The sequence below is a fragment of the Sphingobacterium sp. SGG-5 genome, from assembly GCF_011043525.1.
Lineage (GTDB): Bacteria > Bacteroidota > Bacteroidia > Sphingobacteriales > Sphingobacteriaceae > Sphingobacterium.
Window position 1 is genome coordinate 1 of the sequence record NZ_JAAKGO010000009.1, and the last position, 57,671, is coordinate 57,671.

Annotated in this window: 38 protein-coding genes (1 of these 38 running past the window's edge); 32 read left to right on the forward strand and 6 right to left on the reverse strand. The window is 45.0% G+C overall.

Going from position 1 to position 57,671, the window contains the following annotated elements; all coding sequences use genetic code 11:
- The 14 genes from G5B30_RS14035 to G5B30_RS14100 form a co-directional block, all read left to right on the forward strand.
- Positions 1 to 363 (forward strand): hypothetical protein (locus tag G5B30_RS14035; RefSeq protein WP_165320633.1); only part of this gene is annotated, 363 nt, incomplete at its 5' end.
- Positions 364 to 374: 11 nt separating this feature from the next.
- Positions 375 to 1,619 carry a hypothetical protein gene (locus G5B30_RS14040; protein ID WP_165320634.1) on the forward strand — a complete coding sequence of 415 codons (1,245 nt, stop codon included), beginning with the start codon at positions 375 to 377 and terminating at the stop codon, positions 1,617 to 1,619.
- 32 nt (positions 1,620 to 1,651) lie between these two features.
- Positions 1,652 to 2,155: a hypothetical protein gene (locus tag G5B30_RS14045; protein ID WP_165320635.1), complete on the forward strand. Its 504-nt coding sequence runs from the start codon at positions 1,652 to 1,654 to the stop codon at positions 2,153 to 2,155.
- Positions 2,156 to 2,245: 90 nt separating this feature from the next.
- Entirely contained in the window at positions 2,246 to 3,916 is a 1,671-nt protein-coding gene (locus G5B30_RS14050) for a DUF6377 domain-containing protein (protein ID WP_165320636.1), read from the forward strand.
- A gap of 193 nt (positions 3,917 to 4,109) precedes the next feature.
- Entirely contained in the window at positions 4,110 to 7,103 is a 2,994-nt protein-coding gene (locus tag G5B30_RS14055) for a SusC/RagA family TonB-linked outer membrane protein (protein WP_206367136.1), read from the forward strand.
- A gap of 17 nt (positions 7,104 to 7,120) precedes the next feature.
- A complete protein-coding gene (locus G5B30_RS14060) occupies positions 7,121 to 8,608 on the forward strand; it encodes a RagB/SusD family nutrient uptake outer membrane protein (protein WP_165320637.1) in 1,488 nt (495 codons plus the stop codon).
- Positions 8,609 to 8,630: 22 nt separating this feature from the next.
- Positions 8,631 to 10,091, forward strand: a complete 1,461-nt coding sequence (locus G5B30_RS14065; protein ID WP_165320638.1) for a SusF/SusE family outer membrane protein — start codon at positions 8,631 to 8,633, stop codon at positions 10,089 to 10,091.
- Positions 10,092 to 10,121: 30 nt separating this feature from the next.
- Positions 10,122 to 11,876, forward strand: coding sequence for a glycoside hydrolase family 66 protein (locus tag G5B30_RS14070; protein WP_165320639.1), 1,755 nt, complete (start codon positions 10,122 to 10,124; stop codon positions 11,874 to 11,876).
- A 2-nt stretch (positions 11,877 to 11,878) separates the two neighbouring features.
- On the forward strand, positions 11,879 to 14,362 hold the full coding sequence (locus G5B30_RS14075) for a glycoside hydrolase family 31 protein (protein WP_206367137.1): 2,484 nt from the start codon (positions 11,879 to 11,881) through the stop codon (positions 14,360 to 14,362).
- 10 nt (positions 14,363 to 14,372) lie between these two features.
- Complete coding sequence (locus tag G5B30_RS14080; protein ID WP_165320641.1) at positions 14,373 to 16,535, forward strand: glycoside hydrolase family 97 protein; 2,163 nt, start codon at positions 14,373 to 14,375, stop codon at positions 16,533 to 16,535.
- A gap of 66 nt (positions 16,536 to 16,601) precedes the next feature.
- Positions 16,602 to 17,699: a mandelate racemase/muconate lactonizing enzyme family protein gene (locus tag G5B30_RS14085; protein WP_165320642.1), complete on the forward strand. Its 1,098-nt coding sequence runs from the start codon at positions 16,602 to 16,604 to the stop codon at positions 17,697 to 17,699.
- Positions 17,700 to 17,890: 191 nt separating this feature from the next.
- A complete protein-coding gene (locus tag G5B30_RS14090; RefSeq protein ID WP_165320643.1) occupies positions 17,891 to 18,871 on the forward strand; it encodes a deoxyhypusine synthase family protein in 981 nt (326 codons plus the stop codon).
- A 644-nt stretch (positions 18,872 to 19,515) separates the two neighbouring features.
- Positions 19,516 to 20,064: a hypothetical protein gene (locus G5B30_RS14095; protein ID WP_165320644.1), complete on the forward strand. Its 549-nt coding sequence runs from the start codon at positions 19,516 to 19,518 to the stop codon at positions 20,062 to 20,064.
- A gap of 15 nt (positions 20,065 to 20,079) precedes the next feature.
- Positions 20,080 to 20,655, forward strand: a complete 576-nt coding sequence (locus tag G5B30_RS14100; protein ID WP_165320645.1) for a non-canonical purine NTP diphosphatase — start codon at positions 20,080 to 20,082, stop codon at positions 20,653 to 20,655.
- A gap of 42 nt (positions 20,656 to 20,697) precedes the next feature.
- On the opposite strand, the gene G5B30_RS14105 is transcribed toward G5B30_RS14100, so the two are convergent.
- Together G5B30_RS14105 and G5B30_RS14110 are read right to left on the reverse strand one after the other, a co-directional pair.
- Entirely contained in the window at positions 20,698 to 26,592 is a 5,895-nt protein-coding gene (locus G5B30_RS14105; protein ID WP_165320646.1) for an alpha-2-macroglobulin family protein, read from the reverse strand.
- Between the two features lie 88 nt (positions 26,593 to 26,680).
- Entirely contained in the window at positions 26,681 to 27,154 is a 474-nt protein-coding gene (locus tag G5B30_RS14110) for a helix-turn-helix domain-containing protein (protein WP_165320647.1), read from the reverse strand.
- 296 nt (positions 27,155 to 27,450) lie between these two features.
- Here G5B30_RS14110 and G5B30_RS14115 point away from each other — a divergent pair, with 296 nt between their 5' ends.
- Positions 27,451 to 28,533: a transposase gene (locus tag G5B30_RS14115; protein ID WP_165320648.1), complete on the forward strand. Its 1,083-nt coding sequence runs from the start codon at positions 27,451 to 27,453 to the stop codon at positions 28,531 to 28,533.
- On the opposite strand, the gene G5B30_RS14120 is transcribed toward G5B30_RS14115, so the two are convergent.
- The 3 genes from G5B30_RS14120 to G5B30_RS14130 are packed head-to-tail and all read right to left on the reverse strand — an operon-like array spanning position 28,530 to position 31,484.
- Positions 28,530 to 29,279: an anaerobic ribonucleoside-triphosphate reductase activating protein gene (locus G5B30_RS14120; RefSeq protein ID WP_240903223.1), complete on the reverse strand. Its 750-nt coding sequence runs from the start codon at positions 29,277 to 29,279 to the stop codon at positions 28,530 to 28,532. The two genes, G5B30_RS14115 and G5B30_RS14120, sit on opposite strands and share 4 nt — an antisense overlap.
- Positions 29,209 to 29,382: an anaerobic ribonucleoside-triphosphate reductase gene (gene nrdD, locus G5B30_RS17570; RefSeq protein ID WP_165320649.1), complete on the reverse strand. Its 174-nt coding sequence runs from the start codon at positions 29,380 to 29,382 to the stop codon at positions 29,209 to 29,211. The genes G5B30_RS14120 and nrdD overlap by 71 nt, the downstream gene beginning before the upstream one ends.
- The gene (locus G5B30_RS14130) at positions 29,379 to 31,484 is read right to left on the reverse strand and encodes a ribonucleoside triphosphate reductase (protein WP_165320650.1); all 2,106 of its coding nucleotides are present in this window, start codon (positions 31,482 to 31,484) and stop codon (positions 29,379 to 29,381) included. Before G5B30_RS14130 ends, nrdD begins: the two co-directional genes overlap by 4 nt.
- Positions 31,485 to 31,652: 168 nt before the next feature.
- On the opposite strand from G5B30_RS14130, the gene G5B30_RS14135 reads away from it, so the two are divergent.
- From G5B30_RS14135 to G5B30_RS14215, 17 genes are all read left to right on the forward strand, one after another.
- Positions 31,653 to 32,855, forward strand: a complete 1,203-nt coding sequence (locus G5B30_RS14135) for a FecR family protein (RefSeq protein WP_165320651.1) — start codon at positions 31,653 to 31,655, stop codon at positions 32,853 to 32,855.
- Between the two features lie 175 nt (positions 32,856 to 33,030).
- On the forward strand, positions 33,031 to 36,435 hold the full coding sequence (locus G5B30_RS14140; protein WP_240903224.1) for a TonB-dependent receptor: 3,405 nt from the start codon (positions 33,031 to 33,033) through the stop codon (positions 36,433 to 36,435).
- Positions 36,436 to 36,445: 10 nt separating this feature from the next.
- Positions 36,446 to 38,029: a RagB/SusD family nutrient uptake outer membrane protein gene (locus G5B30_RS14145; protein WP_165320652.1), complete on the forward strand. Its 1,584-nt coding sequence runs from the start codon at positions 36,446 to 36,448 to the stop codon at positions 38,027 to 38,029.
- An 18-nt stretch (positions 38,030 to 38,047) separates the two neighbouring features.
- A complete protein-coding gene (locus tag G5B30_RS14150; RefSeq protein ID WP_165320653.1) occupies positions 38,048 to 38,983 on the forward strand; it encodes a DUF5017 domain-containing protein in 936 nt (311 codons plus the stop codon).
- 187 nt (positions 38,984 to 39,170) lie between these two features.
- Positions 39,171 to 39,695 carry an RNA polymerase sigma factor gene (locus tag G5B30_RS14155; RefSeq protein WP_206367138.1) on the forward strand — a complete coding sequence of 175 codons (525 nt, stop codon included), beginning with the start codon at positions 39,171 to 39,173 and terminating at the stop codon, positions 39,693 to 39,695.
- A 301-nt stretch (positions 39,696 to 39,996) separates the two neighbouring features.
- Positions 39,997 to 41,664, forward strand: coding sequence for a DUF5017 domain-containing protein (locus G5B30_RS14160; RefSeq protein ID WP_165320655.1), 1,668 nt, complete (start codon positions 39,997 to 39,999; stop codon positions 41,662 to 41,664).
- 2 nt (positions 41,665 to 41,666) lie between these two features.
- Positions 41,667 to 44,372 carry a hypothetical protein gene (locus G5B30_RS14165; RefSeq protein WP_165320656.1) on the forward strand — a complete coding sequence of 902 codons (2,706 nt, stop codon included), beginning with the start codon at positions 41,667 to 41,669 and terminating at the stop codon, positions 44,370 to 44,372.
- A gap of 25 nt (positions 44,373 to 44,397) precedes the next feature.
- Positions 44,398 to 44,955 carry a DUF5017 domain-containing protein gene (locus G5B30_RS14170; protein WP_165320657.1) on the forward strand — a complete coding sequence of 186 codons (558 nt, stop codon included), beginning with the start codon at positions 44,398 to 44,400 and terminating at the stop codon, positions 44,953 to 44,955.
- 17 nt (positions 44,956 to 44,972) lie between these two features.
- Positions 44,973 to 48,068 carry a SusC/RagA family TonB-linked outer membrane protein gene (locus tag G5B30_RS14175; protein WP_165320658.1) on the forward strand — a complete coding sequence of 1,032 codons (3,096 nt, stop codon included), beginning with the start codon at positions 44,973 to 44,975 and terminating at the stop codon, positions 48,066 to 48,068.
- A gap of 19 nt (positions 48,069 to 48,087) precedes the next feature.
- Positions 48,088 to 49,533, forward strand: a complete 1,446-nt coding sequence (locus tag G5B30_RS14180) for a RagB/SusD family nutrient uptake outer membrane protein (protein ID WP_165320659.1) — start codon at positions 48,088 to 48,090, stop codon at positions 49,531 to 49,533.
- 17 nt (positions 49,534 to 49,550) lie between these two features.
- Positions 49,551 to 51,062 (forward strand): cadherin-like domain-containing protein, encoded by a 1,512-nt coding sequence (locus tag G5B30_RS14185; protein WP_165320660.1) that lies wholly within the window; start codon positions 49,551 to 49,553, stop codon positions 51,060 to 51,062.
- Between the two features lie 12 nt (positions 51,063 to 51,074).
- On the forward strand, positions 51,075 to 51,845 hold the full coding sequence (locus G5B30_RS14190; protein ID WP_165320661.1) for a sialate O-acetylesterase: 771 nt from the start codon (positions 51,075 to 51,077) through the stop codon (positions 51,843 to 51,845).
- 182 nt (positions 51,846 to 52,027) lie between these two features.
- The gene (locus G5B30_RS14195) at positions 52,028 to 52,330 is read left to right on the forward strand and encodes a hypothetical protein (protein ID WP_165320662.1); all 303 of its coding nucleotides are present in this window, start codon (positions 52,028 to 52,030) and stop codon (positions 52,328 to 52,330) included.
- A gap of 156 nt (positions 52,331 to 52,486) precedes the next feature.
- Complete coding sequence (locus tag G5B30_RS14200) at positions 52,487 to 53,413, forward strand: hypothetical protein (protein WP_165320663.1); 927 nt, start codon at positions 52,487 to 52,489, stop codon at positions 53,411 to 53,413.
- A 1-nt stretch (position 53,414) separates the two neighbouring features.
- Complete coding sequence (locus tag G5B30_RS14205) at positions 53,415 to 55,409, forward strand: TonB-dependent receptor plug domain-containing protein (protein WP_240903225.1); 1,995 nt, start codon at positions 53,415 to 53,417, stop codon at positions 55,407 to 55,409.
- Between the two features lie 31 nt (positions 55,410 to 55,440).
- Positions 55,441 to 56,304, forward strand: coding sequence for an MbnP family protein (locus G5B30_RS14210; RefSeq protein ID WP_165320664.1), 864 nt, complete (start codon positions 55,441 to 55,443; stop codon positions 56,302 to 56,304).
- 66 nt (positions 56,305 to 56,370) lie between these two features.
- Positions 56,371 to 57,393 (forward strand): cytochrome-c peroxidase, encoded by a 1,023-nt coding sequence (locus G5B30_RS14215; RefSeq protein ID WP_165320665.1) that lies wholly within the window; start codon positions 56,371 to 56,373, stop codon positions 57,391 to 57,393.
- Between the two features lie 134 nt (positions 57,394 to 57,527).
- Here G5B30_RS14215 and G5B30_RS14220 read toward each other — a convergent pair whose 3' ends face one another.
- Positions 57,528 to 57,671 carry the 3' portion of a type II toxin-antitoxin system VapC family toxin gene (locus tag G5B30_RS14220; RefSeq protein ID WP_165320666.1) on the reverse strand. Its footprint extends 297 nt past the window's final position, so only the last 144 of its 441 coding nucleotides appear in the window; its start codon lies off the right edge, out of view; its stop codon occupies positions 57,528 to 57,530.

Here is a 57,671-nt window from a genome sequence, read left to right on the forward strand (position 1 = left end):
AGGAAACTGTTATCCCTAATTAGGTTTGGAGTTTTCCTTGTTGGAGAAACTGTATCCCCGGTTAGGAAACTGCTATCCCTAATTGGGTCTGGAATTTTCCTTGTTGGAGAAACTGTATCCCTGATTAGGAAAATGTTATCCCTAATTGGGTCTGGAGTTTTCCTTGTTAGGGAAGCTGTATCTCTGGTTGGGAAAATATTATCCCTAATTAGGTTTGGAGTTTTCCTTGTTAGGGAAACTGTATCCTTTGTTAGGAAAACCATAAAAGTAATTACAAAAGTCGTGTTTCCTGTTCAATATAAATACCTAACCCTAGGTATTTACGGGTCTTGTTTAAGATTCTACCTTTGGCCTGTACATTAATCTAGAACAACATGAAGAATATTCAAAAAATTAGGATGGGCATTTTCGGGATGATATGTCTGTTGTTTAGTGTGTTTCTGCTATTGTCTTGTGATAAAGATAAAGACCCAGATTTAGGTGATCCTTCTGCACTTGTGCTGACGGCATCTTCGACCGATGTCGATGAAGGTGAAGAAGTGACTTTTGAAGTCAAAGCAGACGGTAAAGTAGTGATAGCCGATATCTATGTGGGTAATGAGAAGATAAACGGCACCAAACATATCTTTACCGAATCCGGTACCTATAAGGTCATGGCTAAGAAACCCAATTACCTGGAGAGTAACGAGATAACGATCGATGTGTATAAGGTGGATGTCTACGTGTCGGGTAATGGCCCTATGGGGGGAATGTATTGGAAAAACGATACACCTATGCTCCTTACTGATGGAAGTAAACAAACGGAGACCTTCGGGATAGCTATCGATAAGGACAATATATATGTTGCCGGCCTTGAGGTCGTCGGTTCGGAACCGCGAGCAAGGTACTGGAAAAATGGTACAATGGTATCTCTTTCGGATAAACATTCTGTTGCTAAGGCAGTAGTCCTTCAAGGGGAGGATATCTATGTAGTGGGATATGAGCTCGAGGATGGTGTTGCAATGGCCAAATATTGGAAAAATGGTACTGCTGTGTCTGTTTCTGACGGAATTCGTCATCATGAAGCGACTGCGATAGCTGTGCATAACAACGATGTGTTTGTAGCTGGATTCGAAAATGTCGGTAAACAAGTAGCTAAATATTGGAAAAACGGCGTAGAAGTTTCGCTGAGCGACGGAACTAATAATGCACAAGCTCTTGGGATAGCCGTTATCAGTGGTAAGATTCATGTTGTAGGATGGGAAAATATGAGTGCCGGGCAGATGGCCACGCATTGGGTAGATGGTATAGCAACATCGCTGAGCGCAGAAAATAGGCTCAGCACAACTCGTGCACTAACTACGCAAAATAGCGATATTTATATAGTTGGTGGGGAAGTTGAAGATACAAAATCAGTTGCTAAATATTGGAAGAATGGTACAGCTGTGCCTCTTAGCGACGGAAGTCAAGATGAGGTAGCTACTGCGATAGTCGTTAACAATGGCAATATATATGTGTCTGGACATGAGTCAATAGAAAGTAAGAATATAGCCAAATATTGGAAAAATGGTACAGCAGTGACCTTGCCCGATGGCGATGGAGTAACAACAACCGGTATAGCCGTATCCCGGACGAAATAATATACACTTGGCTAAAGAACACGGTCATCAGTATGAAAGCGCACAATCCGTATGCGGTAAAGAACAGCGATTTTATGCAGCAAATTGACGTGGTCTGCCCGCGTTGCGAGAAAAAGGCGCTGGTCTTTGGTGCTGATCTCTACGCACCGGCAGCCCGGCACGAAGAGCAAGTGCGTTTTTCCTGCATGGCTTGTGGGTATGCTATAAAATATGCAAATACGCCCAAGATGATCGTGTATGTCAATAGTCGAGGCATGCCTAAATACAGTCGGGTACTCTACCGCAATGAGCCTATCGATCCGTTCTTTGGCTTTACCGTATGGTATCGTGTAGACACGAAGGATGGTCTGTTGTGGGCCTACAACCTTGAACACCTTGCTGTTATTGAAACTTATATCGCTGATCCATTGCGGCAGCGAAATGGACTACCAAACCAAAACAATAGCTTGGCAAGTCGCCTACCCATTTGGGTAGGCGCAGCCAAGAATCGAGAATACCTATTGCGGTTGATTGCACGAGCGAAGCTAAAAAGTTAAGATAACTTTATTCAAAAGTAACGAAACGGCTTTTTTGGTTTTGTTGCCAAATTCTAAATAAGTTTACTATATTGCCGAGAAACCATATCCATGCGTACGGCTATCCTTTTATTCCTGATCATGACGCTATATCTTCCGACATTTGCCCGTACGGATAGTTTATCTTTGGATTACCTGTTGCGGTTGATTGATCAGAAAGAAGTCTATATGGAAGTGCGGGAGGGACACATTCTCCAGTTGGAGGAAGAGCTGAAAAAATCGCATGGCAGTGATAGCCTTGTCTATACACTGCAAAAGTTACTATATCAGGATTATACCACCTACAAGCCGGATTCTGCAATTACCTACGTTCATAAAAACCTAAAACTGGCTTTGGAAAAAGAAAATTCCAATTGGATCGATGAAAGTAGGCTGGATCTGGCCTCCCTGTATCTGACGATTGGGATGTATATCGACTCGTATCAATTGCTTTCTACCTTATCGGCAGGAGAGTTGGATCAGACGTTGCTCGTCAAGTACTACGACACCTGGAAGAATTTTTATAAATTCTATTCGTTCAATAACCCCAACGAAGATTTTTATATACAGAAGAGCGATGTATACCGCGATTCGTTGTTGTCTGAGCTGGATCCCGCGGGGAATCACTATCAGATCGTGTATGCCGAGAAACTGTACGATGCGGGCAAGTTGAGAGAAGCAAAGCGTATTCTGCAGGCGATGTTGGATGGGACTATAGGGGATACGCACGAACGTGCGGTACTGTCCTACGCGATGGCCTATGTGTATCAAAAGGAAGGGAATGTACAGCAACAACGCTACTACCTTATCCAATCTGCGAGTTGTGATATTAAAAATGCCATCAAAGAAAATGCAGCTATGCAGGCACTGGCCTCGTTACTCTATGACGCTGGTGAAATAGAGCCTGCTTATAAATGTATCAAATCGTCTATGGAAGATGCTATATTCTGTAATGCACGCTTTCGGACGTATGAGATTTCTAAAGTATTTCCCATCATCGATTCGGCCTATCAAGAGAATGAAGTCGAGCGCAGGTTTGTGCTGACATCTTTTCTGATCGTCGTCTCGGTACTTTCCCTGTTTTTGGTGGTTGCTGTGATTTATGTTTACCTACAGATGCGGAGAATCGCCCGTGTGCGACAACAGCTTTTTGAGGCAAATCAAGCGTTGAATAAACTCAATCTCGCCTTGCAGACTTCCAATGCCGAACTGGCCGGCACGAATACCGAAATATCGGCCATCAATACCCGATTGACCGAAGCGAATCAGATCAAGGAAACCTATATCGGACAGTTCCTCGACCTGTGTTCGATGTATATTAATAAACTCGAACGGTTTCAGTTGACACTCAAGAAGATGGTCATGGGTCAAAAAATCGATGAGCTGACGAAGTTGCTGAAGTCGAGAGCCATGATCGATCAAGAGGTGAAGGAGCTTTTTACCACTTTCGACCATATTTTTCTACAGTTGTATCCGAATTTTGTGGAGGATTTCAATTCCTTGTTATTGGAGGAAGAGCATCTAATGACCAAACCCGGAGAGGTTCTGAGTACCGAACTGCGGATTTTTGCTTTGATTCGGTTGGGGATTACCGACACTTCGAAGATTGCCGACTTCCTCCATTATTCGACCAATACAATCTATACCTACCGTACGAAAATCAGGAATAAAGCCGCTGTTCCCCGTGAAGAATTTGATAATATGGTCATGAAAATAGGACGAATCAGCAAATCTGGATCGTAAATCGTCTATATTTTTAGGGGTATATTTTTGTGTTAATGTATTGGTGTTTAGTGAATTAAATATTTGTGCTGTTAATATTTAATTCAACACATCTTTTATTCCCCCTTTGTCTTCTATAGCTTTGTCATAGTCGCTGTCGAGAATATGAGCATCTCGGAAGGTGCATACAATTATAAATTTTAATAATCATAATATGATGAAGAAAGGCAAAAAAATAAGCTTATCGATTCTACTACCGACTGTACTGTTGCTGTTATGCAGTATGTACACGTTTGCTCAGCAAAGGACGATTTCGGGAATCGTGCGTGACGCCCAAGGGCAGCCCATTGAAGGCGCGACAGTAGCTCTTCGAGCAAGTAATACTGTGGTCAGTACGAATGCAAGTGGAAGGTTTGCCCTGCAGGCAGCTTCAGGGGCTGTCTTGTCGGTATCCTATGTTGGTTACATTACTCAGGAAATTGCTGTTGATCAGAAGAGCGAATACCTTGTGGTGTTGCAGCCGGAGGAAGAACTGCTGGACGAGGTGGTGGTCATCGGTTACGGGCAGGTTCGTAAGCGTGATCTGACGGGCTCGTTGTCTTCCGTGGGCTCGGAGGCGATGAAAGACCGTCCTGTGGCAAATATAGGCGAAGCCTTGCAGGGGCGTGCCTCCGGCGTGCAGATTGTCAACTCGGGTGATCCAGGCAGCAATGTGTCTATACAGATCCGCGGACTGGGATCGATCAACAACAGTGCGCCACTGCTGGTGATCGATGGCGTGCCGACCGATCTTCCTTTGAATGCGCTGAACCCTAACGATGTCGAGACCATAGACATATTGAAAGATGCATCGGCAACAGCGATATATGGCTCGCGCGGTGCGAATGGTGTGGTACTCATCTCGACGAAAAAGGGGAACAGAAATAAGGGAAATATTACAGCGAGCGCCAATTTTGCCACGCAACGTGCCACAAGTGTTCCCCAGATGTTGAATGCACGTCAGTTTGCTTCTTTTCACAACGAAATGATGTTGAATAATAACAATCTGCAACGCCCGGATTTTGCCGATCCGACAATATGGGACGAAGGTACAGATTGGACCGATGCATTATTGCGTGATGATCGCCTGTCGAACTATTCGGTAGCTTATTCGGGTGGGAGCGATAAGAGTACCTATTATGTATCGGGCGGTGTACTCAATCAGGAAGGTATCGTGATCAATACGGCATATAAGCGGTACACTTTTCAGTTTAATAACGAAACGAAGCAGACTTCCTGGCTAAAGTTTGGGAACAATCTGAGTTTGAGTCACGATGTCAAAAAGAGTGGTTCGTACAGCGTACTGAATACATTGGCCTCGTTGCCTACAGACCCTATTTATAACGCCGACGGTAGTTTTTCGGGGCCTGGTGCAGAGCCACTCTACTACGGCGACCTCCGGAACCCCATAGGTACGGCGTTATTGGAACAGAATACGACAAATGGTTACAATCTCTTGGGGAATCTTTATGGCGAAGCTACTATAGCAAACAACTTTACGTTTAAGACCATCTTGGGCCTGGATTACAAAGCTTGGGATAATGTAGGCTTTTCGCCTAAATACGATTGGAAGCCTATAGCGGTACCGTATTCATCGCGGCGAGAGAGCTTTAATAAAAGTTTGACGTATTTGTGGGATAATACATTGACGTATGCGAACACCTTTGCCGATAAGCACGATGTAAATATCATGGTCGGTTCGAGTGCGCAGAACAATGCGTACAACTATATGAACGGCAGCATCCAGGATTTCTTATCCGACAACAACAACCAATTGAGCAACGGATTGCTGGATCCTACCGTAGGAGGCAGTCGGGAAGAATGGGCTTTGCTCTCTTTCTTTGGCCGTGCAAACTATACTTACAACAATAAATATCTACTGACAGCCACGATACGTTACGATGGGACTTCTCGTATTGCTTCGGCAAACCGTTGGGGGACTTTCCCCTCATTCGCAGCCGCATGGCGTCTTTCAGAGGAAGATTTCTTTCCTAAAAGTGACTTTTGGAATGACCTGAAAATACGGGCAGGTTACGGTGCGACAGGTAATCAGGCTGTGTTGGATGCTTATGCGGCTTCGGCCAGGTTGAAGACAGCCCAGTACGTGTTTAACGGAAAGCCGGTATCGACGTTGTATCCGTTGGTCATGCCATATCCTGACATCCGATGGGAAACGGTGAAACAAAGCAACGTAGGTTTGGATGCCAGCCTGTTGAACAGCCGGATCAATGTGACATTTGATGCCTATATCAAAAAGACTTCGGATATGTTGGTCGATATGGTTGTACCGATTACGACGGGATATTCGGATATCTCGACGCCGAAAATCAATGCCGGTGAGGTGGAAAACCGTGGCTGGGAACTGTCCGTCAGTAGTCAGAATTTTCGGGGTGCATTCACATGGCGCTCGGATTTTAATCTTTCGTACAACCAAAACAAGATCGTCAAGCTGGATGGCGATGTGCCGATGTATTTCGGATTTCAATCCCATACAGTAGGTCAGCCTATATCCTCATTCTACGGATGGAGGACCAATGGGATATTTCAGAATTGGGATGAAGTCAACAACTACGCTTTTCAGTACCAAGCAGCGGATCCCTACAACAGTACTGCACCGGGCGATATCAAGTTCGTCGACATCAACAAGGATGGAGTGGTCAACGATTACGACCGTACGTACATTGGCAATCCGACACCAAGCTGGTCGTTTGCTTTGGGCAATAGCCTGTCCTATAAAAACTTTGATGTAGAGGTGTTTTTGCAAGGCGTAGCCGGAAACAAAATTTACAATGCGAACCGAGTGACCTTGGAAGGGATGTATACAGTGCGCAACCAGACAACGAAGGTGCTGGATCGCTGGACAGGCGAAGGGACGAGCAACGATATGCCGCGTGCGATCTACAGTGACCCAAACAAGAATACACGCCATTCGGATCGTTTTGTGGAAGATGGTAAATACCTCCGCCTAAAGAATGTTACGGTGGGGTATACGCTTCCCGAAACACTCGTACAACGGGCAGGTGTAGGTAGTTTACGTTTTTACTTCTCGGGGCAGAACCTATTGACCTGGACGAAGTATTCGGGCTTTGATCCGGAGGTCAACGGCGTAGACGAAAGCCGTTATCCGATTACGCGAAATTTGAGCTTGGGTATAGATTTACGATTCTAAGATTAAAAAATACGACTATGAACAAGATATTTTATACGGCCTTTTTGATTATTCCTTTGCTATTGGGTTCCTGTTCGGGCTTCTTAGATAAGGATCCATTGCTGGATCCCGGCGCTGAATCGGTTCGGGATGCGGCTTCGGCCATTGCGATGGTGAATGCGGCTTATCAACCCTTACAGCGGCCCAAGCTGTACAACATGCGGATATGGACCTTGGATATTATGGCCGGCAACAGTGTGGTGGGTGCCGGCGGTGGCGATGATGGTATTGAAACGGTACAGCTCGCTAATTTCACAACCGGGCCGGACAATTTTGCGGCGGTAGATTTGTGGCGTGGTCCTAATCCGGGTATCCTCTACTGCAATACGGTATTGGAGAATGTGCCTTCGATGGCTATTGATCAGACCCTGAAAAACAGACTGATCGGAGAAGCGAAGTTTCTGCGGGCCAACTACTATTTTATACTGGTGCAACTTTTTGGGGATGTTCCGATGAGCCTGACCCCTGCCAAGCCTGGCGACGATCTGAACCAGCCCCGCGTCAGCAAGGATAGGATCTATAATGAGGTCATCATTCCCGACCTAATGGAGGCTGTGAGTTTTCTGCCGCCGCGGGAGGAGTATGGCGACGAAGATAAGGGTCGTGCCAGTAAGGGGGCTGCTGCCGGACTGTTGGCCAAAGTGTATCTGACACTTGGACGCTATGAACAGAGTCTGGATATGTGCAACTTGGTAACGAACCTCGGTTATGTGCTTAACCCGGATTATAGCGATTGTTTCGGTGGAGAGCAGCGGAACAAGAATACAGCGGAATCATTGTTTGAAGTGCAGTATTATGGGTTGACCAAGGCTGATTTCTGGAGCGATGAAAACCAGGCCAACTGGCTCAGTACCTATATGGGACCTCGTAACTCGGGCTGGGTTGGCGGTGGCTATGGCTGGAACCAACCTACGCAGGAATTTGTAGATCAATATGAAGAGGGCGATCTGCGAAAAGATAAGACCATACTTTATGAAGGCGGTCCGCTGTTTGACGGCAAGTCGTACCGCTCGAATATGTCTACTACAGGCTATAATGTCCGCAAGTTTTTAGTGCCTCTATCGGTATCGCCCGATTACAATACCAATCCGGCGAACACCGTCGTGTTACGCTATGCCGATGTATTGCTGATGAAGGCGGAGGCGTTGAACGAGCTCGGCGAGACCGAGCTTGCTGTCGATCCGCTTTATGAGGTTAGGGCACGGGTAGGGCTTACCGATAGACAGGCGCTGGAAGAATTATCGCAGGCCGACATGCGCGAAAAGATACGTCATGAACGCCGTATGGAGCTGGCTTTCGAGGGGCATCGTTGGTTTGACATGATCCGTTGGGAGAACGGGCAGTATGCACTGGACTTCCTGCACAGTATCGGTAAGGTCAATGCCGCGCGAAAGCATCTGTTATTACCTATTCCGCAGGTAGAAATCGATGCCAACCATAATCTGGAACAAAATGATGATTATTAATTTCTTAATCATGAAAAAAACGATGAAAAAGATATATTCGATCATCAGCCTATGTCTCATGCTGCCGCTGATGCTTATTTCCTGTAAAGATGAGTTTGGGAATATTTCCTATCCCGATAGTCCAGTGGTGTTAAGTGCCAGTGCGACCGATATTGCCCTCAATGTGGCTGCACCGGAAGGTGACGCGGTAAAGTTCAGCTGGACGCCGGGCTCTAATTTTGGTTCGAACGCTGCGGTTCGTTATATCTTTGAACTGGCTCCGAAGGGCAGCAATTTTGAGGATGCTGTAGTTACCGAGTTGGAAAAGGGTAATACAGCGGTCATTTATCGGTCAGGACAGCTGAATAAACTGCTGTTGGAGGAATTTGGTGTTGCACCTGCCTCTACAGTAGATCTGGACATACGTGTGACGGCATACGTACAGGCTGAAGGTATCGCTCCTCAAGTATCTGAGGTTCTTTCGGTGAAGGTGACGACCTATAAACCCATCACGCCTACACTTTATCTGATCGGCAGTGCAACGCCGAACGGTTGGAGTGCGGACGATGCCACGAAGATGAATGTGGTACAGGGTGCTCCGGGTACCTTTATCTGGCAGGGGAATCTGACGGCCGGAGAGTATAAGTTTATCACGACTTTGGGTGAATTTGCGCCGTCTTATAATAGAGGTGACGACGATCACAGTCTGTATTTCCGGGAGTCGGGAGACGATCCGTATGATGTACCTTTCGTCGTGACGGAGGCGGGAAGTTATCAGGTAAAGGTCAATCTGATTACACTGCAGATCGATGTAGTCGAAACAGAAGGAGCAGCGTATAGCGAACTGTGGTTTGTGGGTGGGTTTACGGGTTGGTCTTTCCAACCGATGACAGTCGATGCGAACGACCCGTTTATCTTCCGCTATCATGGTGAACTGAATTCCAGTAATGCTACTGATGAGTTTAAGATCGCTACACGGCCAGATTTTGATCCGAGTGTTGTCTTCCTGCGTCCGGAGACCAATGAACAGGGTGTGGGTGTTGACCTCCCTGTGGTGAGCTGGTCGGAGAGTGAAAACAGTGACGATTATAAATGGAAAATAGGAAATGACGTGTACAAGATCAAACTCGACCTGCGGGAGAATACCTTGGATATTGTGCCCTTTACGCCATTTGCCGATATGTATATCGTAGGTGACGCAACTCCGAGCGGATGGGACATTGGTAATGCTACGCCTATGGTCAAAAGCTCGGATTACGTATTTACCTGGACGGGAACACTGCAGGCGGGTGAACTCAAATTCAGCTGCGATAAGCAGTCCGATTGGAACGGCGCTTGGTTCCTCGCTCCGGTCAACGGCATCGAACCGACAGGGGCGGAAGAGCCGGTACTGTTCAGTCAACCGGGATCTAATCCGGACAATAAGTGGAAGCTTGCCTCGGCCGGTACGTACACGATTACGCTGGATCAACTGAAAGAGACGGTGATTATCCAGAAGCAGTAAGTAAATATTCGAGGACAAAAAGAAAGAAAAATGAAAAAAATAGCTTGGGCTTTTACGATAAGTAGTATACTCCTGGTAGCCGGGTGTAAAGATTACTACGATGTAACCAACGACCCGATCACATACGGACAGACCTATTTTAAACCGGCACTGAAGACCTATAAGGCGGTCTACAAACCTGGGGAAACTGTAAAATTCACTTTGGAGGAGGAACTTCCCGGAAATGCGACGGTGGCCTATACCCATTTGGGGGAGGTTATCAAGGAGGAGAACATGTCGGGCAATAGCTGGACATGGAAAGCGCCTGCCGATGATTTTCAGGGCTATCTGGTCTATGTGTATAGAAAGGACGATGCGGAGAAAAAACCTTTATATAGTATTGCGGTGGATGTGTCCTCCGAATGGACCAAGTTTCCACGGTATGGTTTTGTCTCGCAGTACGATCTGATGTCTGCCGATGCTATAGCGCGGAATGTAGACAACCTGAGCCGCTTTCATATCAACGGCGTGCAGTTTTACGACTGGATGCACGATCACCAAAAGCCGTTGGCTGGTTCGGTGGCAAATCCTGCCGAATCCTGGCCCGACTTGATCGGCCGCACCAATTACAAATCCACCGTGGCCGGATATATCCAAGCGATGCACGACAAAGGGATGAAAACGATGTTCTATAACCTGCTGTTTGGTGCATTGGACAATGCCGCCAGTGATGGTGTAGGCGAAAACTGGTACCTTTTTAAAGATCAGGAGCATCAGGAAAAAGATATGCATCCGCTGGACCCTCCCTTTCGGAGTAGTATTTATCTGACGAATCCGGCGAATCCGGACTGGCAGACCTATATCAATAAAAGACATCAAGAGGTATACGAGGTATTCGACTTTGACGGCTTTCATATCGACCAGCTGGGAAATAGGGGCACCGTCTATGACTACGATGGAAATAGCATCGACCTGGCAGCATCGTACGGTTCGTTTATCGCTGCGACAGTGGTTAAATTTCCCGATAAATATCATGTGATGAATTCGGTTGCCCAATATGGGCAGGAACAATCGATAGGTCCTTCGGGAGTAGATTTTCTCTATACCGAGGTCTGGGATCCTTACAATACGTTCGATCAGCTGACCGGAATTATCCACGACAATTATCGCTTCAGTGGGTATACCCGCAATAGTGTTCTGGCGGCCTATATGAACTATGCGAAGTCGGATAAAGCGGGATTTATACATGAGCCGAGCGTGCTGCTTACCAACGCGGTCATCTTTGCCAACGGCGGCGCTCACTTGGAAGTCGGTGAACATTATCTGGCGAATGAGTACTTTCCGAACAATAACCTGCGCATGAAAGGTACCTTGAAGGATAAGCTGATTACCTACTATGATTTTATGGTAGGCTATCAAAATCTGCTACGTGATGGCGGTGAAATGGTCGTGCCTTCGGTGACGGCTACAGATGTAACGCTCCATAATGGTACGGCCGTGCAGGGCGGGGTTACGGTATATGGGCGCAAATTAGCGAATAAGGATGTGTTCCACTTCGTCAACTTTATCCACGCTACGACAATGGAATGGCGGGACGACTATGGGGTGCAGGCCGAGCCCAATCTTATACAGGATATGGAGGTGAAAATTCCCGTCACACGGACAGTAAAGAGGGTATGGGTAGCTTCGCCCGATCAAAACGCAGGTGTGGCACAAAATATTTCGGTTACCCAACAGGGTATGGAGATTACGGTGAAACTTCCCCAGTTAAAATACTGGGATATGGTTGTTGTTGAATACGAATGATTATGCAGAAAATAGTTTTTTATATTTTATGTTGTTATGTCGGAGCGACGCTGTCGGTGTCTGCTCAACAGAAGCCCCGCGGTTGTACGGCGTATACGGTCGATAAAAATACGGTCACATTTGCCTGTGCGGAAGGCAGCAAGCTGCAGCTCCAGTTTAGCAGCAGTTCGGTTGTCCGCGTTTGGTTCGATCCGAAAGGCGAGTTGCAACGGAGCAATCCTTCCTTTGCCGTCGTGCAGGATCAATTGGAAGACGTCGGGGAGATACAGGTCAACGATGAACCGGCAAGTTTTGAGATCTATACGGCGAAGCTCCGCGTGCGTCTCAACAAAGATCCCATGCAGCTACTGATCTATGACAAGTGGCAAAAATTGATCTTTGGCGACTATAAAGATCAGGGACTTGTCGTTGATGGTACCCGTATTACAGCACATAAAATACTGCGGGAGGATGAACGTATTTACGGTTTGGGGGAGAAGACAGGCCCACTCAACCGCCGAGGAAGGAACTATAAGATGTGGAACAGCGACAAACCTTGCTACAGTACACAGGAAGATCCCTTATATAAGAGTATTCCCTTTTTTATAAGTAGTTATAATTATGGCGTCTTCCTGGATAATACCTATAAGACGGAATTTAAGTTTGGTACCGAATCTGCCGATTCGTACTCCTTTGAGGCACCGGATGGTGCATTTATCTATTATTTTATCTACGGTAAAGATTATAAAGATATCCAGAAACAATATATAGCCCTGACAGGGAAGCCGATTATGCCGCCGAAGTGGGCTTTTGGTTTTGCTCAGAGCCGAGGGTTATACACAAAGGAAGATCAGGCTCTTGAAATCGCTGCAGAGTTTAGAAAGCGAAAAATTCCTATCGATATCATTTACCAAGATATAGGCTGGACACAGTGGTTGCAGGATTTCGAGTGGCGTAAAGGAAATTATACGAATCCCCGAAAGATGCTGTCACAGTTGAAGGAGCAAGGATTCAAGATGATCCTATCGCAGGATCCTGTCGTGTCACAGGCTAACAAAAAGCAGTGGGAGGAGGCCAACAAACTGGGGTATTTTGTGAAGGATAGCCGCACGGGTAAGGCGTACGATATGCCTTGGCCTTGGGGCGGAAATTGCGGTGTGGTGGACTTTACCCTGCCGCAGGTGGCCGACTGGTGGGGGAACCTGCAACAAAAACCGATTGCAGACGGTGCCAGTGGTTTCTGGACCGACATGGGAGAGCCGGCATGGAGCAATGAGGAGGATCTGGATCGCCTCTATATGCAGCATCATATCGGCATGCACGACGAGATCCACAATGTCTACGGTATGACCTGGGATAAGGTGGTCAAGGAACAGTTTGAAAAGCATAATCCCAATCGCCGTATCTTTCAGATGACCCGGGCGGCATATGCCGGCCTACAGCGGTATACCTTTGGCTGGACGGGCGACAGTGGCAATGGTGCGGATGTCCTAGAAGGCTGGGCACAGATGGCCAATCAGGTGCAGGTGGGTATATCAGCCGGCTTGGGTGGCATTCCTTTCTGGACAACAGACATATCGGGCTATTGTGGTGATATTACAGATTATCCGGCCATGGCTGAATTGTATACGCGCTGGATGCAGTTTGGGGTGTTCAACCCCTTGAGCCGTGCGCATCACGAAGGTGACAATGCGGTAGAACCCTGGCTTTTTGGAGATGTTGCCGAGAAAAATGTCAAGGCTGCCATCGAACTCAAATATCAGCTTTTCCCGTATATCTACTCCTATGCTCGTCAGGCGCATGACAGTGGACTGCCGCTGGTGCGTGGATTATTTATGGAGTATCCGCAGGATGAGCAGGCCGTTAAGACGGAAGATCAGTTTATGTTCGGCGAACAGTTGTTGGTGGCACCGGTACTGAAAAAAGGCGAACGGGTGAAGCGCTTATATCTACCGGATGGAGAGTGGTTTGATTTTAACGATAAAAAGACAATTTACCTCGGTGGGCAGCAGATTGCTTATCGTGCTCCATTGAGTAAAATCCCCATTTTTGTAAAAAAGGGTTCCATCGTGCCGATGATGCCGGTGATGCAGTATATCCACGAGGATGAGCAATATCCGCTGCTGATTCATGTGTTCCCGAATTACGAGGGGGAATCTGCACAGTTTGAACTCTACGAAGACGACGGAATAACCTTGGACTACCAACAGGATCATTTTGCTACATCGGCTATACGTTGCACCACGACCGAGACAGGTTGGGAAACGGAGTTTGTGGCCAAGGACCAAGGTTATTCACCTGCCAAAGGAAGAAACCTATTCTTTCACTATCATGTGGAATCGAAGCCGAAGCAGGTAGAACTTGGTGGTAAATCTCTTGCCGAGTTGTCTGACATAAGTGCGTTGCAAGGTCGTAGTGCGGGATGGTTTTGGGATGCCGAAAAGCAAGTCTGCGTGGTTAAGACCTTGGACGAAAGGAATAAGCTACATATCAAGATCCAACACTAATACTATATTCATGAAGAAAATAGGGCTTATTTTGAACGTGCTGCTCCTCAGTATGGTGTACGCTTATGCGCAGGAACTGACATCGCCCTCCGGCACGTTTCGTCTGACTTTCTCCCTGACGGAGAAGGGAGAGCCGACTTATCGGTTGGATTATAAAAATAAATCCGTGATCAAACCGAGTGCCTTGGGATTGGAGTTGACCGGTAATATGCAGAAGGTGGAGTTTGCCGGCGAAGGCGAGAGCACCAAGGAGAGGCCGGTACATTCCCTCTACGACAATTTCACGTTGATCGATCAGAAGAGGACAACTTTTGATGAGACCTGGCATCCGGTTTGGGGAGAAACCAAAGATATCCGCAATTACTACAATGAATTGCTTCTTACTTTGCAGCAGTCAGGGTCGGAGCGTCTTATGCGTATCCGTTTTCGCTTGTTCGACGACGGACTGGGCTTTCGCTACGAGTTTCCCGAGCAGAAGAATATGACCTATATGGTTATTCAGGAGGAAAAGACACAGTTTGCGCTTACAGGCGATCATACCGCCTACTGGATACCGGGCGACTATGATACGCAGGAGTACGATTACACCAAATCGAGATTGTCGGAGATCCGTGGGCTTATGCAGCAGGCGATAACACCGAATGCTTCACAAACACCTTTTTCACCCACTGGCGTACAGACAGCCTTGATGTTGAAGACGGATGACGGAATCTATATCAATATACATGAGGCGGCCTTGATCAATTATGCTTGCATGCACCTCAATCTGGACGATAAGAATTTTGTGTTTGAGTCTTGGTTGACACCGGATGCTAACGGCACGAAAGGAAGCTTACAAACGCCGGCACAGTCGCCTTGGCGCACCATTATAGTGAGTGACGACGCTCGGGCGATACTGGCTTCTAAAATGACCTTGAATCTCAACGAACCTTCTAAAATCGAAGATACGTCCTGGATTAAGCCCACTAAATACGTGGGGGTCTGGTGGGAAATGATTACCGGCAAGAGCGAATGGTCATATACCTACGATTTGCCAAGTGTGCATCTTGGAGAAACGGACTATACACGGGTAAAGCCACACGGTAAGCACGGTGCGACGACGGCTAATGTAAAACGTTATATCGATTTTGCGGCAGACAATGGATTTGACGGCGTATTGGTGGAAGGCTGGAATATCGGTTGGGAGGATTGGTTTGGCAATGCCAAAGATCATGTATTTGATTTTGTGACACCTTATCCGGACTTTGATCTGAAAGAGATCCGGGACTATGCCAGGAGCAAGGGCGTGAACATGATTATGCATCATGAGACTTCCGGTGCTACACGAAATTATGAGCGTTATATGGACACCGCATATCGTTTTATGAAAGCCAACGGCTATGATGCAGTGAAAAGTGGATATGTGGGTAATATTATTCCCATTGGTGAACATCATTATAGTCAGTGGACCAATAATCACTATCAGTATGCCCTTGAAAAGGCAGCAGAATATAAGATTATGGTGAATGCACATGAAGCAGTGCGTCCGACAGGCCTATCGCGTACCTGGCCAAATCTGATCGCCAATGAGTCCGCGCGGGGTACGGAGTATCAGGCTTTTGGTGGGAATAAGGCGAATCATGTTACGATATTGCCCTTTACCCGACTCATTGGTGGACCCATGGATTTTACACCTGGTATTTTTGAGATGGATATCCAAAAGATAAATCCCAATAACCGCTCGCATGTCAATGCTACTTTGGCGAATCAGCTGGCACTGTATGTTACCATGTATAGTCCACTACAAATGGCGGCAGACTTCCCCGAGCACTATAAGCGTTTTATCGATGCATTCCAATTTATCAGGGATGTGGCCTTGGATTGGGATGAAAGTGTGTATCTGGAAGCAGAACCGGGCGAATATGTGACGGTAGCACGAAAAGCCAAGGGCAGCGGCCAGTGGTTTATCGGTAATGTGAGCGGTGAAAATGGTTATACTTCGCATATTGATTTTAGCTTTTTGGAACCTGGTAAGCAATATACGGCAACGATATACGCGGATGCTCCCGATGCGCATTATAAAACAAATCCACAAGCATATACCATCCGCAAGGTGAGGGTAACGAATAAGTCTACGTTGAAGCAAAAAGTTGCTCCGGGCGGCGGATATGCGATTAGCATCGTGGAAAGGTAGTTAGGACAACTTAAAAACTAAAAAAATAATGGTGAATATGGCGCTTTTTGTCTAAGTTTACCTGCCATGAACATAACCGCAATAGAAATTTACCGACTGAGTATTCCGATGGAGCCCTTTGTCATTGCGACAGGGACAATGGATTATGCACAAAATACATACATCAAACTGCTAACCGATGAGGGGTTGTATGGTGTAGGAGAATGTTCGGCTTTTCCGATGATTGTCGGGGAAACCCAAAATACCTGTATCAGCGTGGCGCAGGATTTTGCACGCCTGTGGAAAGGTAAGAATCCTTTAGCGATTGCCGATCGCCTGGCAGAACTTCATTTGTATATTGCCGGTAACGCGACCATCAAGTCAGCTTTTGATATGGCCTTATACGACTTGGCTGCAAAACATGCAAATCTTCCTTTATATAAGTTCCTGCAGGGAGAACGACGCGATATCGTCACCGATATTACATTGGGTATTGCTGCGCCGGAAGAAATGGCGGCAAAGGCGCTACAATTTAAAGAAAGTGGTGCTTCTACCATAAAAGTCAAACTGGGAAAAAAACCTCAGGACGATATACAGCGTATAAAAGCGATCCGTCAGGCCGTGGGTTTTGACATCGCTATACGTATCGACGCTAATCAGGGATGGTCATATGAAGAGGCTGTAGAAGCCTTGCAGGGTATGGAGGCCTATAAAATTCAATTTTGCGAGCAGCCCATGCGGACATATAACGATCATTTGTTGCCGGAACTACGTACGCAGACTATCGTACCGATCATGGCGGATGAGTCGGTATATAGCCATTGGGATGCAGAGCGCCTCTGCCGAACCGACGCTTGTGATTTCATCAATATCAAATTCTCTAAATCATCGGGCATTTATGAAGCGCTGAAGATTCAGGAGGTGGCTGCGGAGTACAGTATCCCTTGTATGATCGGTGGAATGCTGGAAAGTCGTCTGGCGTTGGCAGCGAAAGTGCATTTCGCCTATGCGGCACCAAATGTAAAATTCTTTGATCTGGATACCTGTATGGTCGGACATCTGGAAGATCCTGTAATAGGAGGGGTGCAATACGACGGGTATCAAGTCTCGGTATCGGATGATATCGGTATCGGTGCGGATATTTCCGAGGCCTTTTTGGACCGTTGTGATAAATGGGTGATATGATGAAAGGAGGGTAATCGTGAGCTGGCACATCGGTATAGCTGAGGGTATCGTTTTATTGGTTATCCTCGCGTTTCTGGTTTTCTTTTATTTGCTCTTCAGAAAGCTGCTCCGGCGGAGGTGAGGAGTCCCGATAATTGGGAGATATTCCCTACCTTTGCATTTATATTTTTATGATTAGCTATTGATACACTATGAGTACACAAAAAGGTCCTATATCTCAATTTTTAGCGAAGAATTACCTTCATTTTAATGCTGCTGCGTTAGTAGATGCGGCAAAAGGGTACGAGACCCATCTGTTGGAAGGCGGAAAGATGTTGATTTCGCTGGGTGGCGCGATGTCCACTGCCGAATTAGGTATCTCTTTGGCGGAGATGATCCGTCAGGATAAAGTGCATATTATTTCATGTACAGGGGCCAACCTGGAAGAAGATGTGATGAACCTGGTGGCGCATTCGCATTACAAGCGTGTGCCGAATTACCGGGATCTTACGCCCGAGCAAGAGCGTGAGCTACTGGATCAGCATTATAATCGGGTGACAGATACCTGTATCCCGGAAGAGGAGGCCTTTCGTCGTCTGCAGACGCATCTGGAAGATGTATGGCATGCTGCAGAAGCAAAAGGCGAACGTTATTTGCCGCATGAATTTCTATATCAGGTGGTCAACTCGGGTGTATTGGAACAATATTATGAAATTGACCCCAAAAACTCTTGGATCGTGGCGGCTGCGGAGAAAAACTTACCAATCGTATGTCCGGGATGGGAGGACTCCACAACGGGTAATATTTTTGCTTCGAATGTGATTAAAGGTAAACTGAAAGCGTCTACGGTGAAATCGGGTATAGAATATATGATTTATCTGACGGAATGGTACCGTGCCAATTCGGAAGGTAAAGGTGTAGGATTTTTCCAGATTGCCGGTGGTATTTCGGGTGACTTCCCGATCTGTGTAGTACCGATGATGTATCAGGATCTGGAATGGGAGGATGTGCCTTTCTGGTCGTATTTCTGTCAGATTTCGGATTCGACAACCTCCTATGGTTCGTACTCGGGTGCAGTACCCAACGAAAAGATTACCTGGGGTAAACTGGATATCGATACGCCGAAATTTGTCATCGAGTCGGACGCAACGATTGTCGCTCCACTGGTGTTTGCCTGGGTGCTGGGACAGTAAGGGGCCCCTCGGGCCGGGAGGGCCCTTCATTTTTTTTCTTGACAAAAAAAACGAAGCAAAAAAAGTCAAGGCTTGGACGGTACGACGCTAAAAACAGCCTGCTTGCCCTAAACCGATCGGAGCCATTACGCTACGCTCCATTTTTTCGATCGTTTTTTACGGGCAGCCGACTGTTTTCTTCACGCTGCACCGTCCTAGGCCGCTTGTTTACGGTAACGTCCTTGGCGATGTGCAGTGGTGAGGTTTAGTAGGTAGATATTAGTATTTAGATGTTAGATTTGGTGAAAGGTGTTGTTAGTTCATAGGTTACGAGGTTATAAAGTTACGGGGTTATGAGGTTATAAGGTTACGGCGTTCCACGAATAGTGAAAATAAGAAAAGCAGAATCCGTACAAACACAATAAATGCTGCCTCAAAGCTTTAGCTTCGCTGAACTCCACTTTGTTCCGGTTTGGCAGTAGTAGGGGTAGTGCAATATCCGCACAAGAGCTATAGGTGTCGCCTTAGCGGGTCGCGGATAGCAGGAAGGAAGAGACATTGTAGCGAGCCGGTACAGCGACGAGTTTTTTGCCTATCTTTTTTGCGGAAAAAAAGTAGGAGCCCCATCGCGGCTCGAGCGATTAGTGATAAAAAGACAAACAGAGATGAATACCTTATTGACAAATAATCCGGTAGCGTTACAGGCTTTGATGTCGGAAACAATTTTCTCGACGGGCTTTGTCATGCAGGATACAGCAGTCAAACCATCCCCAAGTCAAGTTCTTGAACAAACTTCGCCTGCCGATGCCACTATGGTGCAGGAGGAGTTTGTTTACCAAGGGGATAAGTCGACAGGTGTCCTGTTTATCCTGCGTTATCCGGATTACCCTTATTTTTCGCCTCAGGCGGAAGAAGCTTTTGTCAAAACCATAGGGGCTTTGCAGCTTACTCCCGAGAATGTGGCTGTCGTCAATCTTGCCAATACACATAATCCAAATGATTTTAAACGGATTATGTCGTTCTTCGAGCCTACGAAAATCACTTTGTTAGGGGTAGAACCGGCATCTTTAAAATTACCCGCTATTGCGCACAATTCATATATGCGTGGGCGAGTTGCTACCGTGTTCAACACCTTCTCCTTCGAAGAGATGTTTGCCGATATTAATAAGAAAAAACTGTTTTGGACAGAATTTAAATCTTTTATTCTTTCCTAATAAAGAGATAATCAAATGACTGAGCTCATATTTGCAACAAATAATGCCCATAAGCTGGAGGAGGTACAGGCTATTATCGGTGATAAGTTTGCGATAAAGTCATTGGCCGATATAGGCTGCGAGGACGACATTCCGGAAACTGGCGAAACCTTTCAGGAGAATGCCCGGCAAAAGACGGATTATCTGTTTGCGAAATATAAGCTGGATTGCTTCGGTGACGACTCGGGTTTGGAAATAGATGCTTTAAATGGTGAACCAGGAGTATATTCTGCACGGTATTCCGGTAGCCGTGATATGGAGAAGAATATTGATTTGGTATTGGAAAGATTGGAAGGGAAAACACATCGTGCCGCCCGTTTCAAAACGGTCATTTCTTTGTTTTTGAACGGAAAACAACACTATTTTGAGGGTGCAATTGAAGGTCGCATTATCGCGGAACGTCGTGGCGGGAAAGGTTTTGGATATGATCCGATCTTTATCCCCGAAGGCTACCAACAAACCTTTGCAGAGATGTCTGCAGAAGAAAAAAATACCATCAGCCACCGTGCCATCGCTGTACAAAAGCTAGCAGATTTTCTCGTCAGCGGCTGACGTTCGTTGTAACTTTGTAACTCCGTAACTACCTAACTATTATCACTCCACAATAGTCACCGTTACATTATTCGACCGGGCCCGCACAGCCGGATCATACATGCCTTCTATAGTTGTTATCCCCGAATTGAAAACCCCTACATTGTTGGCTTTTACCTCATATTCAAACTCTCGTTTTCCTTTAGGGAGGTAATCGAAGAAATAGTTTGTTGATGCATCTTTCATTGTGAAATAATACCCCTGCCACCAATTGTAGCCCGAAGGTTGATAGATGGGCTCGACACCCGATGGACGTGCATCTTTAAGATGTACATATTCCAATGGACTGTCGTTGATGACGGTCAGCTTAACCTTGACACGTTCGCCTAACCGGATTTCCTTACTTTCCACCCATTTCCCTGCACGTTCGACAAAATACTGCTTCTGAACCGCAATTCCGTTTGTTGCGGCTTTAACTTCTTCGACAGGAGCGAAATATTGGTGTACGATCGAACCATAGACTGTCCTACTGTTATTGTTCTGTATAGCTATATTTACGTTGGCCTGCAGATCTTGTGTGTTAAGGTCTTTGCTGACTTGTCCGAGGACGACCTGTTCGGTAGGCATCTCCTTGCTATCCACCCACAGTTTGATCGTGTTTTCGAGTTTGAAATCAGCCGTGTCATTGGCGAGAAGCAATGCGTAGATTGCATCGACGGTCATCCATGTGGTACGCCAGTGATTCGCTTGCTTATTGTAGTAGAGCCATTGTGTCAATGCATGGAGCGTGCTTGGGTCGTGAAGTTTATACGCTTCGATCATATAGGTGTGCAGGCTTATTGCATTATAGCCTCGACGATTACTTTCCCAATACATACCTCTGTCGATGTCATGGATCACCTCCTGTGTAATACGGTTTTTAAGCTCAGCCGCGGGTACTGCGGTGCCATATAGTTGTTGGACTACCCAAGCTTTTGCTGCGATGCCTGCTGAACTTTGGGCTGTTGCCAGCGGCAACCGTAGGAGATGCGAGGTTAACTTTCGGACTACAGCAGTGTCCGGTTGATATAAGCCATTCCAATACTGCCGGGCATAGAGGTAGTTCAACACCTGTAAGGAAGTGGTTTTCGCGTCGAATATCTTACTGTCTGTATCGAGGAAGCGAACCAGGTTTTTAACACTTTGCCGCATACTGTTGCTGACTAACGTATGATCGAGGTGGAGCGCTTTACCGAGGATCTCCAATATGCGTACGGAGATGTAGGTGTCGGCCTTACCGCCTTCGAACCAAGGAAATGCACCATTTGTGTTTTGACTCTGTATCAGTTTTTTCTCAAGCACGCTGATTTCTTGTCGGATATTGCTGCTGAAAAGCGCAGCGATGGCTTTCCTTCGCTCGGCGTCACCCTGTATGTCACGCAACCAAGGCATTTCTTCTTGGCTAAGTTCGCTCAATGCCGTGTTTTCTTCCAATTTACCCTTAAAATCTTCGCTATCCAAGGTGCTGAAGTAATCGGCTATCGCCGGGTAATGCTTTTGGATATAGAGCGCCATGTTGTAAGCAAACCATTTGCTGGTCGTCTGCTCCGTGCAGACATAGGGATAGTTTTTCAGATAATCCAACGCAGAGAGTATTTCGAGTATAGGATTGCTTTGTACCTGTATCTTCGCATGTAAGTTATCTTTTCCCAGGCTGTTGATCGGATAATCTCCGGTCTGATTGGCTTTGAGCGTGATTCTTTCGGTGTCTGATACGAGAATATTGTTAGGAAGGATAAGAAGTTCATGTTGTTCACCATCGGAAAACTCATCGGATGCGGCAACGATGCGGATCTGCACGGTGGGATAGCCCTCCGGTATCTGGAGCGACCATTGTACTGTACTGTTATTGCTGGCATCGACTTCAAAAGCTTGCGTACTATTTTTGTCCAGGAAAAACGAGGTAAGCATCTCGTTATTTTCCGGATTCATGATTTCTATCCGTGCATTGCCGGTCAGTTTGTTGTTGCTGAGGTTTTGGAGCTGTGCTTTCAGGACAATCCGATCACCTGTTCTAAAATAACGGGGCAGATTCGGGCGCACCATCAGTTGCTTTTGGGTTTGCGTAAAAAACGTTGCCGATCCGGCTTCCAGATTTTTACCGTGGGCAAAGAGCAATAGTTTCCATCGGGTGAGTGCCTCGGGGCTATCGAACTCGAATGAGATATTGCCTGCTTCATCGGTATACAGTGTGGGGTAAAAGAATGCAGTTTCCTGTAAATTAGCCCGTGCTTGCACAGCGTTAAGTTGATTTTGCCGTGCCAGTTCTTCTTTCGTTGTAATTATAATAACGCCATTCGCTCCCCGTGAGCCGTAGAGTGCAGTTGCTGCAGCATCTTTGAGTATATCCATTTGAGCAATCTGGTCGGGGTTGATGGTATTAGGATCATAGCCTTCCTTGATCTCACCATCCACGACGTAGAGTGGAGTATGGGTTTGTAGATCCATTGCCATACCACGAATGACGATGCTTTGGCTTTCTTGTTGAACGGCCACTCCTGCTACGGCTCCGGTCATACTCCGTTTAGCCCGCTCGCCATATCCTATCACGGCCACTTCCTCTAGGACATTTTCGAAAATTCCGATTTGTTGACACAACCCATACGATCGTATCGTGGAAATAGCATTTCCCTGAGGTTTGAACCACGAACTTTCATAAAATACGTCCTGCGTATGACGGGTCTGGAGAAATTCCTGTAAGAGATAATAATAATTTAAGTTGCTGTAATACGGATAGCGCAGACCAAGCGCCTGAGGGAAGGTATTACTCGCGAAGGCATCCAAGGCTGCATCGTACATCGTGGCGAGCACTTCGGCTTGGGTAGCCTCATCCTTTTGTAAAATGGTGAAACGCCACTTTTCCTTTTGACCTGGCGTAATTTTATCCCTAAAAGTCTCCGTTTTAATGGATAGCGTCTTGTCAGAGCGCTGGATAGGAACGGTTGTGGAAACTACAGCAGCTTTGTTGTCAGTAACCAATAGCGCCGTGAAAAACAAATTGGGAGAGATATGCTCCTTTTGTAAAATAAAATGAATTGTCACTTCTCCGTTTTTCCAGTTCAGCACCTGCGTTTCTTCTTTTTTTGTGCCTTGAGAGCGGAATACAAATAACTTCTTGGCGTGTGGCGCATCGGTCTGAAAGGTAATCCTCACCTCATCACCGATCGCATATTGCTGTTTGTCCATCCGATAGCTCAGAAACTCATTTTCCCTTACTTTCCGTGTTTTCGCTTGATAAAGATTGACTTCCGCTGAGGCTCGGATGGTATCTGAATCTTGTATACTGATGGCTTCAACGTAGTAACGGCCTTGGTCAAAAAGATTGGAGTCCAATTGTACGAGACTGGTATCCCGGGTATCAAAATCATAAGAACGGACAAGGTTTTTTTGTGCGCCCGGTTGCAATAAGGTTTCGTCGAAATACGCAGGGAAATATTTTTTGTATGTTTCGGCAGTTAATAGATGGTAGTCAACATCTTGGAAATAGCGTACATTTTCAGTGGTAAGGACATGTTTTGGTTCTACATATTTATAGATGTTGATCTTTCCGGCAAATTTCAACGGTTGGCCGTTGGGGTTCCGGGTTAAGATGTGCAGTTCACTCCACTTCTTTTCCTCGATCAGGTGATCGGTCTGGATCTGTATGTTCCAGGGTTTCGTAGAAAAAGAGTAGGAGCCCGATGCAGCTTGCATTTCGCCCGTTTGATCGACTACTTCTGCACTATATTGCAGCGAAAAGGAAGATTGCCCGGCAAAGATGGTGTCCATTAAGGGGACACGGATATGAAATTTGCCTTGTGTGTCTGCGGTGATGGCTGTATCCGCAAATATAATCTGTCTACGCTGCGCGGTATGGTAGAAACTGACTTTATAATTCACGGTAGCATGCGCAAGCGGCGCACCGGACAAGCTTTCCGCTAAGCCTGTAAAAATGGCTGTGTCTTTTAAGGTATAAGTCTCCTTATTGGTGTCAAAAGTCACTTTAAATGTAGGTCTTTTATATTCTTCTACCCGGAAACGGTACATATTGATCTGACGGTTTTTATGAAAAGCCAAGATGCTATAACTGCCTGCGAGGGTAGGACTCGGAATTTGGAAGGAGCCATGGGCCGATCCAAAACTGTTGGTGTGTAAAAGGAGTGAATCGATCTTTTGGTTATTGGCGTCCTGCAAGACAAATAGAAGCTCCTCTTTTTCCAATACTTTTCCCAATAGCGCATGACTGTTATATAGGATACTTTTGAAGTATACGTGTTGTCCGGGACGATAGATAGCTCTGTCGGTTAAGGTTTGTATAGCGATATTAGTTTCCGGCTTGCGTGATGCCGTCTCGATGTGTCGTTCCACTCGGCTGAGGTCTGTCAGATCGATAAATTGATTTTCATCGGGAACAAACAGGGAATAAGAGCTCAGTGCATACTGGTCTTTTTTAGCATCGGTAACGTAGGTGAACTCACCGTTTCGGTTTGTGGTGAATGCCTTGACAAATCGGGGAGCGGCAGTGGTATCCGCTTCGTACAGTCGTACCTTTTTACCTGCAAACGGAGCACCTGTTTTTCGGTTGATCAGCAGCGCTGTGTATTGCTTTTGCGGGCTGGTATCTTTATTCATAGTAGCAGAAACGAAGAGATCGGTGATGGTTATTCTGCTTTCTGCTACAGTTTTATATAGACCATCGTCCTGAAAATTTTTATTATTCGCTATCAACAACGTATAACTGCCATAGGGTAGGGGATTGAGTTTATAAATCGTTTTATGGGTTTTATAATCATCGAATGATTGGAGTGAAAGCTGTTCTTCATAGACTATTTCTGCATCCAAATGAATGTGAAACGTGGTCGAATCGTAAGTCGCATCCGTGTGCGCGTAAACTTTTAGATTTTGGGGTGTACGATATACCCGGATATACAGATTATCGGTGTTTTTTGTTTGTGTTTTTACAGGTGTATATCGGGATGCAGGTGCAAACCGAGGGTTGTCCAGTAGGATTTCGGCCTTTCGGACCGTGTTCGATAGGTTTTTGACCTCATTGATCCAAGGCGAATGTGGATAATCTGACAGAGCGGTGTCTATATACTTGATAGCTTCTTTTGGGTTATTTGCGCCGGCATAGGCGTTGGCAATCTTATAGTAAAGGAAAGCATTGTAGTCACTTTTTTGCTGTCTGATGATGGTTTGGATCTGAGGGCGCATGGTTTCGATATTCCAGCTGTAGATCTGTAATTTATAGCTTTTTAGAAACGTGGAAGCGTCGGCGTAAGTGTGTTTTTTGTTTAGCGCTGTCAACAGGTGTATGAGCTTGTCCGTCTGGGGGCCTTTGTTTGCTTCATAACCACGCAGAAATAGGAGATAATGATGGGCTAAAAAATGGAAAAGTGTCGGTGTCAGGGAAATGTTTTGTTGTTCTTCAAACATATCCGTCCATTTTTGGATGGGTTCGCGGATGAGCAGATCCGGTCTTGCCAACGATAGATTGAACAGCGAATCAATTATCTTTTGCTTTCCCGCAGCATTCTGGGCTATAAAAGTATCGGTGCTGGCCGAGAGGTAGCGATGCTGGTTGGCGAGGAGAAAACGTGCGTAGAAGTTTTGGAGTAGATTTTTTTCAACTCCCGCGGCTGTTTTTATATGCTGCTCGAAATGATTTTCGATTTTCGTAAAAGTGCTGTCGGTCGTCGAATTGATTTTTAATGCCTGGCTTTCTGCGAGAAAAGCACGTATCCATTCCGCACTATTATTGTTTTTTTTTGCAATAGCTTTAATGTCGGCCAATAAGGGTAATGTCTGTGCGTAGTTTTTGATGGAGATCAGCCGTTCTACCTCTTGCCATTTATCTGCTGTAAGGGGATTTTTAATGGATTCCTGCGCTACCAATAGCGTAGGGATTATATAAAGGATGAACAGAATATATTTTCTCATAACTTGCACAATATGTCTAAAGATAAGATTTTTCTTCTTTTTGTAGAGGATGCAAAAAAGAAGAGAATTCCATATTAGGAAAAATCGGTTACGTTTTTTTCTTATAGCGCTTGATGTTACCTTCTTTCACGTATTCCAGTTCCCCTTCCTTACAATATCCCGTAAGATAGACCGAAAATTTATTGCTGTCGCGTCTATCGGAATCCAGTTGTTCCAACACTTCGGAGACACGTTTTGGGGTATTGAAGAAGTCCGTATTCCGAATGAGGTTATCCAGCTTTTTGGTAGTTTCTATCCGCTTTTGTGAGTCTGGAGGAAGATGGTATAACGGAGTCAGGTCGATGGGATCTTTAAAAACCAGCTGAGGTTGTATCTGGAGTGCACGGCATATCAATAGGAAATTACTTAATGAAATGCTCTTACCTTTTTCAAATGTAGAAATACTATTGACGGTGAGTCCCGTCATATTCGCTACATCCCGCTGAGAGTAAGACAGCTCCTCTCTTCGGTTACGTAATACTCTCCCAATGTTGTGGAGTATGTGTTTATTGACGTCCGGCACACAACAAATAGAGATATTATTTGCGCAAATATATTACAAATTTAGTTATGTATAATTTGTTCATTCGCGTTTCTTTCTTATATTTGGTTTAGAAAAGGTGAAGCACATCATCATGCTTTACGCCTAATAATAAGAGGCTTCTTGTGGCGCCGCAGGGTGAGGGCGATGTACCACTCACTAAATACTTTTTTGCAGTATGTCGTAACGAGGAAATATAAAAATATGTGCTCGGGCTTACTTCGAGAGGTATACACAACGAAGGTCGTTTTTTTAATTTGGAGGAAGGCGCTGATACTATGGCAAAAAATACCCTTATTCTGACAAGAAAAATACAGATTTTTATTGATTGCGAGGACAACGAGAGGCGTACAGCTTACTATACGAAATTATTCGAATGGCAGGACATCGTATTTCGGGCATCTAATTTTGTGGTCACACATCAGTATGTGCAAGAGAATATGAGAGATTTTATTTATCTGCAAGATCACGTTAAGATAAGATTGACCGACTACGCGAAAGATGGCGAGGGGATCTTCAATACATCGCGTCTGAATACAACGTATCGGCTACTTTCCCATCATTTTAAAGGGCGCTTGCCAGCTAATATATTGTCCAATGTGAATACCGTGCTGAGCAAGAATTTTAATGCGGATCGGATGGCCTATTGGAAAGGCGATAAATCCCTGCGCAATTACCGGAAAGATATGCCTATACCGTTCTCCGGCAATCAGTTGAAATTAAGTGTGGGCCGGAAAGGCGGCGATTTTAAGATCGACCTGTTTAATATTCCTTTCCGCACTTATCTAGGAAAAGATAGGACGGATAAAAAAGTGCTGCTGCGCCGTGCATTAGCCGGGCAGATTAAAATATGTGCCAGTTCGTTGCAAATCGTGAAAGGTAAATTGTTTTTGCTTTTAGCTTTGGAGAGACCCATGGAAGATGTGGCTTTGCAGGAAAATATTGTCGCAGAAGCTTCTTTGTCGTCCGACTATCCAATTGAGGTGCACATCGGTAATACTGCCTTTCCGGTTGGTAGTAAAGAAGAGTATTTACACCGAAGATCGGCCATCCGGACGGCGAAAGCCCGTCATGAAAAAGGCTGTCTGTACAATAAAGGTGGAAAAGGGAGAAAACGAAAATTTAGAAGTCTGGACTATTACGAAGAGAAGGAAAGAAGTTATATCGATAGTCGGTTGCATCTGTATAGCCGCCGGTTGATCGATATCTGTGTAGCTTCTCAGGCGGGCACTTTAGTGCTTACGGATCATCAGGATCGGGACCGTAAGGAGAATTTAATTCTGTACAGTTGGGGTTATTATGGTTTGCTGGATAAGATTAAATATAAAGCGCAACTGGTGGGGATTAAAGTGGTGATTTAAGACAATCCGTTTCTTATTTTCACCCGTATGTCGGTGGTAGAGAGGTGACCAATATCGAGGATGTGTTGTGCATAAGGCAACGTTTCTAACGTCTCTACATGGTTCATGAAGTACTGAATAAAATAGTCACCCTGATAATCATGTTGTTCAAGGTAGGCTATCATCGTACTGATATCGTCTTGGGTAAGTAACGTACTATGCCAGGTCGTCCGTATCTCGAAAGATATACCTGCTGATTGCAATAAAGCCAGACTCGTGGAGAATGTAGAAAAGGTACCTGACTGGGTAATGTTTTCGTGTTTCTTGCCGATGCCTTTGAAGTCTAACGCGATATAATCGATAAGCTGCTCGTCCAGCAATTTTTTCAACACATGTGGTTTTGTGCCGTTGGTATCGATTTTGACCCGATATCCCATATCTTTTGCTGCCCTTGCCAAAGGGAATATCGCGGGGTGCAAAGTACACTCGCCACCACTGAAAACCACTCCTTGTAGTAGCGCCTGACGGGATTCAAGGAAGCGTATGGTATCCTGAAGCGAAAGCTTTCCCTTACCGAGGACAATATCCGGATTGTAGCAATAGACGCATCGCATATTACAGCCCGCAAACCAAAGGATGCAGGCTGGGTGGTTTGGATAATCCAATAGCGTAAAAGGTGTGATACCGTAAATCGGATTAGGCATGCCGCTCGCTGAAATGTGTGCGCTGGCGATGCTCACCTTTCTTTCCGATGTTGAAACTTTCAACCGGCCTATGGTATCCCATTACCCGGGTGTAAACGAGGCATTTGCTGCGGTGCTGTTGATTTTGCTGCAAAATCAGGGTGCGTTCTGCTGTGTTTGTTGTCATGATGTATGTATTTGTGAATGGTTGGCAAGAATGATATCGTCACACTGCGGACAATACTCATGTTCGCCCGTGAGATAGCCGTGAACCGGACAGATACTGAAGACCGGTGTGACGGTAATATAAGGAAGTTTGAAGTTGGACAAAACCGTACGTACAAATTCGCGACATGCGTCGGGTGAGCTTATCCGTTCGCTCATATAGAGGTGGAGTACCGTACCGCCAGTATATTTGCATTGCAACTGATCCTGGAGGAGCAGGGCTTCGAAAGGGTCATCCGTATGGTCGACAGGTATCTGCGAACTATTGGTATAATAAATATTTTCCTCCTGACCTGCTTGCAGGATTTCCGGAAATCTTTTCTTGTCTTCTTTCGCAAAACGGTAGGTTGTTCCTTCGGCAGGGGTTGCTTCGAGATTGTACAGGTTGCCGGTTTCCTCCTGAAACTCCCGGAGACGCGTACGGATATGTTCCAAAAGTTCGGTGGCAACAGCCATTCCCCAATCGCTGACGATATTTTCCTGGTCACCCGTATAGTTACGGATCATCTCGTTCATCCCATTGACACCAATGGTAGAAAAATGATTCCGAAAATGAGAAAGATAACGTTTCGTATACGGGAAGAGACCATTGTCATAGAGCTGCTGGATAAAGCTGCGTTTCTTTTCTAAGGTGGATTTCGCGATTAACAAGAGATGATCCAATCGTTTGTAGAGTTGTTCTTTGTCACCGGGGAAGAGGTAGCCAAGTCGGGCCATATTGATCGTGACCACACCGATACTCCCGGTCATTTCGGCACTTCCAAATAGCCCGTTTCCCCGCTTAAGGAGTTCGCGTAAGTCGAGTTGTAGACGGCAGCACATGCTGCGTACTGCATTGGGTTTATACGCTTCGGGATTCTCCACTTTTTGGCCGTTTTCATCGATGATGTATTGGCTGCCTATAAAATTCTGAAAATAAGAAGAGCCTATTTTGGCTGTGTTCTCAAATAACAGTTGGGCATTCTCACTGTGCCAGTCAAAGTCTTCGGTGATATTGACGGTGGGGATGGGAAAGGTGAACGGCTGTCCGTTGGCGTCTCCTTCCGTCATGACCGTATAGTAGGCTTTATTGATCATATCTATCTCCGGCTGAAAGTGACGATAGCAAAGATCTTCAAGATGTTGTACCCCTCTTGTACTAGCGGCTTGTAAAAGACACACGTCCTGTATATTTTCGAAGAGGTGCCTTCCTCCACGTGTCGGAATCTGATCCTGTAAATCTTCCGGAACATTCCAATCTAAAGTAATGTTGGTAAAAGGTGATTGCCCCCAACGCGCAGGGACATTCAGATTATAGACAAAACTACGTACCGCTTTCAATACGGCTGTGTAGTCCAGTTGGTCTTTAAAGACGTAAGGAGCAAGGTACGTGTCGAAAGAACTGAATGCCTGTGCTCCGGCCCATTCACTTTGGAGTATGCCTAAGAAATTAGCCATTTGCCCTAACGCTTCTCTAAAATGGGATGGAGGGCGACTTTCTACACGTCCTCGTACGCCGTTGAAGCCTTCGTCCAGCAACACCCGCAAACTCCATCCCGCACAATATCCGGTAAGACAATCAAGATCATGGATGTGCAGGTCACCGTTGCGGTGGGCATAGCCTTCTTCCTTGCTGTAAATTTTGTCCAGCCAGTAATTGGCGATGATTTTTCCGGCCGTATTGTTGATCAGCCCTGCATTAGAATAAGAGGTGTTGGCGTTCGCGTTAATGCGCCAGTCGGTTTGAAAAATATATTCCTCGACAGTTTGACTGCTGTCGACATAAGTCGTGTCATCATTAAGCCCGTCAATATGCTCACGTTGGAGTTTGCGTGTATGCCGATACAGCATAAAGGATTTCATCACTTCGAAATATCCCATTTCGTAGAGACGTCTTTCGATATTGTTTTGGATTTCTTCAACGCTCCAGGTATCCTTTTCATAGAGGTCGTTGACAATAGCGTCGAATACCCGCCCATCGATGGGGTGGGCGACGCTTTGGAAACCTTTATGAATGGCATCCTGTATTTTGTAAGTTTGTAGAGGCTCATAGCTTCCGTTTCTTTTGATCACATATTTTTCCATGACATGACGTTATTGAGATAAGGGCCTTTTGAAAGGGTCTAACAAAGCTAAACACGAAGTACATTTTATTTTATGACCCGAGACATAAAATGGAACAAGTAAAAAATTTTTGGACAGGTTTTACTTTTTTTCTTGTTTTTATATTTGAAGTTGGAAAAGCATTAAAAAATGGGCATACAATCGGACATTCCAGAGTTGATTTATAAGAAGTTGCAGGGTATTATCACGCCTGACGAACGAGCTGTGCTGGAGCGTTGGGCTGATAGTGCGGCGGAAAATCGTAGACTTTTGGACCAGCTCCTTGAGGAAGAACAATTGATGGCTGACGTAAAAGCGTTTGATGCATTGTGGGAAGGAAATGTCGGGATAAAAAGACACAGGAAAATGGAAAGAGCTGTACTGTCCCGAATTGCTATTCCACTACACAACAGATGGAGAAGAGGGCTGCTTTATGCTGCTGTTATCGTCTGTGTTGCCGTGGTGACCGTTTTAATGCTTTATAAGTTGCCTCTTCCGGTAATGCAGCAGGAAGAGGTACTAACTGTTGGAACAATGGATAAACAGGCTGCTGAAAAAGATGCTGTTGTATTGACATGGGAGGACGGACAGCAGATCGGCCTGAGCGTCGAACAAGGGGGAATCGTGATGGGCGACAAAAAAATTCTCTACGGAGACAATACTGCGGTGGCGGGCGATAAAGCGATCAGCGATTTATTTCAGGAAGAGCTTCGGCAGTTAAAACTTACAACACCACAACAAACAATATACAGCGTAATTCTTGCCGATGGTACCAAAGTCTGGCTCAATGCCAAGAGTATACTTCGCTATCCGAGCAGGTTTGTGGGCAATGAACGTATCGTAGAACTGGAGGGAGAAGCTTTTTTTGATGTAACTTCCCATAACGCACAGGACGGTAGCGATAAGATGCCATTTATCGTGAAAACCAGAGGGCAACGTGTTGAAGTGTTGGGTACACAGTTCAATATATCCGCTTACGAGAAAAATGCAGAAACGATAACTACGCTGGTGGAAGGGGTTGTTCGTGTTAGTTCATTGGACAACGTCATGCTCAAACCAAACGAACAAAGCTTGTGCGGTGCGAACGGTCGCATCTCGGTAAAAGCCGTAGATGTTGCTCCGTTCGTAGCTTGGACGAAAGGGTATTTCTATTTCAAGAATACGTCTTTCGAGCAGGTAATAGATCAAATAGCCCATTGGTACAATATGGACATCCAATGGAAAAATGAAAAACCTAAAGAAACTTTTACGGGTAAGATAAATAAGAATTCATCGCTTCAATCCGTAGTCGATTTATTAAATGCATCCAATGTCAAGTTACATATACAGGGGCAGTACCTAGTTGTGGAATGATAAGTGACAAGACTGACCGAATATAATATGAAGAAAGATGATGTAGTAGGATAATAAAACCTAAATACTGATGATAAATTATGATGTCAATTCATTGAGAAATCAAAAGTCTCAAAGAGTTTTCCGATTATTGCGAATGATGAAGCTATCTGTTCTATTGTTATTTTTCATAAGTATGCATATCAGTGCAACAGCTTGGTCGCAGACGGTGACACTGAAAGTAACGGACCAACCATTGACTAAAGTTTTTGAATCTATAGAGAAACAGACAGGCTATATGATCGTGTATAACGATCGTTATGTCAGATCCGATGTATTGGTAAGTGTTGATGTACATAATAGCCCTTTAAGGCAAGTCTTGGATCGCGTATTGACCCCGCTTTCGCTCATATATCTGATCAAGGAGAAAAACATAGCAATCCGAACGAAGGGGGAAACCAAAGGTGACCAGCAACAAACAGTGAGTGGCACCGTGATCGATGACAAAGGTGAACCTCTGGTCGGTGTGCTTATCAAGATAAAGAATACGCAGGTCAGTGCGCTGTCTCAAGCCAACGGTAATTTTACTATTGATATCCCCGATAATGACGCAGTATTGGTTTTCAGCTTTGTGGGTTTTGCATCACAGGAGCGGAAGGTAGGGCGGCATCAAACAATACATATAAGACTCATTCCCGAAGTCTCCAAGTTGGACGAGGTCGTCGTCATAGGCTACGGGGCTACCGTATCACGACGGGATCTGACGGGGGCCGTAGGTACAGCCGATATGGCGGATATGCAAGTAGCACCGGTGGCCTCTTTCGAGCAGGCACTTGCAGGGCGGCTGGCCGGTGTACAGGTCTTATCCAATGACGGGCAGCCGGGCGAAGAGGGAATCAGTATCACTATTCGTGGGCAGAATTCATTAACTCAAGATAATTCTCCCTTATTTGTCGTAGATGGTTTCCCGATGGAAGATTTTGATGCGGCCTCACTGTCTATAGATGATATCGAATCAATAGATATATTAAAGGATGCGTCGGCATCGGCCATTTATGGTGCCAGAGGAGCCAATGGTGTTATTGTTATCCAGACAAAAAAAGGGAAAATAGGCGATCCTGTTATAGATTATTCTGCTACACTGGGCTTTCAGGAAATAACGAAAAGAATGGACTTGTTGAGTCCTTATGAGTTTGTGAAATATCAGATCGAAAGAAGCGCCACGAATAGAGCCAAATATATACCGGCAGATTTGGCGGAGACCGATCCGGACTACGACCCGGATGGAAATACATTGGAATCGTATAAAAATATAAAAGGTATCGACTGGCAGAACGAGCTTTTTAGACAAGGGAATTTGCAAAGACATAATTTATCGATAAGAGGGGGTAACCAACAGACTAAATATGTTTTTTCGGGATCTGTCTACAATCATCATGGGGTGATTTTAAACACGGGTTCATCTCGATATCAGGGACGGGTTTCTATAGATCAGAAGCTTGCAAAAAAGCTGGACGGCAGTTTAAGGATAAACTTTAGCCGAAATAATTCTTATGGACAGTTGGCCAAAGAAAGTCCAATAAGCAGTCAGGCGAGCAGCAATTTGCTTTTTGGGGCTTGGGGTTACCGTCCTGTGACCGGAAGGGAAACAGAAGAAGATGATGTGGATTATGACTTTATCGAAGATTTCACGGATGAGGAGACCACCTGGATCTACGACTACAGAGTCAATCCTGTTATCTCTGCCGAGAATACTTACCGGGAAAGTAAGGTCGATAATCTAAATTTCAACGGCAATATTGATTATAAGATTTTAAAAGACTTCAGCCTCAAAGTCACGTTAGGGTTTGATAAAAGACAAACCGATATCGAAAACTTTTATAACTCGCAAACTGCAAGAGGATCATCAAAATTCCGGGTTAACACGAGAGGTGTTCAGGGGAATATAGCTATTGTTGACAGAGAGGTCTGGACAAACTCGTCTATACTCCACTATAGAAAGAGATTTAACAAGCGAAATAGCTTAGATGCGCTCCTTGGATACGAAATACAGGCAGCGGATAATTCCAGGATAGGCTTAGCTAATCAGCAGATACCTAACGAATCGCTGGGTATAAGTGGTATGGACGAAGGTGTGACGCTGAATAATACCGTAGCGTATTCGAGTTCGGCGTTGGGCTCGTTGATAAGCAGGGTTAACTATAACTATCTTTCCCGTTATCTTTTCACAGCCACATTCCGAACAGATGTTTCTTCGAAATTTGCACCGGGCAATCGGACAGCCTACTTCCCGTCAGGGGCGTTTGCCTGGAGGATGGGGCAGGAAAAATTCATGAAGAAAAGTCGATTGATAAGCGATGCCAAGCTTCGCATGAGCTACGGTATCACGGGAAATAACAGGGTAACAGATTTTGCGTATTTATCACCCATTGTGGGTACTACAATAACTGAATCATATTCCTGGAATAATCAAGAACCGGAACCGGGGATGTACACGGGCAGCTTAGGAAATAAAGATCTGAAGTGGGAGACGACCTCCCAGCTTAATTTGGGCTACGATATCTCCTTTCTGAAAAACAAAATCTCGTTAACGATGGATGTTTACCGTAAAACAACATATGATTTGTTGTTGAATGCGAATGTGCCCTATAGTTTTGGTTACCAAAGGGCCTATAAAAACATGGGTAAAATAGGTAATGATGGATTAGAGGTTGCTGTAAATACGGTCAATATCCGAAACGAAAATTTTGATTGGAGGAGCAGCATCAATATCTCATTTAATAGGAATAAAATCCTGGCACTGTCCGAAGATGAGCAGAAGATGTTCAGCAGAATCACCTGGGCAGCAAACTATAACGCTACATATTTGTATGCTGCAGAAGTAGGAGGACCAGCGGCCATGTTTATAGGTCAGGTGTTTGATGGCGTGTACCAGTATACGGATTTTGAAGAAGTAGCTCCCGGTAAATATTATTTAAAAATGGGGATTCCCTATACGGGGACGAACCGGGACGCTATTCGGCCCGGTGATATTAAGTATAAAGACCTGAATGGGGATGGCGTTATTAACGAATATGACATTACGATAATCGGTAATCCGAACCCAAAACATAGTGGAGGCTTTGTCAACAATTTTAAGTACAAAAATTTTAGTCTAAATGTGTTTTTACAATGGGTCTATGGCAATGACGTATTTAATGGCAACAGGATTTATTTGGAAGGAAATCCATCGAATGTGCCAAATTTAAACCAGTTTGCTACTTATGCGGATAGATGGACACCGGAAAACCAAAGCAATACGATGTTTAGATCCGGTGGTTATGGTCCGGCATACTACTCATCACGCGTGATTGAAGATGGTTCTTTTTTAAGGTTAAAAACCGTGTCCTTTGGGTATGAAATCCCCAAGCAATGGCTTGAAAATATCAAAATAACCCGAATGGATATTTCTTTCGTAGCACAGAATCTTTTTACCTGGACGACGTATTCGGGTATGGATCCGGAGGTGTCTGCACGTCATTCGACACTTACCCCGGGATTCGATTTTTCGGCTTATCCGCGCGCTAGGACGATTGCGTTTACTTGGAAAACTACTTTTTAATGTAGAGAATATGAAATATTTGATGAACTGCTTTTTGATTACATGTATATTGGTGCTATTCGTAGGGTGTAATAAACTGTTTGATACACAGCCGGAGGATTTTGTAGATCAAGAACAGTTTTATCAGACCGAGCAGCAATTGAACAATGCCTTGGTAGCAGTATATAGCCACTTAGGCAAAGGCGAATTGTATGGCGGAAGAATGATTGCCAGACTGGGAATGGATGGAGACGAAGCATTTTACAATTCAAGCCTATTTACAGGGGTTTTAAATAATAGTATTATCCCGACAGACTCTTATATAACCGGTTTTTGGAGAGTTTGTTATGAAGCCATCAACAGGGCAAACCTATTGTTGAAATATATCGACAGACCGGTTATGAGCGAAAAAAATAGGGATATAATTAAAGGTGAAGCCTTGTTTTTGCGGGGATATTATTACCTGTTGCTCACTAGCAATTTCGGGGACGTTCCTTTAATTCTTGAACCAAGTCTATCGGCTTCTCAGACCACCCAGATTTTGCAGACAAAAAGTAAAGATGTTTACGAGCAGATTATTACGGACATGACCGCAGCTCAGGGCATGGTATTGACGGCCTCAGAGGTTGGATTTGGTGGTAGAATTAACCGATCCGCCGTACAGGGTATTTTATCCAGAGTTTGCTTGTATATGGCCGGAAACCCGGTTAATGATGTGTCAAAATATGAAGACGCTAGAGCGTGGGCTGATAGTGTAATAACTTCGGGGCAACATGAGCTGAATACGAGTTATTCCGACGTATTTAAAAATTATGCCAAGGATGTTTACAATATCAAAGAGAGTATTTTGGAAGTAGAGTTCTATGGAAATTCCGAAGGTATTTATTCAGAAGGGGGTACAGTAGGTAACGCCAATGGTATCCGATATACGGGAGATGACACGGACTACGGTAGAGCCGATGGTTATTTAAATATCACCCCGAACTTGTGGGAGCTTTATCCGGATGCCAATAGTTTGACGTCTCCGGATTTGAGAAGAGACTGGTCCATCGCACCATTTTCGTTATCAGGTGACCCTGCTGTTGAAAAACCGTGGACTGTTTCGCAGATATTAAACAGGTTTCCGGGTAAATTTCGCCGTTTTTATGAGGAAGTATTACCAAAAACCAGCAGTTCACCTCAAAATTTCCCCCTGTTACGCTATGCTGATGTGTTGCTGATGTACGCCGAAGCTGATAATTATTTAAACCAAGGGCCCACACCTGAGGCGTTGGAGGCTTTTAATCAGGTTAAAAGGAGAGCTTATGGTCTGCCGGTAAAAGATGCAAGTGTGTTAGATTTAGATATGTCTATTTCTTACGCTGATTTCCTGGAGGAGATAAAAAATGAAAGATCGAGGGAACTCAGTTTTGAATGTCTGCGGAAGAGGGATCTGGTGAGATGGGGTGATTATATGAAGAATATGAAGGCCGTCTATTTGCAGGTAGTAGATTTGGACCCCACTTCAAGAGCCGTATCTTATTTCGGAAACGTAACGGACCGTGATGTGCTGTGGCCCATACCTGCTTACGGAATGGGTGTAAATTCTTCGTTGGTTCAAAACTATGGGTGGTAAATCTAAAATACAGAAGTTATGAAATGGATTAGTGCATTGCTGATATTAGTGATTATTTCTTCATGCAGTAAGGTAGACTTTAAAACTGCTGAACTCGAAGTGTATGTAGACGATACCGCGTATAAAGTCGGTGACCCCATATTTTTTAACATTAAAAGTAATGCGGACAATATCGTTTTTTATTCTGGTGTAGCCTATGGCGATACATTAAACGAATACAAATCCAGGGACGGCAGAGAGATACCGATAGAAAATTTGAAAATGTCATTCAGTACCAAGCTGGGGACTGCCGGCACGCAGGTAGATCAGTTGCGGATTCTGGTTTCTACAGATTTTAATGGTATATATTCAGAAGAAAATGTCGATTTGGCACAATGGATAGATATTACTTCGGAATTTACCCTATCTACATCCACTGCAGTAGTTAATAGTGGCGAACATCGTTTAAACCAATATACGGAACCAGGAAAACCGCTGTATGTTTGTTTTAAATATATCGCAAGACCTAGGACAACCTATAAAACGGCACGAGATGTAACGATCAGCGAATTTCTGATAACGAATGAAGGCGGGTACGGAAAGCATGATGTTGTTACTTTTACAAGATCGGGCTTTGCCGCGGCAACGGCTGTACGAAAAGGGAATTTCACACCGACTGAGGGAAGGACTGTTTTCTCTAATACATCTATACAGCTAAGAGCTAATAATGCTGCCGGGACAACAGATGAGTATACCGAAACTTGGGTTATTTCCAAGCCGATTAATACCGATTTTCTAAACTTAGGCCCTGATGCGTCTATTCCCTTAAAGGGATATAAGGAACTGAAACAGGAAGCATTTTATTATACTTATTACAGACCCGGTGCCTATACCGCGACATTTGTAGCATTCAACATGAATAAAGACGAGATAAGTTCGGTTGTCAAAGAGATAGACATTAAAGTGGGCCGTTAGTTTTGGATTCGGCAAAGAACTCTCTATATTTAACTTTATAATCATTTGATGGAAACTTCGTTTTTGTGGTCAGGTTATCGAGTTGTATTCACTTTGTTCGTTGTATTAAATTGCTGATGCAATGGTTGTCTTAGATACTCATTTACATTTATTGCGCAAAGGAAATCAACAAGGGCTCCAATTCTTTATGCAAAGGCATATCCGGGAATTGACGTACTTTGCGCAGCGTATCGTCCAAAAGACAGAAATTGCTGAAGAAATTGTACAGGACAGTTTTGTGAAAGTATGGGAGGCACGGCATAGTTTTCAAACCGCAGACAACATCAAGGCTTTTCTTTATATTTCTACAAAGAATGCTTGTCTTAACTATATAGACTCGGCCGACACACGCAGACGTACATATTATAATGAGCTTTCGGAAGATATTCTACATCCCGATACCGATGTACTTACTGGGATAATCCATGCGGAGACCATAGGAATCATCTATAATGAATTAGAAAAGTTGCCCGCCCAACAGGCTAAGGTGTTTCGATTGTCCTTTTTTGAAGGCTTTTCTACAGAAGAGATTTGTCGAGAGCTCGGTATTTCTTCAAATGCGGTTTTTTTAGCTCGCTCCAGAGCTGTACAGACTTTACAAAAGATATTTAAGGATAAGGATACGCTTTATTACATTGCGTTTTTACATATTCTTTTTACGCCTCTTAAATAATTTTTGTAACAATATCTTCTGTTATAAATTCTATTTCAAAAAAAATAAAAATTTTGGACAGGTTTTTCTGTTTTTCCTGTTTCTATGTTTAGAGAAGGTATGAACTCCATGTGAGTACGTTGCCTATCTTAACTAGAGAAAACCGATTATAGGTGTCATTTAGTGGATAAACTGGAGAATTTTGCCCTAAGCATAAGGTGCTGTCTGGGCAAATTTTGTGTCAACTTGGATGACGTTAAAAAAGTATAATCAATTTACGGGTACGTAAACAAGATATAAAAAACAGATATAAATGAACATTATGATGAACCTTAGGAATTATTTAGCCCTTTTCTTCTTTTTGTGTATAACTGCACTGACCACGAGTGCCTCTACGGCAGACGAGTATGTATTCCACTTTCGGTCCAGTGTCGTATATGGATCCCAAAAGAATGATCTGACGATGTATGTTTCGACGGATTTCCCCGGTGGCAATACACTCGACGACATCAATAGCTCGACTTGGGAAGATATAACAAATAAGCCTACCTTAAGCGAGGGGACTTCCTTTGTAAACTCCGGTGATGTGGATTTTACACCATTTATTAAACCAGGCAAACCGTTATTTATCGCCTTTAAATACAGTGCGCCGGCTACGCCTCGACCTACACAGCGAATGTGGCGAATAACAAGGCCTTCTTTTAAGCACAATGGTGCAAACGTAAACCTCTCGGAATGGCTATTCATCAATCATGCAGATAATGACGAGAATGTTGGCTGGGAGAAAATGACGAATGGTGCAGGCATTCAGTACCGTTCGCGTATGACAAAGAAAAAGACAGAAAGTTGGGCGGTTGTACAGGTATTGCTCCCCGGTACAAAACCAATTATTTCGGGCGTAACTAGTTCGGTGGCAAAAGCTGCGAAGCCGACAGAGACCGTATCTACAGAAAAGGTTAAGTCTGGTGGCAATTCGGGAACTGCGGTTGTTACACGGGAGGATTTGAAGAAAGCGATGTACGAGGCTTATCTTGCAAACGGGCCAGATCCAGCGATTCAGAATCAATTGGGGAAGGCAGAAGTGCTGGAAAAGATTAAGCTGGAGGGTTATGAACGCTGGCATATTAAATATAAGGTCGATAAAGAGGAATATTCCTATGCTTTCATCCTGCTTCCGCTACATATTTCGGCAGGAGCCAAACTCCCGTTGATGTTATGCCCTCATCCAACGTATAACTTGGGCAAGAATAGAGTGGCGGATTTGTATGACGAACCGGCAAAAAGTAAATCCGATTCGTTGAGCAGGGTTTCCCGTCAATATGGTGTGGATCTGGTAAAAAGAGGGTTTGTTGTTTTTGCACCCGATAGAGCAGGGTATGGCGAACGCCGGTTATTACCTGATGCAGGGTTTAAAGAAAATATGTCTGCTTTTTCCAAAAAAATGCGGGAGACGTATCCTAAATTTGGCTTAAACGGCAAGGCCATCTGGGATCTACAGGTCGGCCTCAACCTCATGCTGACGTATGATTTTGTGGACAAGGAGAATGTCGGAATAATCGGGCATTCGCTGGGTGCGTGGGATGCGATTCTTTTTTCAGCATTGGATGACCGGGTAAAGGCTGCAGTGGTCAACTCCGGGGGTATGATCGCCTACTTACCCGAATTATGGTCTGAGGATCAGACTGCATTGCGTGCTTATATCGGGTCGCGCTCAAAACAGTCATTAACAAAAAATGTCAACATCTTTTTGATGCTGAATGCGTCGCGCTCCGTTTTCTATCTATTCTCCTTACGGGATCCGTTTTACAAAGGTGCACCACAATTGTTGGAGGGCTATAAAACGATATATGAATATTATAAAGCGCATAATCCCAAAAAGCGGGCGGATATTTCGTATTTCCTGCACCGGGATGGTCACGATTTTGCGCCTACAGCCCGGGCTGCGGCATATACGTGGCTTGAGGAACGGTTAAAGGAGAATGAACAATAGATATGAAAGAAAGTATAATGAGACAAGTTTATCTGGCGTGTTTGTCGCTGCTGATTTTTTTTCCGATTGTCCTATCGGCGCAGGAAAATGTGTTGGTGTATGGGGAAGCCTTTTCTAATTCTGCAGTGTTGAAAAAAGATTTGGAAAACAAGAATTTCAAGGTGCAGTACATCACTGCTGCTGGCTTATCGGATATCACGGTGGACCAGGGACGATTGCTGTTGATGGGTGGAGATACACCCTGCCCGCCCGAAAGTAGACAGGCAATCAGCAAATATTTGGCAAAAGGAGGAAATGTAATGATGGTAGGTCCGGCCCTCTTTGATTATACGCCGAAACCTATTCGCCCCGTTCCCGTAGTGGACTTTAGCAGCAGCAAGAATTATAAAATTTTAAAACCACTTCGGAAACCAAGATTGGGGTCGATGGAAAAACCTGTTATCCAGGTGGTGGATGTTCCTTCGAGTAAGGATAAAGGCCTGTCCTTTTCGACGAAAGAAAGAGGGATGGCAGATACGTATGTGCAATTTGCTGTCGCACAGCACGCGTCTTCGACGAAATCGGTGCTAACCTTTAACGCGAAGGGTAATCACTATATGGATTTACTCGCTCTTGAGATTAAAGATAAAGATAAGAATAGGTGGTTGACATTTGTCCCATTATCATTAGAATGGAAAGAATATACGGTGTCTTTAGCGGACTTTCTACCGGAAGGATGGAAGTCAGAAGGTACGATGTATCCGTTGCTTGAGCCGGCACAGGTTGATTCCCTTGCGATAGGGGCTAATCTCGCGACAGTATGGAAAGAAAAGCCAATGGCTTTTGGGATAGCCAACGTGGCATTGTGTGAGAACGCTACCGGTATATATACGCCAACTTCTGCATTGAATGCACTACGATTGCCTTTTCTGGAAAATGGGATAACCGTTCCACAATGGATTGTCGATCCTTTTTTTCAATCGCAGCCTGAGGGAAGCACAGAAACATTGGTGTCACCTCAGGATTCGCCGTTTGCTGCTGTGTCACCGGTAACGGTGAAGGATAAAGTCTTATTAGCGGATGCTTTAGTAGAATTTCCGGGATCAATGAGCGGTACGGATACCAAAAAGAGCTACGACTATCGTCTAGATCGAGAAAAACGTGCGATACCCCTTTTGGTGACGAATGGGGGCAATGTGGTTGCGCGGTTTGATATTCATGCCGGAGGCAAATACCGACATGCCGCGGTAGCGGCATTTGGTCTGCAGCCTGAGACCATGTTAGCACATGCGGACTTGCGCCGTACACTAACGGATGCCATTGATTTTATTTTACGAACACCCCGTGTATTGAAGACAACGGTGAATACAACTACGCAAAAGGCGGATGAGGAGATCGTGCCGAAATTTAAGATTCTGTTGCAGAATCCAACATCGCAGACGGTGAAGGGAAAATTGACCTTAGCTATTGAAGGCCTGTCACAGAAGAAAGTGGATGTAACGATTTCACCCCGTGAGACCTTGGATCGGATTGTCCAGTTTGGTGAAGTGCCGGCTGATTTTTCATTTAAGAAGTTTGACTGGAAGATCGAGCTGACAACACCTTTGGGCAACGATCGTGTACAGGAGACAGTGGACGTGGAGCGCGCCATGTTGGAAGCATTTATCCATTTGGTTGAAACGCAAAAGAAATACCCGGACGGGCGATATAGCAACCATTATTTTGGCGATGCCTATGGCGTACGAGCCATGTTTGCTTATCTGGATTTTCTGGATCGCAATCCCGAGCACCTGGCAAAGAATACAGATTTGTGGAAAAAAATTTCACCGGCGGATATACGGGAAAGTGCGATACGTTTTTGTGACATGTTGGTCGAGCGGCAATTGCCGGATGGTGCACTTCCCATGGGGTACTCCGAACATGCGCATGGTTATAATGTTGCCGATGGCGGACAAATGGTGTTGGCTTTATCCCAATTGTCACGATATGTGAAAGACGAACAAAAACGGAAGACCTATATGAATGTGGTCTACCGCTTTATGGATTGGGCAGAGACATACTATATCGATAAGGCAAAATCTGATTCGCTGAAAACAAGTGAACCGGATGCTTATAAAAAGGGACAAGCGAAAGAGGGGCTATATGGCTTAGGCCGATCCGGAAAACGGCGTCGGGAGACAGGGCCTTCCTGGGTACTGTCGGATATATTAGGCGCACAGGTGTATGTGGCCTATGTCGACAAAAATGATCGTCAGCAAATGTATCGGGAGATAGCTGAAAGAAATGTCCGGTTTTACGCCAATGCCCAATATTCGGCAGCGGGATATTATCAGGCTGAAGCGCTTTTCTGGTCCTACTTGACCACGCAAGACAAGTCGATCCGGAAAGTAATTGCGGCAAATCTGAAAAACTCATTCCTACCCCCGTTATATAAAGGAAAGCTGAATGATATGTACGATTTGGGATCCCGATCGACTTTGCGGGCTCTACCGCTACTTTATTATCAGCAGTTCATCGCGAACACGGCCAGTAACCGAGCCGTACTGCTCAAATATATTTGGAGCTTTGGTTCAGACGATTCAATGTCTTCCATGCACAATCTGGCACAGTCGTTTCCCAAACCTGTCCACGGCGAATCGCTCGCGGCAGCGAAATATGCAGCATTAAGTGCGCTCTGGGCCATGGAATTATTAGAACCGGGGTCGACATTATATCCCGGAGTGAATTAGATTATCAATTATAAATTATAATATCATGAGAAAAATTAATGCTATAACCCCAAAGACGACAATCCTGTTCTGGTGTATGTTATTTTTTGCCCAGTTAGGTTTTGCACAGACGACGCTATCATTTAAGAATGCGGTCCAATATGGCTCACAGGAGAATAATCTTTCCGTGATGATTTCTACCGATTTCAATGGGAAATACGATTTGGAGAATGTGCAAAAAGCGACCTGGAAGGACGTGACAGAAAAATTTCATTTGGCATCAGATAAGAGTTTTATAGCATCCGGGGACTTAGATATGTCTCCGTGGATAAAGCCCGGACAGCAAGTATATCTTGCTTTCCGATATCTGGGACAGGCGTCACCGAAACCAACACAAAGGAGTTGGGTTATCTCAAAGATTTCCCTGACATCTGATGGTGTAGATCACCGCATCCCGACCGAGCGCTTTACCATTGTCGATGCACCCGAAAATTTGGAAGGAGCCACGTGGATGAAGTCTGCTGTAGCGCTACGGTTCCGTTCTAATTTGTCAAAAATAAAATCTGAAAGTTGGGCAATAGTTCCGATTACAGAGGCTAAGTAAAGATTTAAAAAGAAATTATGATGATTTATAACCATATGAAAAGTAAAGCGAATATTTTTCTTCTTCTCTTGATGTTGTTTTCTATTGGTGTGAATGCCCAGGATAGAAAAGTCTCAGGCGTAGTAACCGATTCACAGACAGGCGAGGCTATCCGGGGCGTACTCGTATCCGTCAAAGGAAGTTCAACCAATACGCTGACCGATGACAACGGAAGGTACACGCTATCGGGTCTTTCGAATGACGCTGTCCTGTCTTTTACGTTTTTAGGTATGACGACGGTCGAGGCTTCTGTCGCAGGAAAGAGTGCCATTAACGTCACGATGGAGCGATTGGCTTTAGATTTAGACGAAGTTGTTGTCATTGGTTACGGAACCCAGTCAAAACGAGATGTAACCGGTTCGATCGTGTCCGTATCCGGAGAGGATATGGGTACGAGTCCTGGGGGGACAATTGTGTCAGCGTTGCAGGGAAAAGTGCCGGGTATGCAGATTATAACGAACTCTGGAGAACCCGGGGCTGGAGCAACAATACAGATCCGGGGAGCGTCATCGATCAGCGGTGGTAATGAACCGTTATATATTGTAGATGGTGTGCCTATCGATGGAAGCAATATCACAGCACTCAACGATGCGGCGACCTTCAGCCCTTTGGCGAGCATCGATCCCAATGATATCGAATCCATCGAAGTATTAAAAGATGCAGCCTCCGGTGCGATTTACGGTTCCCGAGCGGCCAACGGGGTAGTTATCATTACCACGAAAGGAGGAAACAAATTTGAGAACGTGAAACCACGGATAACACTGAGCCATACCTCCAGTTCGGTACAGCCCGGTCGTAAAATGGATGTCATGAACGCGGGGCAATTCCGCGAAGCTTATGTAGATGCCCGAACCAACAATGGGTCGACCATAAATGCAGACTGGATTGATAATCCGCATCATCCGTATTATAACAATACAACAGATTGGCAAGATATTCTGTTTCGCAGTGCTTATCAGCATAATAGTAATCTGGGGATCCGGGGTAGCTCGGAAACGTTTTCTTATGGTATATCTCTTGGTTATCGGGATCTTAAACCAACAATAGTACATACCGATTATGGACAAATGAATGCACGTGGAAATTTTTCCTATCGCATTACGAAGAATATTTCTGCAGAAACCCGGGTGTCCTATAGCAATATTGACTACACACGTATATTATCCTCTAGCGGGAGCTACTACAGTGCACTTCGGGCGGCGCTCTTTACCAACCCTGTCTTTACTCCTTATGATCCGCTTACGGGAGAGCTCATGGATTGGTTAGGGAAACGTGAACAGCGGAACCCTTTGGCAGTTGCCGAAAAGGTACCTGCGACATTTGATCGGAATATGACGACGTTGTCACAAAATGTCACTGCCGAACTGCTGAAGGGTTTGAAGTTCAAAACCAGTGTGTATGCAACGGTCTCTAAATTTGAGCAGTCTTATTATCAGCCCAAAACATTTAGCAACTCCACGCCAAGAAGGGATGACGGGCGCTATCAGCAGCGTACATCCAATCATTTTGTGAATGAAAACACCTTAAGTTATAACCGGCTTCTAAAAAAGCATCGTATCAGTGCGGTTCTCGGGCAGTCGATAGAGAAATGGTCGACGGATGGAATTCAACATTATGGAGAAGATTTTGTTGATCCGAACGTGACGCCGATACAGGGGGCAGCTCGGATGACACGTGTGGAACAGACCATTTCCAAACGGGCCATGCTTTCTTTTTTTGGACGGGTGAACTACAGTTATGCCGGCCGATATCTTGCTTCTTTCACAATGCGACGTGATGGTTCGTCACGTTTCGGAGCAGACCGTCGTTATGGTAATTTTCCAGCGGCAACGTTAGGTTGGCGTTTTTCGGATGAAAGCTTCATGGATTTTTCCGACAACATTCTGGATAATGGTATGATCCGCGGTAGCTTCGGTATTACAGGGAATCAAGTCGCTCCCAACTACGCCTGGCAGGGTGAATTTAACCCCGCTGCGAGCCGCTATGACGGGAATGTGGCCATTCTCCATGATGCCATGATGAATAATAGGTTAGGATGGGAAACAACGACACAGTATAACGTCGGTCTTGATCTGTCTATGTTTAAAAAGCGGGTCTCGTTTACAGCTGATATTTACAAGAAACAAAGTGAAGATCTATTATTTAGCTTCCCGCTCAACGGTTATACGGGTTTTAACTCGATCACCCGAAACTACGGGAGTATTGAAAATAGAGGATTGGAGCTCTTGTTGGAAACGGTCAATTTAAATAAGGCGGTACGTTGGGAAACAGGTGTCAACTTCTCCCTCAACAGGAACAAGGTGACAGCCTTGCCAGAAGGAGAGGATATTTTGATCGGTGATTTTTCGTTGGGCCGGATCGGTGAACCTGCCGGCGTGTTTTTTGCCCATCGTGCATTGGGCGTATATGCCAATGATACAGACAATGTGTACTACGCGCCGGATGGTGCCGTAGGCCAATACACGAGAGGATCGGCTACAGGAGAAGTCTTCAAGGGGGGAGATATGATCTGGGACGATATTGATGGTAACGGCATAATAGACGATAACGACCGGGTAATTATTGGTAATCCACACCCCAAGTTTATCGGTGGACTGAACAATAGCCTGGCTTACAAAAATATTTCATTGAAATTTTCCCTATACTGGTCGTACGGCAACCAAATCATGAATACCTTACGAAGAAGAAGGAATCAGATGCTTACCGCCGGAAATTTAGGGCAGGATGCTTTGCAACGTTGGAGAAAGCAAGGAGATGTTACCGATTTCCCCATGCTTCGGTATCAGGATTTAATGGGTAATTTCCGGACTTCCTCATTTACTATGGAAGATGGCTCTTTTGTTCGGCTTAAGGAAATTGTCTTAGGTTATACAGTTCCGGCCAAGTATTTAAAACGGTTCTTTCTCAACTCGCTTGGCGTGTATGTCTCGGGAACCAATTTGCTGACATGGAGTTCATATAGTGGGTTTGATCCCGAGGTAAATACATCGACCAATCCCTTCATTTCGGGAGCTGATAACGGATCATTGCCGCAGAGCCGCTCTTACAACTTCGGAATAACGGCTCAGTTTTAACGATTAAAAAAATATACAGATGAAGAAATACATTTATTTTATTGTGAGTTGCCTACTGCTTGGCAGTTCTTGTAATGTGCTGGATCTGGAACCTGAAACATCTTGGTCCGGCTCGAATATTCCGACTGATGAATCACACCTAAATGGTATATTGTATGGAGGTTATGAACGTCTGCGGTCTGCATTGTCCACCGGTTTCTTGGTGTACGGTGAACTGCGGGCAGAAGCATTTTATAACAATGCGTTTCAGACGAATATCGACAAAGCCATTAACAATTCCTTGGATTACGACATGTCGTACGCTTCGTGGCAGCCTTTTTATGAAGTCATTAAGCAGGCCAATATTGTCCTCAGGTATACACAGGATCTGATCGCGACAGGCGCCATTACACAGGCAAATGCGGATGCAATCATGGGGCAGGCCTATACATTACGGGCTTTTGCTTATTTTTATATTGTACGGATCTGGGGTGATGCGCCTTTGATCTTAGAGCCTTTTCTTTCTGACGACGATCTAAAAGGGTATGGCCGGGCGCCTTTGAATGAGCTATATACACAAATGCATCAGGACCTGCAAGAAGGTCAGCGCCTGATCCCGGCATCCAGCAACGAACGGACGACATTGACACGTGCGGCAGCCCACGCTATTGAGGCACATCTGTATGCGTGGGAGCATAATTACGAACAAGCTATCGTTTCCATCGATAAAGTATTGGGCAATTCGAATTATTCGCTAGCCAGTCTTTATAATTCAAGCTGGACTACCGGAGCAAGCGATTTTACGACTCGGGTACAGACGTCCGACTATGCGGCGATTTTTAATATAGGGCGTCATAAGGAATCTATCTTTGAGCTTGCTTTTAGCTTGGCCGACGGTGACAATACCCGATTCCTAACGAGCTATTTTTCGGGTACAAATCCGATTGTCCGTGTCATGCAGGAGTTTGGTGATAGCTTCGATAGCAACGATTGGCGGGCTATTGCAAGTAGCGAACGGTCGTCTTCCGGAACGTATAAGGCGATCAAGTATATCATTGGCTTTAGCGCGGATGTGGATACACGAAATATTGTCCTGCTGCGCTTGGGTGACCTATACCTGCTGAAGGCAGAAGCCATCATGTCCCTCGGCGATACCGACGACGATAGAGAAGAGGCGATGGAATTGGTCAATATTATCCGGAATAGAGCAGGTGGACCAGCCTTTGAAATACCGGAGACAGAATACCTGGATCGTGGTCTTTACACGCAGGATGATCTGCTCGACCTCATACTGGAAGAACGGAAGTTTGAACTGGCTTACGAAGGATACCGTTGGTTTGACCTGGTGCGCACAGGCAAGGCAATCGAAGTATTGCAGGAGACCCGCGGTATAGATCTCGATCCAAGATCCTTGGTGTGGCCTATCCATATTGATGAGATTAGACGATCAGGGGGACTGATTGAGCAAAATGAATACTACAAGTAAAATTTAAAGAGATAGCTATGAAATATTCAGCACTATTAATAGTTGGTCTATGCATTGTCCTATTGACCGGCTGTAATAAACTAATGAAAGATTATGACTTAGATACCTCCAATGATCTGGATGACGTCACACTCTTGGAATATATCAGTCAAGGAAAAGACTCTCGGCTAACACTATATGCCGAGGCAGTGCATTATGCAGGTATGGAAGATATCATAGAGGGGCAAGCCAAAACCCGGATTGTTCCCACCAATGAAGCGATTCAAGGGCTGTTGCTCAGTGCAGGCGTATCGAGTATACAGGAATTGTCGCCGAATGTGGTAAAGGAGATGCTTTCTTATCTCGTTATTCCCGGTGCTTACCGGTCGTTGGATTTGGAGGAAGATGAAACGATCGGGGAAGCTACGGTACAGGGGGACAGTTTATACCTTACTCGAAATGTATCGGCTACCGATAAATTTCGTCTTTATGTCAACAAAAATTCCAAGCTTGCTACGCCACAGATACCGGTGATTGGTCAAGACTATGTGTTCAAAGACGGCGTTGCCCATGTCGTCAATATCTTTCCGACTTACCAGGGAGTCATGACGGTTACGGATCCAGTGCCCGATGGAGTGGATTATTCGGATGCTAAAAAGGATACGTTATGGGTGGAGGCAGATGCTCATGTCTACAGAGGAAGTCGCGATGCGAATTATGGTGACGACGGACCATATACTACTCGCTCTATCATCGTGAATGCTCGCCCCGATAATCATGTCTCTGCAAGACGTGGGCTCATCAAGTTTGATTTAAAAGATATTGCTTTTGCGGACGATTTAGTCGGTGCGAACTTCAACTTTAATGTTCGCACTCCCTTTCCTGCAAATATAACGCCCACTCTTGGTGTTTGGGAGACCGGTACGGATTGGGAAGAATTTGGTGAAACTGGTGTAACGTGGAATACTATGCCAACTTTTGGGGGACAGATAGCTACCTCAGAAGTAGTTGTCGTGGGTTGGAATGTCGTGTCGCTAACGACTTTCATCAACCGTGCATACCAACAGCATGTGGAGGAAGTATCCTTAGGACTTGGGTTGATGGATGATCCAAATGGTGAGTTTGGTAATGTTTTCATTTATAACAGAGAGCAGAGTAATGGAGACTATAAAGCTTTTATCAGCTTACTTGGCGCGATGCCAAGCGAGCTGGAACTCGATCATCTTACTGCGTTGCAAGTACCCCAAGATGGGGCAGCTGCGGTAACGAAAGAACAGCTATCGATGAAGCCCGCTGTATCACCGACCTATAATTATACCGACAACAATATTATCTATGTATTGGCAGAGACCCCGGCGAATGGTACTGTGACGCGCTTCGGTCTTCCTATGGGCAAATTTGGGGAGTTTACGCAGGAAGAATTGAAAGGTGGTGCTATCCGCTACGTACACGATGGTACGGGTTCTTCGGATGCGATCACGTTTAAGGTAAAGGATTATATTGGTGGTGTGTATGCTGAATTGATCGAACTACCAGTTACTATACAATAATATATTAGGACTATGATACGAATAAAACGATATGCTATTTTCATACTTGGATTCGTCCTGGTGTTAGGGCATGGCTGCGCTACGAAATCGAAAGTGACGAATAATCAGATGGAACTCTATTTATTAGTGGGGCAATCCAATATGGCCGGACGGGGTACCATCGAGGCCATAGATACAGCAACCCATGCAAACGTGTATGTACTGAATGCCGAAGACGGTTGGAGCTTAGCCAAGGAACCGCTCCATTACGATAAAGCCAATAGGGGAGTAGGGCCCGGATTTGTATTTGGTCAGATCATGGCGGCAAACAGAAAGGGAACCCGCATTGGTTTAATTCCCGCGGCTGTAGGAGGTACAAAAATTTCATACTGGCACCCGGGAGGAAAACGGGGCCTTTATGAAGAGGCAATCCGAAAAGCCAAAGTGGCGATGCAGCAGGGGAAATTAAAAGGTATTGTCTGGCAGCAGGGCGAATCGGATTCGAATACAAAAGATGCTCCCCTATACAAAGAGCGGTTAATGGCGCTGATGCAATCTTTCCGTAAGGATTTAGGAAATCCTGATCTTCCTATTGTCTTGGGCGGATTGGGAGATTTCCTTCGTCGGGATACCTATAAACAGGTGAACCAAGCGATACAGGAGGCTGCAAATGAGCTGGGGTATGCGGCCTATTCCGAGCCGAGTAAGCTGGGACATATCGGTGACAACTTGCATTTTAATAGTTCGGCACAGCGGGAGAATGGGAAACATATGGCGGAGGCGATGCTCGGCCTGCTTGAATAGAAATAGATTGTGAACAGATGGTGGTGTAATATTCTCGAAAAAAGTGATACGTGTTATTTTTAGGTTAGATTATTTCTGTACCTTTGAGCTACGTTTAGGGAAGTAAAATAATAGCTTTGAGGTTTTTCTGTACATATATTCTGCTAATCGCTCTGACACTGCAATCCTTTTATCGCAGTATTATGACCATGGAATATCAGATACATCTACCCGAGTATCTGGCAAAGTGTATCAACAAAGACCGTCCTCAATTACACTGTGATGGGCAGTGTGTTCTCATGAAAAAAATCAAGGAAAAAGAGAAAGAGGAAACAAAGAAGAATTTGCTCGTATATGAATACAGCGCTCTTTATGTGCATAAAGAGTATACTGTTTTTACTTTATATCAGCCAAAAGAAGAAACCACAGATAAGCCTTTCTCTCCTTATTTGATCGACTACCGGTTCAACTATAATACCCCCATATTCCGTCCCCCGATCGGTTGAGTCTGTCTCTAAGATGTATTTGCTCTTGACAAGGCTATGACGGACTATTATGTCCGTGGATACATTATTGCATTTTTTTCTTTAACGAAGTCCCAAAGCCGTCTGGATGATGGTAAATAATAGGATTTTGTATGCTCACACCACAGATTATCCATCATGAAGATAACGAGGTTTTGTGCTGTCGCCATAATTTTTGCAATGGTGGCATGCACCAAGGACAAGACAGACTACGAAGCGGAAATTGCAACAGAAGTCACTGAATACGTCGAGTTTGAAGAAGCTGCCCGTATTACGGTAGGAGATTATGACATCGGTGTCGAAGCCCTGAACGGGACTTTTTACGTGGGCTATAATGAAGTCCGCGTGAAAGTGACGGACAAACAGACCGGTGCGGATATGCAGGTCTCGTCGGTGACTTTTTTGCCCATACGGAAAGAGGAAGGCGGAAACACAACTTCCTGCCCGCACCGCTACGATATGAATATAAGTACGGACGAGAACTGTTTTTCGGGCTACGCGGTATTCACCGATGCAAGCAGGCCCGGCGGTAATTGGGAGCTATACATTTCGTTCACTATCGATGGACAGTTGTATAGCGTGCATCAAGCTATTACGGTAGAGGAACAGCTCAATATGAACCTGAACATGACCAGTTTTACGGGCAAAGATGACGAGCAATATATCATCGCTTTGGTATCGCCACAGCGCCCGAAGGTTGGCGAGAATGAACTGGTCGCCGGTATCTATAGATTTGAGCAACCGAACAGCCCACCTACGAGTGATTTTCCTGATCCTTCTCAGTTCACTTATACGGAAGTCAGTGGGTACACCTTGCTGTTGGATCCGCGGATGCCGGAGCCTTCTATGGGTAATCACTCTTCGCCCAACAATGTGGATCTGACGCAGCGGGATGATGGGCTGTACTATGGTGTGGTCAATTATACCATGACGGGCAACTGGACGTTGAACTTCATCTTACAGAACGAGGAAGGACGAATCTTGAGGGGAACGGAGGTTCCAACGGTTTTTACGCCGGGGATCGAGGGTGTGAAAAGTGAATTGTATATAGATGTTTTGTTTTAAGATGATGAAGAAGAAGATAAGCATTGCTTTTTTTGGTCTTTTCCTTGGAATACATGTCAGTGCACAACATACCCACACGCAAAGCGACAGTACTAAACATCTTAAAGAGGTAAAAATCACAGCTATTGCTAAAAAGAAGATCGAGACAGACATGAAAATGGCCGTTTCTGTGGATGAGTTTTTGGCGTCGTCCGAAAATATCAGCTTCATCAAACGTGGGGCATACGCTTGGGAGCCTTTGCTTAATAATATGAGTACCGAGCGCTCCACGTTGACTATAGACGGTATGCACGTATTCGGTGCTTGCACGGACAAGATGGATCCGGTTACTTCCTACGTAGAGAGCAACGACCTGTCCGGCATCAACATCACATCAGGACAGGAGGGTAATATGCACGGGGCTACTGTAGCTGGAAGCATTGACCTGAAAAGGAAAAGTATTCCCTTTGGCATGGAAAGGAAATGGAGTGGTGCGTATCAGAGCGGATTTGAATTCAACAACAGACAGTTTTTCAATCTAAGCAACCTGTCTTATTCCACGGAAAGATTTACAGCCGATGGCCGTGTCTCTTTTCGAAAGGCAGGCAACTACCGTGATGGTAAAAATGACGAAGTGAATCATTCGCAATACAACAAATTCAACACATCTTTAGGTTTAGCATATAAAACAGGGGATCTTTCATCGGTCAGGGTGGATGCTATCTACGACAAAGCAAAAGATGTAGGCTTTCCGGCATTGCCCATGGATCTGTGGCTGTCTCGCGCAATTATCACGTCGGCATCCTACAAACAGCTGTTTGACGAGGGGCTGCTACGGGTTTGGGATAGCAAGGTCTATTTTAATGCAATCGAGCATTATATGGACGATACCACACGCCCCGAAAACTTAGTGCATATGGATATGCCAGGGTGGAGTACGACCTACGGGCTGCTGTCCAGGGTTCATCTGAAGAAAGACAGTTATTCGTCTGAAATACAAGCCAACGCCTACGAAAATCTATCTATTGCCGAGATGACGATGTATCCACAGAATCGGAGCAAGAAGACTATGTTTGCGTATAGCTGGCCTTGGGTCATGACACGTTTTGCGGGACTTTCGATGAACAACACATGGGATATTTCCGAAAGGAGCCGATTGAATTTCGGGGGGTCGTTAGGCTGGAATTACAACCGCTCGAAGTATGTGGAATTTAATTGGATCTTTCATCCTGCTACTCCCCAGGAGAAAAGCCGGATACTGCCCGGACTGCATGCCAGCTATCGACTGGAAATCGATCAGTTTGCTTTTTCTGTCGGTACGGGTTATGGACATCGCGCGCCATCGGTTTCGGAAGGGTATGGATATTATATCTACAACAGCTTTGATCGTTACGACTACATTGGGAATCCGGATCTGAAAAATGAAATTTCTTACGAGGGGAATGCGAGTGCTGGATTCAGGAACGAAAGAATGGGCGTCGAGGCCAAGGTCAATTATTTCTATATCCAAAACTATATTGTCGGGAGGATTTTAAGTCTGGGGAGTCCGATGAATTATCAGTCGGTGGGGGTGAAAGGGTATACTTCTTTGGATCATGCGAGACTATTCAACCTCTCATTGAATGCCAATTACGATATTTTGAGACATTTGCATTGGAAAGGAATGCTCTCGTATGCACGGGCAACGGATGATAAAAAAGGCAATTTGCCGTTTATACGCCCGTTGAGCTATCAGACTTCTCTTTATTTTATGCATAGGAAGTTGGGGGTGTGGACTTCGGTGAATGGTGATTTTGAGCAGCAAAAATATAGTCCGGAATACGGTGAAGATCAGACACCGGCGTATATGATATGGAATATATCAGGAGATTATACGCTTAATTTTAAGGGGTATCAAGCTGTATTGCAGATTGGCGCAGAGAACCTCTTCAACACGTATTACAGCACCTACGCCGACTGGGGCAATATTCCGAGGATGGGGCGTAATATTTTCACCACGTTAAAAATCAATTTTTAGAAAAAACAAAAAAATTAAAATAAATATTATCATGAAAACATTAACAACATATTTTGCTTTATGTATTGGATTAGCCTTATTTGTATCTTGTAACGACAAAGAAGATCCTGTGGCCAATAGTATTACCTTGCATTTCAACAATACATTTGGAGACGAGACCATAGTACTCGGAGATGCTATATCAGCTACTGCCACGGAAAACACCTCGGCAGAAGGACAGATCCATCATTTTTCAGAACTGAAATATGTCATTAGCAATATCCGTCTCATCAAAGCAGATGGTGGCGAATTTCCTTATCATATCAACGACCTGGACAAGGGCGCTACGGTTGTAAATCATGCAAAACCACAGACGTTGGATTATGTGTTGAGTAATATACCTACAGGGGGGTACAAACAGATCAAATTTGGATTAGGGGTGAAGCAAGACTTAAATACGCTCGACGAAGTCCGATTCCCTAAGTTCTATTCTGCTGCAGGGGAGAACGATACGGAGATGATGTGGGAATGGGGCGCAGGATATCGCTTCACAAAGATCGAGGGCTTCTATGATACGGACAACAAAGAGCTTTCAATCCATACGGGTAGTACGGTAGAGGGAGAGGAAGGCTCGTATACACAAGGCGTTGACGCTTATCGGGATATTATCTTAGATCTAAATACGAATGCAGTGGTTGGTAGCACAGCTCCACGGATTATAATCAAAGCGGATTTTGACAAACTGTTGAGTGGAAAGACCAATACGATTACATTGACAACAGGCACAGGTATGGGAGACAACGCTACGCCAAACATCCACACAGCAGCCCAGATGGTCACATTTGTCGATAATTTGGGGGGAGATGGTACAAGTGATATTTCGGGAATGTTTTCTATCCAAAGTGTGGAAGATTAAAGTGATGAAGGTGTTAAAAAATAGTTATCTCATCGAAATGACGTTGTAGAAAGCTTGTATTCGTAAATGAAAAATATACTCGGCCTATTATCTATCTTTCTACTGTTACTATCCTGTAACAGAGAGGATAGCATTGCGCCAGAGCCTTACGACAATCCCGAAATCCCGCTGGATATACCTGCGGGATTTCCGTCGTTGAATCCTGCAGTCGAGAAAAATAGACCTACCAAATACGGTGTGGAGTTGGGCGAAAAACTTTTCCACGAAAATAAATTCAGCATCAATAATTCGATTTCCTGCGCCAGTTGCCACAAGCGGGGTAGTGCTTTTGCGGATAATGAGGTGCAGGCCGTAGGGGTCTATGGTCGCGTTAGTCTTCGGAATACGCCACCCATCCAAAACCTGGCGTTTATGAAGTTTTATAATTGGGACGGGAGCAAACTTCGGTTGGAAAATCAGCCATTGGTACCAATCATCACGCACGAGGAGATGAATTCTTCCATTGTGGAAGTCATCAACAAACTCGCCGTCGATCACGTATATAGACATTTGTTCATGAAAGCATATGGGGATGATGCGATTACCGCTGATCGGATTTATCGGAGTCTGGCGCAATACCAATACACATTAATTTCTGCCAACAGTAAATATGACAACGTAAGGCGTAACGAGGGTGAGACGTTTACCGAAAGCGAAGCACGGGGCTATCAAGCGTTCCAGACGAAATGTGAAAGCTGTCATAGCACAGAGCTGTTTACAGACCAAAGTTTCAGAAATGTAGGGTTTCCTGTAAATCCGAGCACCGAAGAAGCAGGACGCGCCAGAGTCACAGGGATACCGGCAGACTTAATGAGCTTTCGCGTTCCGTCTCTAAGAAATGCCGAGTATACCGCTCCTTACGGTAGTTTTGGTCAATTTTCAACGTTAAAAGCGGTGTTAGATTACTTTGATAATGGTGTATTGGAGGCTGATAACCTTGATCCCATTTTGAAAGAGCAGGACAATCGGATCCCGATGACCGAACAAGAAAAACAAGATATAATTGCTTTTATTAAAACATTAAGTGATGAAGCGTTTGTCGGAAAGTAAATAGCTTGGCCAGTTCTTTTGCTATTAAGGCATATTCAACTGTTCTTTTCCGGCATCCGAGATCCTATCAAAATTCCATTCGGGTTTTCATACCCAGCTGATGGAAGGTTAGATGTTGTTTCACTATGAGGTAATTATCCTGGTACCCTGATAGTTTGGACTTCCATGAATACGTCATTTAGGTGGGTAAAGTCTTTATCTGCGGTAATGAGTTTCAGTCCGAGCAAAGCTGCTGTTGATGCGATCCAAAGATCATTCTTTCCCATATTTCTAGGTGT

Bases quoted from the DNA above. Each gene is read 5' to 3' on its own strand.
- G5B30_RS14050 (WP_165320636.1), top strand. From the start codon at position 2,246: ATGCGTACGGCTATCCTTTTATTCCTGATCATGACGCTATATCTTCCG.
- nrdD (WP_165320649.1), bottom strand. From the start codon at position 29,382: ATGACAACAAACACAGCAGAACGCACCCTGATTTTGCAGCAAAATCAA.
- G5B30_RS14130 (WP_165320650.1), bottom strand. From the start codon at position 31,484: ATGGAAAAATATGTGATCAAAAGAAACGGAAGCTATGAGCCTCTACAA.
- G5B30_RS14190 (WP_165320661.1), top strand. From the start codon at position 51,075: ATGATACGAATAAAACGATATGCTATTTTCATACTTGGATTCGTCCTG.
- G5B30_RS14185 (WP_165320660.1), top strand. From the start codon at position 49,551: ATGAAATATTCAGCACTATTAATAGTTGGTCTATGCATTGTCCTATTG.
- G5B30_RS14040 (WP_165320634.1), top strand. From the start codon at position 375: ATGAAGAATATTCAAAAAATTAGGATGGGCATTTTCGGGATGATATGT.
- G5B30_RS14160 (WP_165320655.1), top strand. From the start codon at position 39,997: ATGATGAACCTTAGGAATTATTTAGCCCTTTTCTTCTTTTTGTGTATA.
- G5B30_RS14090 (WP_165320643.1), top strand. From the start codon at position 17,891: ATGAGTACACAAAAAGGTCCTATATCTCAATTTTTAGCGAAGAATTAC.
- G5B30_RS14210 (WP_165320664.1), top strand. From the start codon at position 55,441: ATGAAAACATTAACAACATATTTTGCTTTATGTATTGGATTAGCCTTA.
- G5B30_RS14205 (WP_240903225.1), top strand. From the start codon at position 53,415: ATGATGAAGAAGAAGATAAGCATTGCTTTTTTTGGTCTTTTCCTTGGA.
- G5B30_RS14075 (WP_206367137.1), top strand. From the start codon at position 11,879: ATGCAGAAAATAGTTTTTTATATTTTATGTTGTTATGTCGGAGCGACG.
- G5B30_RS14200 (WP_165320663.1), top strand. From the start codon at position 52,487: ATGAAGATAACGAGGTTTTGTGCTGTCGCCATAATTTTTGCAATGGTG.
- G5B30_RS14140 (WP_240903224.1), top strand. From the start codon at position 33,031: ATGCATATCAGTGCAACAGCTTGGTCGCAGACGGTGACACTGAAAGTA.
- G5B30_RS14175 (WP_165320658.1), top strand. From the start codon at position 44,973: ATGATGATTTATAACCATATGAAAAGTAAAGCGAATATTTTTCTTCTT.
- G5B30_RS14215 (WP_165320665.1), top strand. From the start codon at position 56,371: ATGAAAAATATACTCGGCCTATTATCTATCTTTCTACTGTTACTATCC.
- G5B30_RS14105 (WP_165320646.1), bottom strand. From the start codon at position 26,592: ATGAGAAAATATATTCTGTTCATCCTTTATATAATCCCTACGCTATTG.
- G5B30_RS14055 (WP_206367136.1), top strand. From the start codon at position 4,110: ATGATGAAGAAAGGCAAAAAAATAAGCTTATCGATTCTACTACCGACT.
- G5B30_RS14070 (WP_165320639.1), top strand. From the start codon at position 10,122: ATGAAAAAAATAGCTTGGGCTTTTACGATAAGTAGTATACTCCTGGTA.
- G5B30_RS14195 (WP_165320662.1), top strand. From the start codon at position 52,028: ATGACCATGGAATATCAGATACATCTACCCGAGTATCTGGCAAAGTGT.
- G5B30_RS14080 (WP_165320641.1), top strand. From the start codon at position 14,373: ATGAAGAAAATAGGGCTTATTTTGAACGTGCTGCTCCTCAGTATGGTG.
- G5B30_RS14045 (WP_165320635.1), top strand. From the start codon at position 1,652: ATGAAAGCGCACAATCCGTATGCGGTAAAGAACAGCGATTTTATGCAG.
- G5B30_RS14150 (WP_165320653.1), top strand. From the start codon at position 38,048: ATGAAATGGATTAGTGCATTGCTGATATTAGTGATTATTTCTTCATGC.
- G5B30_RS14115 (WP_165320648.1), top strand. From the start codon at position 27,451: ATGGCAAAAAATACCCTTATTCTGACAAGAAAAATACAGATTTTTATT.
- G5B30_RS14180 (WP_165320659.1), top strand. From the start codon at position 48,088: ATGAAGAAATACATTTATTTTATTGTGAGTTGCCTACTGCTTGGCAGT.
- G5B30_RS14085 (WP_165320642.1), top strand. From the start codon at position 16,602: ATGAACATAACCGCAATAGAAATTTACCGACTGAGTATTCCGATGGAG.
- G5B30_RS14170 (WP_165320657.1), top strand. From the start codon at position 44,398: ATGAGAAAAATTAATGCTATAACCCCAAAGACGACAATCCTGTTCTGG.
- G5B30_RS14165 (WP_165320656.1), top strand. From the start codon at position 41,667: ATGAAAGAAAGTATAATGAGACAAGTTTATCTGGCGTGTTTGTCGCTG.
- G5B30_RS14060 (WP_165320637.1), top strand. From the start codon at position 7,121: ATGAACAAGATATTTTATACGGCCTTTTTGATTATTCCTTTGCTATTG.
- G5B30_RS14145 (WP_165320652.1), top strand. From the start codon at position 36,446: ATGAAATATTTGATGAACTGCTTTTTGATTACATGTATATTGGTGCTA.
- G5B30_RS14065 (WP_165320638.1), top strand. From the start codon at position 8,631: ATGAAAAAGATATATTCGATCATCAGCCTATGTCTCATGCTGCCGCTG.
- G5B30_RS14095 (WP_165320644.1), top strand. From the start codon at position 19,516: ATGAATACCTTATTGACAAATAATCCGGTAGCGTTACAGGCTTTGATG.
- G5B30_RS14155 (WP_206367138.1), top strand. From the start codon at position 39,171: ATGCAAAGGCATATCCGGGAATTGACGTACTTTGCGCAGCGTATCGTC.
- G5B30_RS14100 (WP_165320645.1), top strand. From the start codon at position 20,080: ATGACTGAGCTCATATTTGCAACAAATAATGCCCATAAGCTGGAGGAG.
- G5B30_RS14135 (WP_165320651.1), top strand. From the start codon at position 31,653: ATGGGCATACAATCGGACATTCCAGAGTTGATTTATAAGAAGTTGCAG.